Raw genomic sequence first — 54,956 nt, 5'->3', positions numbered from 1 at the left:
GCTGGTCTTCTTCGGGTCGATGTCGTCGGCGACCACCTTGCCCCGGCGCATGACCACGATGCGGTCGACCACCTGGAAGACGTGGTGGATGTTGTGGGCGATGAAGATGCAGGAATGGCCGGAATCGCGGGCGTTGCGCACGAAGCTCAGCACGCCCTGTGTTTCGGCAACGCCGAGATTGTTGGTCGGCTCGTCGAGGATGATGAGGTCGCTGTCGAAATGCATGGCGCGCGCGATCGCCACCGCCTGGCGCTCACCGCCGGAAAGCGAGCCGATCGGTGTCGTCGGCGGGATGTTCTTCGAGATGCCGACCTGCTTGAGCAGGTCGCGGGCGACCGTGTTCATGGCGTCCTGGTCCATCCGGTTGAGGAAGCGCGGTGGCTTGATCGGCTCGCGTCCGAGGAACAGGTTGCGGGCGATCGACAATTGCGTGACCAGCGCCGAGTCCTGGTAGATCGTCTCGATGCCGTGGGCGATGGCGTCGCTGGTGTTGCGCAAGCTCACCTTCTTGCCGCGGATGAAGATGTCGCCGCTGGTCAGCGGAACGGCACCCGAGAGCACCTTGATCAGCGTCGACTTGCCGGCGCCATTGTCGCCGAGCAGGCCGACGATCTCCCGTTCATTGACATGGAAACTGGCGTCCTCGAGTGCCTGCACGCGGCCATAGGACTTGCGGATGTTCTGCATGCGGATCAATGGCTCGGCCATGGTTCAAGTCCCTGCCTGATGCCGGCGTTCCAGCCATGAATGGAGCGCCATCATGCCAAGGATGATCGCGCCGATGAAGATGTTGTAGGCAAGGCCTGGCACGCCGATCAGCACGATGCCGTTGCGCATGACGCGCAGGATCAGGATGCCGAGCACTGTGCCGATGATCGTGCCGCGCCCGCCGGTCAGCGCCGTGCCGCCGATCACCACCATGGCGATGACTTCGAGCTCATAGCCGGTGCCGCTGTTGGGGTTGGCGGCCGAGGTGCGCAGCGACGAGATGACGCCCGCAAGCGAGGCCATCAGCGATGACAGGACGAACAGGCCGATCTTGACGCCGCTGACATTGACGCCGCGGGCGCGCGCCGCATTGGGATTGCCGCCGGCCGCCTGGATCCAGTTGCCGGTGCGGCTTTGCGTCAGGACATAGCCGAGCGCGATGGCCGCGGCGATGAACCAGAACAGCGACATGTAGATGCGGAACGGCCCGATGAAGAAGTCGCCGACCAGCGCCTCGGCCAGCCAGCTGCCTTCGGCGCTCCAGGTGCGCTGCGGAAACCCGTCGGTAACGAAAAGGGCAGTGCCGCGCACCACCAGCAGCATGCCGAGCGTCACCAGGAAGGACGGGATCTTGAGCTGTGTGACGAACCAGCCATTGACCAGACCGATGAAGGCGGCGACCAGCAGTGCCGCGACAAAGCTGACCTCCAGCGAAGTGAGGCCGCTGTTGAACAGCGTCCACATCAGCACCGGCGAGAAGCCGAACAATGAACCGACCGAAAGGTCGAACTCGCCAGACGTCATCAACAGCGTCATCGCCAGCGCGATCAGGCCGAGTTCGACCGTGAAGGCCAGCGTGTTCGAAATGTTCTGCGGCGACAGGAAGTCGTGGTTGATGCTCCAGAAAACGGCGATCTCGATGACGAGCAGCACCAAAGGGCCGAATTCGGGCCGCGCGATCAGGTGTTGGATGAGCGAACGATTTTCCACGAGCAACCCGCGATAGGATTGGAAAGGCTGAGCCTTGTACGGCGAAGGGCTCGGCGAAAATGGAGAAGTCAGTCGCGACCGCCCGAGCAGTCGCGACTGTTTGAGTTTGGGATCTTATTTGCCGGACAGGATCTTGTCGTAGACCGCGGCGGTATCCTTTTCGTAGAGCGCCCCGGTGATCACGTTGAAGCCCGGAGGAATGCCGGCAGCGGCCATGTTGGCCAGGGAGAGGGCGACATAGCTGGTAGCCTGCGGGTCCTGCCACTGGCCGGCATTGACGTAGCCGTTCAGCACTTCCTGGGTGGTGTCGAGCGAGTTGCCCCAGCCGACAACCGGAATTTCACCCGGCTTGATGCCGACCTGGTCGAAGACCCGCTTGATCGAGCCGGTCACCAGGTCGCCGAGGCCGATGATCGCCTTGACCTTGGCCTTGTTGGCGGTGAGGTAATCAACCATGCGGTTGATCACTTCGGCCTGGTCAAGCGTGGCTTCGGTGATTTCATAGGTGATGCCGAGCGGACCGAAGACGCTCTTGATGCCTTCTTCTTCCTGGACGCCATAGGTGGCGCCGGGGACCTCGACCGGCATCCAGACGAAGTCGCCTTTCTTCACCAGGCCCTTGTCGACCAGATACTGCGCCCAGTGCTTGCCGAAGGTGACGTTGTCACCGCCGACATAGGCGTTGAAATTGGCCTTGGGATCGGGCGTGTTGAAGTTGATGATCGGGATGTTGGCCGCGCGGGCTTCCTTGACGATCTCGACAAGGCTGCCCGGATCGGGGCTGGTGGTGACGATGCCATCGGCCTTGGCGGAGAGGGCGGCGCGAACCGCTTCCTGCTGCGAGGCCACGTCGCCATTGTGGAACGAGGTGTTGACGGTGTTGCCGGTGTCCTTGGCCCATTGTTTGGCGCCAGCCAGGAAGTAGGTCCAGACCGGGTCGGCCGGGCCGCCATGCGAAATCCAGTAGAAGGTCTTGGCCTGTGCCGCTGCTGGAACAATCGTCAGCGCCACCAACAGGCCATATAGAACGAGTCTTAGCCGTGTCAGCATTTGATTTCCTCCCGTTTGTAGATGGTCAGTTCCTTATCCGTCCCTTGTTCCGGCGACCGCCGGATCGCGTCTCTTGCCAGCGCCGGTTGGATGCGTCAGAGCATTCCCTTTTTCGACGGATGGCAAGCCTCCATCTGCAGATGTAGTGGGCGCCTGACGAGGCGCCATCAACGCCCCCATCAGATTGCATCAGTTGCGGTGGTTTTTCGCGGCGGTCGAAAGATTGGCGTCGACGATGCCGCCGGCGCCGACATGAGATCATTCCGGCAAGCTCCGCCATCGCGCCTATCGGAACCAGCATCAGCCGCGGCACCTTGGCGGTCGGAATGCCGCCATGGGTGGCGGCTTGCGAGCAGAGACCGGCTAGATGAGCTTGGCCCCGGCCAACTCGCGCATCAGATGGCTGGCGCCGTAGGTCCAGTGCGGGCAGTCGGGCGAGAGCCGCACGCGGTTGACCAGTGCGCCGAATTTCTCAGACGAGATCGTGACGATGTCGCCGACCTTGTGGGTGAAGCCCTTGCCCTTTTCGCCGCGATCCTTCGACGGCACGAACATGGTGCCGAGATAGAGCGCCAGCCCGTCGGGATACTGGTGGTGCGGGCCCATGGCGGCGGCAACCAGCTCTTCCGGCGAGCGGCTGATCTCGGCCATCGAGCTTGCGCCCTCCAGCGAGAACCCGTCCTCGCCTTCGACCTTCAGGCGCACGACGGCCCGCTTCACGTCATCGATCGAGAATGTGTCGTCGAACAGCCGTATGAAGGGGCCGAGGGCGGCCGAGGCATTGTTGTCCTTGGCCTTGCCGAGCAGCAGCGCCGAACGCCCTTCGACGTCGCGCAGATTGACGTCGTTGCCGATGGTGGCGCCGACGATCCTGCCGCTGCCGGCGGCGATCATGGCGATCTCGGGCTCGGGGTTGTTCCAGGTCGACACCGGGTGCAGGCCGACATCGGCGCCGAAGCCGACCGAGGCCATCGGCTGGCACTTGGTAAAGATCTCGGCGTCGGGACCGATGCCGACTTCGAGATATTGCGACCAGGCGCCGCGTGCGATGAGCTTGGCCTTGATCTCCATCGCCTCTGGCGAACCGGGCTTCAGCTTCGACAGATCGTGGCCGATCAGCCCGGCAATGTCGGCGCGGATGGCGTCGGCTTTTTCCGCCGATCCGCGCGCCTGTTCCTCGATCACCCGTTCGAGCAGGCTGACGACGAAGGTGACGCCCGAGGCCTTGACCGCCTGGAGGTCGACCGGGGACAGCAGATACGGCTTGTTCGCATCGCGCGTGGCCTCAAAACTGTTGGCGGCGAGGGCATCGAGCGAGCCGATCGGCTTGCCCTTCGCCGACCGCACATGACCGGCCGGATCAGGCATCCCGCAGACATCACGCACAGTCGGTGCCGTGCTCGACGTGATGTCGAAGATCGTGCCATCGCGCACCGTGACCACCATGGGATACGAGACATCGCTGCTCCTGGCGCGGCCGACAAAAAGACCTTCAGCGGGCAGGTGCGTCGGGTTGGTCATGGCGTTCGGTCCTCTGAAATGATCGACAATGCGGGCCGGCCGCATCGGCGCGGCACTTTCACCGGATTCCGGTCAAAGGTCTATCCCGTTGGCTGCCAATCTGCATTGCCGTGTTCGATCGGCAAGTGCCTGGTCCGAACGGTCCGTTGGCGTTGGTCCAAATGTCAGGGCCGAAAACGCTGTTTCAAAATTGTGAAATTCTGACTAGAGTTTTCATTCATGGCAGCCCATCCAGGTGACCCTTTGCCCGCACCGTTCTCCGATCCCGTCTGGCGTAGGCCGCAAGCGGCCTCCCGGTTTCAGTCGCTGTTTGCCGGCGGCGGACGTGCCGATGTCGTCATTGTCGGTGGCGGCATCATGGGTCTGTCGACGGCTTTGCATGCGGCCCGCTCTGGCATGTCCGTGCAAGTGCTGGAGGCCGGCGACATCGGCCGCGGCGCCTCGGGGCTCAATGGCGGGCAGGTCATTCCCGGCCTGAAATACGATCCGGAATGGCTGCTCGCGCATTTTGGCCCGGAGCGCGGCGAGGCGCTGGTCGATTTCGCCGCTTCGACCGCGGATGCCGTGTTCGAACTGATCCGCGATGAAAAGCTGGCGGTTCCCTTCGTCCGCAATGGCTGGATCCAGGCGGCGCACACCGAGGCCGCGCTGAAGGCGGCGGCAGAACGTGACCGGCAATGGCGGGCGAGGGGTGCCGACGTCGAGCTTTTGAGTGAGGCCGAGATCGCGGCCATGACCGGCGCTCGAGGGTATCTCGGTGGCTGGCTCGACCGCCGCGCCGGAGTCATCGATCCGCTCGCTTACACATCGGAACTGGCCCGGGTCGCAGCGGCGGCTGGTGTCGGGATAGCGGAGCGCCAGAAGGTCGTAAAGCTCGTCAACGCCGGCGGCGTTTGGCGTGTTTCGACCGAAAGCGGCACTGAATTGCAGGCGAAGGCGGTCGTGCTGGCGACCAACGCCTATACGGATGGTTTGATCCCTGGCCTCGCCGAGACGATCGTGCCGCTGCATTCCTTCCAGATTGCCACGGCACCGTTGCCGCCCAAGCTGGCGGCCACGATCCTCCCGGAAGGGCAGGCGGTGTCGGATTCGCGTCGCATCCTCGTCTACTACCGCAGGAGCGCCGATGGCCGGCTGGTGCTCGGCGGGCGTGGCCGCATGGCCTTGCCGACGAGCGCCAGTGACTGGGCGCATCTCGAGCGGGCGCTGCGGCGGCTCTATCCCGGCCTGTCCAACGTCGCCATCGAGAAGCGCTGGTTCGGTCGGGTGGCGATGACGCCGGACCACCTGCCGCACATCCACGAGCCGGAGCAAGGCCTTGTCGCCGTGGTCGGCTGCCAGGGTCGTGGCGTCGGCCTGATGACCGCGCTTGGCCAACGCATCGCAGCCTATCTTTCCAGCGGCGACGCCAGGCAGTTGCCGTTTCCGCTCACGCCGATCCGGCCGATCCCGTTCCACGCCTTCCGGCAGGTCGGCGTTGCCGCGACCATCGCCTGGTATCGCCTGCTCGATGCGCTGGAGCGTTGACGCAGCATGCCAGCGGGATTCCGCTTGACAGTTTCATGAATATGAAAAATTCTTAGGTAATTTCAAAATTTCGATGGGCAGGTCGATGTCGACCATTGTTGCAACGCAAGCGCCAGAAGCCCGGTCTTCATCGGGCTTCCGGGTCGCGATGTTACTGCCGGGCGCGCTGGTCACCTTCCTGCTGATCCTGTTTGCCCTTGGACTGGTGCTTTTCCTCGCCTTCCGCAACAATGACGGTTCGCTGCTCGGCACCGGTTTCAGCCTGGCGAATTTCGCCACCGTGCTGTCCGATCCGCTGTACTGGACGGTGACGCTGCGCTCGCTGGTCATTGCCGCGCTGGTGACGCTGGCCACCGTCGTCACCGCCTATCCCGTTGCCTATTACCTTGCCTTCCATGCCGGACGGCGGCGAGGCCTGCTGCTGTTCCTGGTGACGCTGCCGTTCTGGACCAGCTATCTCCTGCGCGTCTTCGCCTGGAAGATCGTGCTCGCCTACAACGGCGTTTTGAACTCGGCGCTGATCGAAAGCGACATCTGGTCCGAGCCGACATTGGCCTTTCTCAACACGCCGGCCGCTGTCGTCGTCACGCTCGCCCACGCCTATGCGCCGTTCGCCATCCTGCCGATCTATGTGGCGCTGGACACCATCCCGAAGTCGCTGATCGAGGCCGCTTCCGATCTCGGCGCCAGACCCTTCACCTCTTTCCGCCGGGTCGTGCTGCCCAATTCGATGCCCGGCGTGCTGGCGGCCGCACTTGTCGTCTTCGTGCCGACGGTCGGCGACTATGTCACGCCTGCGCTCGTCGGCGGCCCGGCCAGCACTATGATCGGTACGCTGATCCAGGCCGAGTTCGGCAAGGCCAACGACTGGCCGTTTGGCGCCGCACTCGCCGTTGCCGTCATGCTGGTCATCCTTGCCGTGGTGCTGGTCGCACGCTTCACCGACCGCAGATTTGGCAGCCGCACATGAACATCGCGCACGCGCAGGGTGGCGGCCGCTGGCTTGGCGTCTATGTCATCGCCTACCTGGTCTTTCTCTATCTGCCGGTGCTGCTGATCCCGCTGTTTTCCTTCAACAACTCGATCCAGGCAGCATTTCCGCTGCAGGGCTTCACCTTGCAATGGTACGCGACGCTGTACGGCAATTCGGTGCTGTCCGGCGCGCTCGTCAACAGCCTCGTCATCGCTGCGATTGCCGCCACGGGGGCAACGCTGTGTGGCATCACCGTGTCCTACATGGATCTCTATGGCCGCTCGCCGCTGGCCGCCGTCATCAGCGCCGTCGCGCGGCTGCCGATCCTCATCCCGGGTGTCATCGTCGGCATATCGCTGCTGATCCTCATCAACCTCATCGGTCTCGGGCCGTCGCGCATTGCCATCGTTCTCGGCCACATACTGGTGGCACTGCCAACGACGGTGGTGATCATGCGCAGCCGCTTTGCTGCCATCCCGAAAACCATTCGCGAGGCGGCACTCGACCTCGGCGCTTCCGACTGGACGACCTTCCGGCGGGTGATGCTGCCGCTCAGCCTGCCGGCCATCATCTCGGCCTTTATGCTGGCCTTCCTGATCTCCTTCGACGAGTTCATCGTCGTCTTCTTCCTCGCCGGCACAGAGCCGACGCTGCCGCTCTATATCTGGAGCCAGCTTAGGTTCCCGAAATCGCTGCCGACCGTCATGGCGCTGGGCACGTCGATCCTGGCCCTCTCCTTCGTCATTGCTGCAATCGCCGAAATCCTGCGCCATCGCGGCCTGTCCGCAGCGGCGCCACGACCCGCGGATCCATCACAACCAAAACAAACCAAGAGAGGAGAACTGCAATGGCATTCGACCTGATATCTGCAAAGATGGCCCGGACCGGCCTGGCCGCCCTGGCTTTGGCGCTGTCGTCGACCGTGGCTTTCGCCGGCGACAAGCTGCAATATTTCACCTGGTCGGGTTATGAACTGCCCGACTTCAACAAGAGCTTCCTTGCCGCGCATCCCGATGGCGTCGAGGCCTCCATCTTCGGTGACGATGATGACGCCTTCACCAAGGTCAAGGCGGGCTTCCGCCCTGACATCGCCCATCCCTGCTACGACAAGGTGGCGCGCTGGAACAAGGAAGGCCTGCTGCAGCCGATCGACACCAAGCGCATCAAGAACTGGGATTCGATCTTCCCCGTGTTCAAGAACCTGCCCGACCTGCAGGCCGGTGACGGCAAGGTCTGGATGGTGCCGTGGGACTGGGGCAACACATCGATCCTCTACCGCACCGATCTGGTGAAGAACCCGGAAGCGAGCTGGAACCTTCTGTGGGACAAGCAGTATGCCGGTCGCATGGCGACCATCGACGCCGTGCATGACACGCCGATCGTTGCGGCACTTCTGGCCGGCGTCAATCCGTTCGACATGACGCCGGAGCAAATGGACAAGGTGGCGGAGAAGCTGCGCGAGCAGCGTCCGCTGCTCTCCAACTACACCACCGACATGACCTCGGTCGAACAGGCGCTGGCCAGCGGCCAGCTGGTCGCCGCCATGACCTGGAACGCGTCGGCCACCTCGCTGAAGAAGCAAGGGGTGCCGGTCGAGTTCATGAAGCCGAAGGAGGGCATGCTGACCTGGTCCTGCGGCTTCGTCATGCTCAAGGACGCCAAGAATGTCGATCTCGCCTATGATTTCATCAACAGCCGGCTGGACGCCGACTCCGGCAAATACCTGATCGAGTCCTATGGCTATGGCAGTTCACTGAGCTCTGCCTTTGCCACCGTGCCGAAGGAGGAGCTGGAGAAGCTGCAGCTGCCGTCCGACCCCGAGGTGATGCTGAAAACCACCATCTTCACCGGACCGATGAAACAGAATGACGAACTCGCCAAGATGTTCGAAAAGGTCAAGGCAGGCGGCTGACGCTGATCTTCCCTTCTCCCCTTGTGGGAGAAGGTGGATCGGCGCGAAGCGCCGAGACGGTTGAGGGGTGCTGGCCGGAGCGCCGTTGGTGCCAAGCTGGAACACCCCTCATCTGTCGCCTTCGGCGACACCTTCTCCCACAAGGGGAGAAGGGAGAGTCCCGCCAAGCGGCTCCGACAAAGACACTACGACGAGGACGAATGCATGGACATGCTGGACGAAGCGGCTGAAAAGCCGAAGGACGATGCCGATGTGCGGGTCGGCCGGCGCGTGCGGGCGCTGCGGCTTGAACGCAACCTGTCGCTGGCCGATCTGGCCGCCAGGGCAGGGGTGTCGATCGGCGCGCTCAGCCAGATCGAGCGCGGCATGTCCTCGCTACGCGTCAAGGTGATCTGGCCGCTCGCGGCCGCCCTCGACATCGAGCCGTCGGCGCTGATCGCCGACGGCAACGATGCCGTCAACGATCTCTATTGCGTGCGTGCCAACAGCCGCCGCGCCATTCCGGTCAAATCTGAAGGCATTGCCAAGGCGCTGCTGTCGCCGCCGGGTGCGACGCTGACCGGCATGCTGGTGTCGGTGGAAGCCGGCGGCGGCACCGCCGAGGCCTATGCCCATGCTGGCCATGAATTCGGCTTCGTCGTTTCGGGTGAGGTCGAGCTGGTGGTGGATTCGACGAACTACGTGCTGAAGACCGGCGACAGTTTTGCGTTCAAGAGCACGCTTTTGCACGCCTTCCGCAATCCGGGCGCCGAGCGCTGCCAGATCCTGTGGGTCAACACCACCAAGCCGTCCGAGGTTCGCGATGGCGCCTGATCCTCTCGTCCGGCTGCAGGCGGTCTCGAAGATCTTTCCCGGCGGCATTGTCGGCCTCGACGCCGTCGATCTCGAGATCGTCCGCGGCGAGTTTCTCACCTTGCTTGGGCCGTCGGGCTGCGGCAAGACCACCAGCCTGCGCGTCATCGCCGGCTTCGAAAGCCCGTCGAGCGGCAAGGTTCTGCTCGACGGCCGTGATATCACTGCCCTCAGGCCCTACGACCGGCCAGTCAACACCGTGTTCCAGGATTACGCGTTGTTTCCGCATATGAACGTTGCCGAAAATGTCGGCTTCGGCCTGTCCTTGCGAAAACTTTCCGGCGCCGAGCAGGCAAAGCGCGTCGGCGAAGCCCTCGATATGGTTGGTCTGGCCGACAAGCTCGGCGCCCGCGTCTCCGAACTGTCGGGCGGCCAGCGCCAGCGCGTCGCGCTCGCCCGTGCCATCGTCTGCGAGCCGCGCGTGCTCTTGCTCGACGAGCCGCTGTCGGCGCTCGACGCGCATCTGCGCGAACAGATGCAGGTCGAGTTGAAGCGGCTGCAGTCGCGGCTCGGCACCACCTTCGTCATGGTCACCCACGACCAGACCGAAGCGCTGTCGATCTCCGATCGCATCGTCGTCATGAACACGGGCCGCATCGAGCAGATCGCGCCGCCGGCAACGCTCTACGACCGGCCCGCGACCACATTCGTCGCCAGTTTCATCGGTACCATGAACCTGTTGCAGTCGCGTTTTATCGGGCGCGACGGCGATCGCTTGCGGTTCGCCGCCGGTGCCTTGCCGCTCGAAGCGACCTCCGAAACCGGCGAAGCTCCGGCCGAGGGCACTATCCGCACTGTCGGCGTGCGGCCCGAGGATTTGCTCGCGGCCACCGAGGCGGCACCCGGCACGGCGCCAGCGCGCGTCAACAGCATCGTCTTTCACGGCCGCACGTTGCGCCTGCATGCCGAACTGGGGCAGGGCGCGCCTGTTGTCATCGACGCGCCGCGTCAGGCCGATGGTTTTCAATTCAGCGTCGGCGATGTGGCGCATATCAGCCTGCGCCGGGGCGCCAACTGCCCTATGCTGCCAGGCTAGTTTCACTGACACTCCAGAACCGGAGCACCGCAGGTGACCAGTCATCCCGGACTGCCTCACCGACGGCAAATGGGTGGCACCCGTGGTATCGGAGGCGTGGAAATTCACGCTTGACTCGAAGCTAAGTTCCTGTTTTGTTCTATGTAGTACAAGGCAGGAGCGTACTTCTGCGGGCGTTTGCGTATGTATCTGCAAGGCGAATTCGACTTCGGCTTCCAAAGCCGTCACGGTGGCCTAAACGGCCGGCCGCTGAGGGCGATGTGATCGCCGATCGCTCCCTCAAATCGTCGTCACATACCCCGCGCGATATCATCATCCTGACATCGCTTGTCAGCTACCAAGCGGATCGATGATGGCAGGCCAACAGGCTGTCCCCTAATTGCAATGCGTCTGAACAGGAGGAACACAAATGACCATCGCGGAAATTGCCAAGGATTTCACCGAACTCCTACAGCAAGGCGACCACCACGGTGCCGCCGAGAAATACAATGCCGACGAAATCGTCAGCTACGAAGCCATGGAGGGGCCGATGGCCGTCTCGCATGGCAAGGAGGCCCTCAAGCAGAAGGGCCAGTGGTGGCAAGAGAACCACGAAGTCCATGGCGGCTCGGTCGAAGGCCCCTATGTCAACGGCGACCAGTTCGCAGTGCGCTTCAAGTTCGACATAACGCCCAAGGCTACGGGCGAGCGTGTCACCATGGATGAGGTCGGCGTGTACACGGTCAAGAACGGCAAGATCACCGAAGAGCGCTTCTACTATTGAGGCCGGAAATAATACCGGACTCCGGGAGCCTGCTCGCTTCGCGGCAGGCTTGAAAATAAGCATGGCGGCCGGGACGATAGCCCGGCCGCATGTGAGAGTTCAAATCGTCTTCACGTACTCTGCCAGTTGATCCGCCACCGTGCCCCAGCCATCGAAGAAGCCCATCTCTTCATGGTTCTTGCGGGTCGCTTCGTCGCGGTGGATGGCGGTGGCGGTGTAGCGCGTACCCTTGCCGTCCGGCTGCAAGGAAATGACCGCGGTGATGAACGGCTCCCCTGACGGCCGATAACCCGGCAGCAGCGCATCCGTCCACACCAACCTCTCGTTCGGCACGATTTCCAGATAGCAGCAATGGCGGTCGCTGACCTCCTTGCCGTCAGGCGACTGCATGCGCGTGCGAAACAGCCCGCCCGGCCTGAGGTCGATCTCGCAGTCGGTGACCATCCATGGCTTCGGCGTGAACCATTGCTTGACATGGGCAGGGGTCGTCCAGGCCTTCCACAACAACTCGCGCGGCGCATCGACGACACGCTCCAGCACGAGGTCCAGCCTGGGATCCGGCTTGAACGGATAGCTCATGCGTCTTTCTCCTTCAGGGTCATCACATAGGCGTCGAACTGGTCGAGGCGGCGCTCCCAGAGCGTGCGCTGTTCGGCCAGCCAGTTTTCGGCGAGCTTCAGCGGCTCGGGCGCCAGTTGATAGGTTCGGACCCGGCCAGTCTTTTCCGAGCGCACCAGTCCGCAGCCTTCGAGGACCCTGAGATGCTCGATGAACGAGGGCAGGGCCATGTCGAAGGGCTGCGCAAGTTCGCTGACCGAGGCGGGGCTGCGGTTCAACCGCTCGACCACGCGTCGCCGCGTCGGGTCCGACAGGGCGCGAAAAATGCCGTCGATCGGTGGCGGTGTTTGTGTCGCGGATTGCAGACTTGTCATGGCGATCACCGCTCGACACGGTAAGTGAGCACCACGGCGCCGTTGGCGAAGGAGCGTGTGTCGACCAACCTGAGGTCCGCCGCGTCCTCGGTCCTGTCGAAAAGCTGCGCGCCGCTGCCGAGTATGACCGGGAACACCATCAGCCGGTATTCGTCGACAAGGTCGTGCTGCTTGAGCGCATTGACCAGCGTGCGGCTGCCGCCAACGACGATATCGCCTTTCAGATCCTGCTTGAGTTTGCGGATCGCGGCCATCGGTTCGCCTTGAAGGACCGTCGTGTTGTTCCAGGCCGGGGTCTTCACCGTCGTCGACACCACATATTTCGGCATGCTGTTCATCCGGTCCGCAAAGGCGCCTTTGTAAGTCGGCCAGGCGTCGGCGAAGCTTTCATAGGTCACCCGGCCGATCAGCAGCGCTTCGTGGTCCAGTACCTCTTGGAATTTGTACTCGATCTGTCCGGCCTCGTGCCGTTTGCCGACCCAGTTGGTGTGCCGGTAGCCCGGCTCGCCTCCCGGCGCTTCCATCACGCCATCAATGGAGATGAATTCCGATACAACGATCTTGGCCATGGTCAATCCTTTCCGGCTTTGGCCATTACTTAGGAAAATTCCTTAGTGTTGGCAACAGCCAAAATTCGAAGGATGCCAGCCACGGGTGCTGGCAAAGCGGGAAGGGCGGTTCTAGGCTGGGAGCGGATTCGACTGTCAGTTTGGGGAAGTGCGCTTGATGATCACGATGTACGGCATCACCACCTGCGACACGATCAGGAAGGCACGCGTCTGGCTGGAAGGTCATGATGTGCCCTATCGTTTTCACGACTACAGGGTGGAAGGGCTGGAGGCGAAGCGGCTGGATGGCTGGGTCGGCAAGGTTGGCTGGGAAATTCTGCTCAACAAGGCAAGCACGACCTTTCGCGAATTGGCCGACACGGACAAGCAGAACCTCGACGAGAAGAAGGCCAAGGCGCTCATGCTGGCCAAGCCGACCATGATCAAGCGGCCGGTGCTGGACCTGGGCGACAGGATTCTGGTCGGCTTCAAGCCGGATGTTTATCAGCAGGCGGTGGGCGGGTTGGAGTAGCAGGCCGGCGAAGCTGCCGATCTCCCCCCTTGCGGGGGAGATGGCCGGCAGGCCAGAGGGGGGTGGGAAGGATCGCCAACCGTTGGTTGTTCCAAAATCGAACTTGTCTCAGGCATCTCCCCCGCAAGTGGGGAGATCGGCCAATCGCCACCGTTGCAGGGAATAGGCGCCCTTCAATCCGACTTTCTGAGATACGCCGCCAGCGCCACCGCATTGTTGTGCGCCTCGTCATGCGCACCATAGAGCAGCGTGACCTTTCCGGTGTCGAGCAGCGCACGCAACTGCCCGACCGCCTCTGCATTCCCGTCCAGCTCAGCCCGATATCGCTTCTGAAACTCCGCCCAGCGCTCCGGCGCATGGCCGAACCATCCGCGCAAGCCATCGCTCGGTGCGATCTCCCTCAGCCATAGCGCCAACACGGCCTCTTGCTTACTGACGCCGCGTGGCCAGATCCGGTCGACCAGAACCCGTTGCCCATCGTCGGGCGCCGGCGGCTCGTAGATCCGCTTGACCGCCAGGTCGAAGGCCATCCGACGTTCCTCAAGTGCCTGTCAGGCCCACTCGCCCTTGCGCATCACCGGCACACGAGCGCCATCCTTGTGGACGCCATCTATGTCGATCTTGTCCGAGCCGATCATCCAGTCGATGTGGATGAAGCTCTTGTTGCCGCCGCGTGCGGCGATTTCGTCCTGGCGGAGCGAGGCGCCGTCGACGAAACACTTCGAATAGCACTGGCCGAGTGCGATGTGGCAGGCGGCGTTCTCGTCGAACAGCGTGTTGAAGAACAACAGGCCGCTGGCCGCGATCGGCGAAGAATGCGGCACCAGCGCCACCTCGCCGAGACGGCGCGCGCCCTCGTCGGTGTCGAGCACCTTCTTCAGCACGTCCTCGCCCTTCGAAGCCTTCGCCTCGACGATCCGGCCCTCCTCGAAACGCACCGAGATCTCGTCGATCAGCGTGCCTTGGTAGGACAGCGGCTTGGTCGAGGAGACATGGCCCTCGACGCGCCTGGCATGCGGCGTGGTGAAGACTTCCTCGGTCGGGATGTTCGGGTTGCAGGTAATGCCGTTCTTGGCGGTCGAGGCGCCGCCCATCCATTCATGGCCGTCCGCCAGCCCGACGGTCAGGTCGGTGCCCGGCCCGGTGAAATGCAGCGCATGGAAATTGTGGCCGTTGAGCCATTCGGTGCGGCCACGAAGTGCTGCATTGTGCGCCTTCCAGTTGCCGATCGGGTCTTCAACGTCCACCCGCGACGCCGCAAAGATGGCGTCGGCGAGCTTCGCCACGGCAACGTCGTCGGCATCATCTGGGAAGACCTGCCTGGCCCAGGCGAGATCCGGGTAGGCGACGATGTTCCAGTTGATATCGAAGCCGGTGATCTTCTCCAGTGCCGGCTGATAGGCCATCGAATTCGCCTTGTTGGCGCGCGCCACTTTCGCCGGATCCTGCGCCGACAACAGCGACGGATCCTCGCCGCGTACGGCAAGCCGCGCCGCATTGTTGGCGAAGGCCTTCGCCATGCCTTCATAAAGCCAACCGGCGGCCCGGTCGAAACTGGCATCGGCGCCGAAGCGATAGCGCGCCAGCGTCATCTCGTCGTCGTTGAATATCGGCGTCACCAGCCCGGCGCCGGCCTTGTAGGCATGCTCGACGATCCGTCTGGTCAGCGGCAGCGCCGCGATCGACGACGTCAGCACCAGGTCCTGTCCGGGTTGCAACCGCAGCCCGACCTTGATGGCGACTTCCGCCAGCCTGTCGAGCTTCACCGGGTCTATCGATGCGGCAACGCCGCGCGAATGTGTGGTCATGATCCTGCCTGCCGTAGTTTGATGTCTCACTCTACATAGACCGGTGCGACGGTGCTTTCCACCGCGATCCCACCGGTGGGTGCGGTGGCCACATTCGGCGACCCGAACTGTGCCATCGTCGCCTCGATCTCTTCCTTGATCCAGACCTTGAAATCCCGGACCTTGCGGTTTTCGGCCTTGGCCGAGGAGGTCACCAGCCAATAGCCGAGGCCGCTCTGGGCGCGGATCCCGAACGGCGCCACGAGCCGGCCGTCGGCCAGCGCATCGGCGGTGAGCAATTGCCAGCCGAGCATCACGCCATGGCCAGCGATCGCCGATTCCAGGCACAGCATCGGATCGGTGAAGCGCGCGCCCTTCAGGAAGGTGACGGGTGGAACACCGGCTGCCTCGAACCAGCTTTCCCAGTTGATCATAGCCCGCTCGTCGGTGATGGCGCAGGTCTGGGCAAGGTCCTCGATCGATTTCAGTTTCCTGGCGATCACCGGGGCGCAGACCGGAAAGACTTCCTGGGCCAAAAGCAGTTCCGCCCTCCCGCCCGGCCATTTGCCGTCGCCGAGCCGGATGGCAATATCGATGTCGGAGTGGTCGAGATCGGCCAGCCGCACCGAAGCATCGATGCGCAACAGCACGTTGGGATGCCGGGCGAAGTGACGCGACAGCCGCGGCAGCAGCCACTTCGAGGCAAAGGCCGGCGCCACCGAAACCACCAATGTGCATTGCGTCGCCTCGTCGGCCAGCGCCACGGCGTGGGCAAGCTCGCGAAACCCCGCACCGAGGCGGGCCGCGAAGACGGCGCCGAACTCGGTCAGCACGAGACCGCTCGCCGTTCGCTCGAACAGCGCCTGGCCGAGCTGTTTCTCGGTGCGGCTGATCTGCTGGCTGACGGCGCTGACGGAAACGTTGAGTTCGCCGGCGGCCGCCGCGAGCGAGCCGAGACGGGCGACGGTTTCGACGGCGCGAAGGCCGTTGAGATGGACGCGATTGAGCATGGCCATTTGAGTTTTTCTAAACCGATCCGGCTGAAATCTCAATTGAAAGACACATCGAAACGGCAGACTTTACGGAGGGAGCCAGACCCGCGGAGCCGAAAATGCTGAGCATGTTGTCATCGCTGAAGATCTTTTTCTCCACCCATGCTCCGCAAGAGCCAAGCCGGGAGAGCGTGACGCTGACCGATCCGCTTTCGCATCCTGTGCTCAACACCATGTCGGAGCGCGAATTGGGTGATGTGCCGTTCAGGCTGACGGCGCAGCGGACGGTGCACGAGACTGCTTCATGGCATGCCGGTTTCGGTGGACGCTGCTGAGAGCCTGTTTGGAAATTCTACTCTGGCGGCCATCTGATGGCGTTTTCTGCGCTTCCGTTGCTCACGGACCAAATGTCCGCTGTGCTACGGTTCTCGAAACCACCACCATATGACTCGCCAGAGCGAATTTCGAAGCAGTCTCTGAGCGGACGTCTCGCTTTCCGGCTTAAGCAAAAGTCGAGGCGAGCGCCGCGCACTGCGACCGCGCTGGCCCAACCAAAGGTGGATTGTTTCACCGCCTCGCGCACTTATTGTGCACTGCAATGACACCCACCTCGACAGCAATCCGTTTCGCCGTCGCCGGCATGATCGCCATGGCTGTTGCCATGGGCATCGGCCGCTTTGTCTACACGCCGATCCTGCCTGGCATGATGGAGGAACTCCATCTGTCGCCGGCCGATGCCGGGTGGATCGCCTCCGCCAACTATCTTGGCTACCTCGTCGGCGCGCTGGCGGCGGCGGGCGGTTGGGCGCAGGGACGTGAACGCATGCTGATGCTGGTGGGTCTCGGCGCCAGCACGGCCCTTGCTGCGTTGATGGGACTGTCCGACACCATGGTCGCCTTTCTCGTCATCCGCTTTCTGGCCGGCCTGACCAGCGCCTTCGTCATGGTGTTCATGGCCAGCATCGTTTTCAGCCATATTAGCGCTGCCGGCCGCGGCGACCTGCAGGCGTGGCATTTTGGCGGCGTTGGCCTCGGTATCGCGGTGTCCGCGGCGATGATGGCGGCGCTGGTCACCGAACATGCCGGCTGGGCGGCTGGCTGGCTCTGGTCGGCGGCAATTTCGGCTTGCGGTTTCGTCGTCGTCGCGCTGTTGGCGAACGAAGGCCCTCTCGCCAATGGCAACGCCACGCGCGAGCCGTCGCTGCCGAAGGACTGGTCGCTGATGAAGATCATCGTTGCCTACGGCCTGTTCGGTTTTGGCTATGTGGTGACGGCGACGTTCCTGGTCGCCATCGTCCGGCAAGGCGGCGGCAGCCGCGTCTTCGAGGCCATGGTGTGGATGGTCGCCGGCCTTGCCGGTTTTCCCTCCACCTGGCTCTGGCAGAAGATCGCCGCCCGGATCGGGCTTTACGCAGCCTATGCGCTGGCATGCTTCATCGAAGTTGCGGGTGTCACCGCCAGCGTGGCCATCGGCGGCCGCACAGGGCCGCTGCTTGGCGGCCTGCTGCTCGGCGGCACCTTCATTGCCATCACGGCACTTGGCCTGCAGGCCGCGCGGCACCAGGCGCCAAAAGCGCCGCGGCGTATCTTTGCCTTGATGACGGCGACCTTCGGCCTTGGCCAGATCATCGGCCCGATCGCCGCCGGGTTGCTGGCGCAAATGTCAGGCGATTTCTTCCTCGCCTCGATCACCGCCGCTGCCATGCTGGTCGTCTCCGGCGCCATCACATGGTCGGCCGCGCCAAAATCGCCATGATTATAGGGTTGCTCGATGCCGGGCATCGGGTAGGCATTTGCTTTCCACCTAATATGTGACTTTATGCCCGCTAAACCCCGCTGATTTGCGCATCGACCGAGGAATCCCCCACAGTGTTCGTATCCTTCTTCCCGCAGCCGAAGCTTTTTTTCTCTTCGGCAGCCATCTGGAGCCTTGCGGCGATCCTGTTCTGGTTTTTCGGCGGCGAGCAGTTGGGCGCCGTTTTCGGACTGCCGCCGGCCGCGGCGGGCGCGCCCTCCATCATCGGCATCGCCATCCTTTTGTCGCCGCCGTTTCTCTGGTTCTATCTCTACTTCGCGTTTTGCGTGCTCGTCTTCTACGCGTTCTGGAGCTGGTATTCGCCGCATCCTTGGCAGCGCTGGTCCATCCTGATGACGGCGGTCATCCTGTTCTTCATCTATTTCAATGTGCAGGTCAGCGTCGCGGTCAACGCCTGGTACGGGCCCTTCTTCGACTATGTGCAGGGGCTGATGTCGGGGACTGGAAAGTCGACCAACGGTGAGTTTTACATCGGGCTGGCCGATTTTTCGTGGCTCGCGCTCGTCGGCATGAATGTGCAGGTGGTCAACGCCTTCATCGTCAGCCACTGGATCTTCCGCTGGCGCACCGCGATGAACAATTATTTCGTCGAGAACTGGGGCAGGCTACGCCATATCGAGGGCGCCTCGCAGCGTATCCAGGAAGACACGATGCGGTTCTCGCAGATCATGGAGGATCTCGGCTCGAGCTTCGTCCAGTCGATCATGACGTTGATCGCATTCCTGCCGGTCATGATCCAGTTGCAGGCTCACATCAGCGAGTTGCCGATTGTCGGCGCGATCCCGCAGCCATTGGTTGTCGCAGCCCTGGCCTGGTGTCTGTTCGGAACGATCTCAGTGATGATTGCCGGCCTGAAACTTCCGGGGCTCCAGTTTCGCAACCAGCGTGTCGAGGCCGCCTATCGCAAGGAACTTGTCTATGGCGAAGATCATGCGGAGAGGGCCCAGCCAGCTACCACCGCCGAGCTGTTCGCGAACGTTCGTCACAACTATTTCAGGCTCTATTTCCACTACATCTATTTCAACGTGGTCCGGTATACGTATCTGCAGGCTGACAATATCTTCTCGCTGCTGATCCTGGGTCCGTCACTGGTGGCGCACAAGATAACCTTCGGCGCACTGAACCAGATCTCGAACGCATTCGGCAAAGTGACGGGTTCGCTGCAGTTTCTGCTCACCTCCTGGTCGACCATCGTCGAGCTGCAATCAGTCCACAAACGCCTGCGCGCCTTTGAAGCGACGCTGCAAGGCGAGCCGCTGCCGCCGATCGATCAGCGCTACCTGGAACGGCAAGGCGCTGAGGACCCGGCCTAAAGAGCTGAGGTTTGGAACCGGGTTGGCGGCTCAGCCGCCGACCGATGCTTGCTTTTGGGCAGCATCCTGCCGCTCGACATAATCGCGAAAACTGATGCATTCGACATCGGCCTTGACGCAGACCTCGCCGGCGAAGCGCTCCAGCGCGTTCCAGTAGGCGCCGTCATTCATCAGGGCGAAGTGGAAGCCGAGTTCCAGCGGAATGCGCTTGCCCTGATACTGCGCATCAAAGGCGGCGCGAAAGGCATCGTAGGTTCGGTTGGCGAATTCGTCCGCCTTGCTCGGCCGCTCGAAGCCGCCTGAATGTCTGACATAGAGATTGTAATCCATGGCGATCACCGGCCTCGATTTCGGTCCTTCCGGAATCTGCGGCAGTGAAAAGTGCAGGATGCCGTGGCTGGCCGTCGGCCGGGCAGGGCCCTGTGAGACACCGCTCGCGTCGAATTGATAGCCGGCCGCCGGCAACGCCTCGTAGAGCGCCTTGCCTGTCGACAAATACGGCGCGCGGAACCCGACCACTGCATGCCTTGCGAAATCGCGCCAGGCGTTGGGTTCGGGTGCGATGCCGTTGATCGCATAGGCGTTCTCGAGAATGTGCTCGAACGAGCCGAACTCCTTCAGCCAGTCGGCCTTGCTCCAGTCCTTGCCGTCGAAATGGCCGCAGCCATGGCTGGCGATATCGTGGCCCTCATGCGCGGCAAGTCCGATCTGCTCGAGCCGTTCGCTCACTTCCTGCTTGGAGGCGGCAAAGCCGATGTTGGATTTGCCTGATGTTTTGCCGGGCGCCGTGTATTCCTTGCGCGTTTCCGGCGACAGCAGGAACACGCAGGACAGAAAGTAAGTGAAATGCGCGCCGGTGCGCTGCGCCAGCGCGCGGCTGCGCTTCCATTGCGAAATGTCGCGGGCGCTGTCGAAAGAGATGATGACGACCTGCCTGGGCTTTGCCGGCGTCGGTGGCGCCGGCGGATCGGCCAAAGCCAAACCGGCGGTGGCGAGCGAAGCGAGGGAAAACGCAACAGCGCGGAACGGACGATACATCGGCAATCTGATCTTAACTCGGAGGATGTCTGGAAGCCGGCTATCGCGCAAATGTGGCGCGGGTGCGATTGGCCTTTTGGGCGGCCCGCCGTGGGAATAGGCGATTTTCCCGCCGAACCCCTTCCATGCCGAAAAAATTTCGCTAAAACGCGGGCTGACAACGGCCCGAGAGGGCAGGAATGGTTTGATTGATGTCCGACGACAGTTTTATCCGTGAAGTCAACGACGAGATGCGTCGCGAACAGGCGCAGAAGCTATGGGACCGTTTCGGTCCCGCCTTGCTTGTCCTCGCGATCCTCGTGGTGCTCGGCACCGCCGCCTTCGTCGGCTATCGCTACTGGGACGAGACGCGCGCCAACCGCTCCGGCGATGCGTTCTCGCAGGCGCTGAAGCTTGCCAATGACGGCAAGAACGACGAAGCGCTGACCGCTCTCGACCAGTTGGAGAAGGATGGCTACGGCGCTTATCCGCTGCTCGCCCGCATGCGCGCCGCGACCGTCAAGGCCAGCAAGGGCGACGTCGCCGCCGCCGTCAAGGATTTCGACGACGTCGCCGCCGATACGGCCATTCCCTCGGGCATTCGCGACATGGCCCGCCTCAGGGCAGCGCTCCTGCTTGTCGATCACGGCTCCTTCGCCGATGTCTCCAGCCGGGTCGAGGCGCTTACGTCAGACACCAACACGCTGCGCCACACGGCGCGTGAGGCGCTCGGTCTTTCCGCCTGGAAGGAAGGCAAGACCCAGGACGCGCTGAAGCTGTTCGACCAGATTGCCGCCGACGACGGCGCACCGCGCAACACCCGTGAGCGGGCAACCTTGATGTCCGAGCTTATCCGCGGGTCGGGCAGTGCGTCGTGACCTTCAAAGTCGCCATCATCGGCAGACCTAACGTCGGCAAATCGACTCTTTTCAATCGGCTGGTGGGAAGGAAGCTGGCGCTTGTCGACGACACGCCGGGCGTCACCCGCGATCGCCGCGTTCATGCCGCCAAGCTTTACGACCTGCATTTCGACGTCATCGACACCGCCGGCTTCGAGGACGCCGCCGCCTCGACCTTGCCCGGCCGCATGCGGGCGCAGACCGAGATCGCCATCCGCGAGGCCGACCTGATCTTCTTCACGGTCGATGCCAAGTCCGGCCTGATGCCCGATGACAAGACTTTCGCCGAGATCGTGCGCAAGTCCGGCAAGCCGGTCGTGCTGGTCGCCAACAAGGCCGAGGCGAAGGGCGCCCAGGGCGGCATGCTGGAGGCCTGGGAGCTCGGCCTCGGTGAGCCGATCCCGGTGTCGGCCGAACACGGCCAGGGCATGCCCGACCTGCGCGACGCGGTGATCGGAGCGCTTGGCGAGGCGCGCGCCTTTGGTGAAGAAGAAGACGGCGAAGGCGAAGAGGTCGTCGCCGGCGAGGTGCTGATCGGCGAGGACATCGTCGACCCGGATGCGGAGCCTACTTACGACGACACCAAGCCGATGCGCATCGCCGTCGTCGGCCGCCCGAATGCCGGCAAATCGACGCTGATCAACGCGCTGATCGGCGAGGAGCGGCTGTTGACCGGGCCGGAAGCCGGCATCACCCGTGATTCCATCTCCGTCGATTGGGACTGGCATGGCCGCCGCTTGAAACTGTTCGACACGGCCGGCATGCGCCGTAAGGCCAGGATCCACGAAAAACTGGAAGTGATGTCGGTGCAGGATGGCTTGCGCGCCATCCGCTTCGCCGAGATCGTCATCATCGTGCTCGACGCCACCATTCCCTTCGAGAAGCAGGATCTGCAGATCGCCGACCTGATCATCCGCGAGGGGCGGGCGCCGGTGATCGCCTTCAACAAGTGGGACCTGATCGACCATCCGCAGGAGCTTCTTGCGGAACTGCGCGAGAAGACCGAGCGGCTGCTGCCGCAGGTGCGCGGCATCCAGGCCGTGCCTGTCTCGGCCGAAACCGGGCGCGGCCTCGACAAGCTGATGGACGCAGTGCTGAAGACCCACAAGGTGTGGAACAGCCGCGTCTCGACCGGCAAGCTCAACCGCTGGCTGGAAAGCATCCTGGCACATCACCCGCCGCCTGCCGTCGCCGGCCGCCGGTTGAAGGTCAAATATGTCACCCAGGCCAAGACGCGGCCGCCGGGCTTCGTCGTCCAATGCTCGCGGCCCGAGGCGATGCCGCAATCCTATGTCCGCTATCTCTCGAACAGCCTGCGTGAAGCCTTTGATATGCCCGGCGTGCCGATCCGCATTGCGCTGCGCACCTCCGACAACCCGTTCGCCGGCCGGGCCAAGAAACACTGAGCGTCGCAGCTCTTGCGATCACGCCACGTTGCGCAAACCGCCATGCGCGGCTTGCACATTTTCGGGCAGCGCTTCCAATGCCGCTTGCCGCAGGATAGCGGCGAGGCGCGCTACCACCGGCTCGGGTTCGGCGTCCTTGCGGTGCAGGAACAACGCCATTTTGGGCAGTGCCGGCAGCCCAGCGATCTCCGGTGTCATCGCGCTGACGCTGGGCGGCAGACCGATGTCGGTGCGGATCGTCAGCCCCAGTCCCGCCGCGACAGCCGCCCAGATGCCGCCAAGGCTTGGGCTGGAAAAGGCCATCCGCCACGACAGGCCGGCGCGGTCGAGCGTTTCGGCTGCCACCGTGCGCAAAAGGCAGGGTGTTTCGAGCGCCACCAGCGGCAGCGGCTCGCCGTCGCGCAAATGTGTCTCGATGCGCTTTGCCGGGCCGATCCAGCGCATCTGAACATCGGCGACGTGCTCGCTGTAAGGCAGCGTCTCGCCGCTGTGCCAGGCGAGCGCGATGTCGAGGTTGCCTGACATGATCCTTTCGGCGAGTTCGTGGCTGCGCGCGATCCTGGCTTCGATCTTGACCTTGGGATGAGCGCGGGCGAAGCGGCCGAGCACGTCAGGCAGCACCGCCTCGCCGAAATCCTCCTGCAGCCCGAGCCGTACCCAGCCTTCCAGCTCGACGTCGTGGATGGCGGATGCCGCCTCGTCGTTGAGCTCGATCAGCCGCCGCGCATAGCCGAGCATGGTCTCGCCGGCTTCGGTCAAGGCGAGGCCGCGCCCCGACTTGCGGAAGATCGGCGTCGCCGCCTGCTCCTCCAGTTTCTTCAATTGGGCGCTGACCGCCGACGTCGATCGGCCAAGCCGGTCGGCAGCCTTGGCGAAGCTGCCCAACTCCATGCCGGTGACGAAACTGCGGAGAACGTCGAGGTCGAATGTCACGCGTCGCATGGCGATAGTCCTGATTTTCAGGATAGTAAGTCAAATACTTCCCCATATTCAGCATGAAGCTATGGCGGTAAAGACGAGGCGTCAAGGTCCGGATGCAGTCGGACCATCAAGGGAATTCAGCCATGTCGCTCGTCGCTACGGATTTGCAATGCAGCCAGGACAGGCCTCGGCAACAGGCTGGCGCAGCCGCGGCTGGTGCCGCGACGGTCCGCTCCAATCATCGCTGGAAGGTGCTGGGCATCGGCGTTGCCGCCAATGCCAGTTTTTCCGCGACCTTCTCCGGCATCCCGGCGACGGCGGTCTTCTTGCGCTCTGGCTACCAGCTCGGTAATGGTCAGCTCGGGCTGGTTCTCGGTCTGCTTGGCCTGGGTGTGGCGCTGAGCGAACTGCCATGGGGATTGCTCACCGATCGCTGGGGCGATCGCCGCGTGCTGCTCACCGGCCTCGGCGCCACCGCGGCATGGCTGCTTCTCATGGCATTGCTGGTCGTGCCGTCGCCGGCACACCTTCCCGGGGTTGTGCTTCTGGCCGCCGTGTTGCTTGTCACGGGGCTGCTTGGCGGCAGCGTCAACGGCTCAAGCGGCCGCGCCATCATGGCCTGGTTCCGTGAAGGCGAGCGCGGCTTCGCCATGAGCATCAGGCAGACTGCGGTGCCGCTCGGCGGCGGGCTCGGCGCCCTGGTCCTGCCGTCGCTCGCCTCGGCGCATGGCTTTGCAGCGGTCTACGGCCTGCTGGCCGCATTCTCCGCCGTCACGGCGCTTTTCGCGTGGCGCTGGTTGCATCAGCCACCAACCGGCGAAGGCGCGACGTCCGCCAGCGACGCCATGGTGTCGGCCGGCCCGGCACCGCTGCGCAATCCGGACGTCTGGCGGATCGCAATGGCCATCGGCCTACTCTGCATCCCGCAAGTAGCGGTGCTCACCTTCGCTTCCGTCTTCCTGCATGATTTCGGCGGCATGGGAACGGTTGTGATCAGCGCCAGCCTGGCAGCCGTGCAGGTCGGCGCCATGGTCATGCGCGTCTGGAGCGGCCGTTTCACCGACCGTCACGGCAATCGCCGATCGTTCCTGCGCTTTTTCAGCATGCTGAGCGCAGCCGCCTTTGCCACCCTCACGCTGCTTGTGTTTGTCGCGGCCACCATTCCCGGCTGGCAGCCGGTGCTCGCGACAACGATCGCTGCCGCGCTGATCGTTGCCGGCATCTGTGTTTCAGCATGGCACGGCGTTGCCTATACCGAGCTTGCCACGCTTGCCGGCGCCAGCAATGCCGGGACGGCGCTCGGTCTGGCCAACAGCTTTGTCTTCGTCGCCTTCTTCCTGGTGCCGATCGCCATCCCCGGGCTTCTGGTTGTCGGATCATGGACGGGCGTCTGGCTTTCCGCCGCCATCTGCGCGCTGATCGCCTGGCCGATCTTCCTGCGGCCGGCCTGACTTCGCATGCCGGCCGCGAAATCGCCCGAGTTCGGAACCACGACCTTGAGCCGACTGACAAGATCCGATCGAACCTGTTAACGTCCCATCAAGGTTAATGCATCATTTTGCTCTCCAGTGGGGTCAGTCGCGTTCCTGGAGAGAGTTCCGTGCATCGACGTGTGTTGAAGCGGCTTGCGGCCGCCGCCGGTGAGAAAAAACGTGGCTTTCTGACCCCGTTCGTCATCGGTCTCGGCATCTGGATCGGCTTTCCGACCATCGCCGCCTACCAGGACATGACCAGCTTTGTCTCCGGCCTCGAAGCGTCGAACACCCGCTGGAATTCCTATGTCGAGAAATCCGTCGCCGGCTCGACCCATGCGGCCGAGATGCCCTTTGTCGATTCCGACGTCACCGGCTCCATCTCCGGATCGGGCGTCCATCTGGCCGGCGTCGGCAACGTGTCGTTTCGTGGCAAGGGCGGCAAGGTCAGCGGCACGCCCGACGAGGATCGCATCGTGCGCGCCGACAAGAAAGGCCGCATCGTCCAGGTTTCTCCCGTCGCGCCGCCGAAGAATTTCAATGCCGGCTCGATCTTCGAGCGCACCTCCTCCTTGCTGCGGCCCAGCATGGACAGCGGCCTGAAGATGGCTTTTGCCAAACCGCAGATCAAAGGCAAGGAAATCCAGATCGCCGCGGCCTTCCATGCGCGTGAGGACAAGAAGCCGGACCCCGGCGTGCCGGCCATGCTTGCCGCGCTGGTCAACAATGATCATCCCGATGTGCTGGCGACCGCCTATGCGCAGGCCGAGCCCGACTATGCCAAGGCGTCGCCCTTCGAAGCCCTGCTTCAGGACGAGCAGCCCAATGACGGCCGCTTCATCCCGCCGATGGTCAAGGGCGACCACTCGTGGATCCAGAACCCGCTGCCGGCGAGTGTCTTCTCCAAGAAGGAGCAGGCATGCCTTGCCAACGGCATCTATTTCGAGGCGAGAAGCGAATCCGTGCGCGGCCAGGCCGCCGTCGCCCAGGTTATCCTCAATCGCGTCCGCAACCCGGCCTATCCCAATTCGATCTGCGGCGTCGTCTACCAGAACGACAGCTGGTTCAACCGCTGCCAGTTCTCCTTCGCTTGCGACGGCAGGAGGAAGCGCATCGACAGTCCCGCCGCCTACAAGACAGCGCAGGATATCGCCATGGCCGTCACCGCCGGCAAGATCTTTATCCCCGAAGTCGGATCGTCGACCCACTACTACGCCCAATATGTCCATCCCGGCTGGGCGCGCACGATGCAGAAGATGACCAAGATCGGCCTGCATATCTTCTACCGCACCTATGGCGGCGGCTGGAGCTGAGCACCGCACAGTCACCGATCTTTTCGCGCTGCGTGCAGCCGATCGAACAGCCAATGCCGGGGGGATTCGTGCAGCGCATCCCCGTCGCCGTGGCGGGCACGATGTCGCACCTTTATAACCAATTGATTTTGTTGCCTAAAATACATGACAATGAACTTCCGCCCGTGGCTTGACTGGCGCAAACCCTCTAACTATGTTGCCGGCGACTTTAGAAGCGGACGGACGGTGACGGTCTGACCGGGCAGGGGGGTTGCGATGGCCGATAAAAACAGGCCAGACGGAACCGGAGAAACCGGCCGCGGCAAGCAGCATGGAGCCGAAATCCGCGACGAGGAACTTGAGCGCCGCCGGCGTGACCTTGAAGCATCGCTTGCGACAAGGCGGCCGGACCGGCTCGAGGGGAAAGACGACGCGAAAGCGGGCAGTGTGGCCGGATATGGCCAGGCGCTCAAACTCTCCAGCGAGTTCATCGCCGGGGTCGTGGTGGGTGCCGGCATCGGCTGGATCATCGACCGTTTGGCGGGGACATCGCCATGGGGTCTGATCGTGTTTCTGCTGCTGGGCTTTGGTGCCGGCGTGCTCAATGTCATGCGTTCCGCGGGCGTTGTGGCAGAATTCGGACAGGGCGATAAATCGCGCCGTGACCAGGACGACAGGAAATGACCGCCCTTCATGTGCGGTAATCGTAACGAGGCCGTACGCGGCATTGACGGGGTTTGAACGTGGCAGCTGACAAGGTCGATCCGATCCACCAGTTCCATATCAACAAGCTGATACCGATCGAGATCGGCGGCTACGACCTGTCTTTCACCAATTCTGCGCTGTTCATGGTCGCAACCGTGGTCGTTGCGGCGGCATTTCTGTTTCTCACCACCTCGAGCCGCAGCCTGGTTCCTGGCCGGCTTCAGTCGGTCTCCGAGATGGCCTATGAGTTCGTCGGCAACATGTTGCGCGATGCCGCCGGCACGCAGGGCATGAAGTTCTTCCCGTTCGTGTTCTCGCTGTTCATGTTCGTGCTGGTCGCCAATCTGCTTGGCCTGTTCCCGTATTTCTTCACCGTCACCAGCCATATCATCGTCACCTTCGGCCTCGCCGCCCTGGTGATCGGAACCGTGGTCGTCTACGGTTTCATGAAGCACGGTCTCGGCTTCCTGAAACTGTTCGTGCCGCATGGCGTGCCGGTGTTCCTGCTGCCGCTGGTGGTGCTGATCGAGGTGATCTCCTTCGTGTCGCGTCCGGTCAGCCTCTCGGTTCGTCTGTTCGCTAACATGCTCGCCGGCCACATCACGCTGAAGGTGTTTTCTGGATTTGTCGTCAGCCTGAGCGCGCTGGGCGCGGTCGGTGTGGCGGGCTCGGTCCTGCCGCTGGCAATGGCGGTGGCGCTGACCGCACTGGAACTGCTGGTCGCTTTCCTGCAGGCCTACGTCTTTGCGGTGTTGACCTGCATGTACCTGAACGACGCCCTGCACCCCGGGCACTGAGCAAGAGTTTCCGGCCCAAGAGTTTCCAACATTGGCGCCGGATTGAATCGCAACGGAATTTTAGATCCAAAGGAGTTGAACAAATGGACGCAGAAGCAGCAAAGTACATCGGCGCCGGCATCGCTTGCCTGGGCATGGGTGGCGCGGGCATTGGCCTCGGCAACATCTTCGGCAGCTACCTGGCGGGCGCTCTGCGCAACCCGTCGGCTGCTGATGGCCAGTTCGGCCGTCTGATCTTCGGCTTCGCCGTGACCGAAGCTCTGGGCATTTTCTCGCTTCTCATCGCGCTTCTGGCCCTGTTCGGCTGAGCTAAGCGTTGGGAAGATTGGACAGGCCGGCCGCGCGAGCGGCAGGCTTGAATTTCGGGGATAGTCCATGTTCGTGACATCTGCCTTCGCGCAAGAGTCCGCACCTGCAGCCGACACCAGCCACGCTGCGACGGAAGGCGACACGCATTCCGGCACCAGCGTGCCTGCCGAAGCGCACGGCACGTTTCCACCATTCGATCCTGCGACGTTCCCGTCGCAGCTTCTGTGGCTGGCGATCACTTTCGGGCTGTTCTACCTCTTCCTGAAGCGGGTTGTGATGCCGCGCGTCGGGGGCATCATCGAGGTCCGCAACGACCGGATCACCCAGGACCTCGACCAGGCGAGCAAGTTGAAGGGCGAGGCCGACGCTGCCGTTGCTGCCTACGAGCAGGAACTGGCGGAAGCCAAGACCAAGGCCAACGCGATCGGCCAGCAGGCCGGCGATGCGGCCAAGGCCGAAGCCGAGACCGCACGCAAGAAGGTCGAGGCGGCCCTCGACGAGAAGCTTGGCGAGGCCGAAGCCCGCATTTCTTCCATCAAGGCCAATGCCATGAAGGAAGTCGGCAGCATTGCCGAGGACACCGCTTCGGCGATCGTCGAGGCACTGGTCGGCGGCAAGGCCAGCAAGGCCGAGATCGCGGCCGCGGTCAAATCCGTGGCCCGGTGAGGAGCGCATCATGGATTACACATCTCTCGCGACGCTCTGGGCAACGATAGCCCTCATCATCTTCCTCGGCGTTGCCGTTTACATCAAGGTGCCTGGCATGATCGCCAAGGCGCTCGACGCCCGCGCCGCCAGGATCAGCAACGAGCTGGATGAAGCGCGCCGGTTGCGCGAGGAGGCCCAGCAGCTGCTCGGCCAGTACCAGCGCAAGCGCAAGGAAGCCGAGCAGGAGGCCGCCGACATCGTTGCGGCCGCCAAGCGCGAAGCCGACATGCTCGCTGCGGAAGCGCACAAGAAGACCGAGGACTATGTCGCCAGGCGCACCGCGCTTGCCGAACAGAAGATCGGTCAGGCCGAGCGAGACGCCATCAGCGAAGTCCGCGCCAGCGCCGTCGACATCGCCGTCGAGGCTGCGCGTGCGCTGCTCGCCGGCAAGATGGACGCCAAGGCCGGCGCCGACCTCTTCAAGGCATCGCTGGCGGATGTGAAGTCCAAGCTCAACTGAGCCTGTAACACAGAGCAAAGATCAAAGCCGCCCGGGAAACCTGGCGGCTTTTTGTTGTGGAAAACTATCCGCTCAATCCAGGCCGGCGAGGCTCTCGTCTTCCGCCACTTCCGTCCCGCCAAGCCTGAACGGCGCGAAGGACACGCGGTGCAGCCGCGCCACCGGCCCATGCGCTTCGATCGCCGTGCGATGGCGGGCCGTGGCGTACCCCATGTGGACCTCGAACCCGTAGCGCTCGTGATGGTTGCCGCAGCCGCACATCATGCGGTCGCGCATCACCTTGGCGACGATCGAGGCAGCGGCGATCGATTGCGAGCGCTGGTCGCCCTTGATCAGCGCGCGCCCCACGCAGGGCAACCCTGGCGGCACGTCGCGCCCGTCGGCGAGCGCGAGTTTCGGTTGGACCGACAGCCCGACCAGGGCGCGGCGCATCGCTTCCAGGCTGGCCTTTAGGATGTTGCTGCCGTCGATGCCCTCGGCGCTGATGGACGCCATCGAAACGCCCAGCGCCGAGCCAAGAATTCGCACGAACAGCGCTTCGCGTTGCAGATGGCTGAGACGTTTGGAATCGTCGAGCCCGTCTGGAATGTTGGCGGGGTCGAGCACCACCGCCGCCGCGACCACCGGCCCGGCCAGCGGACCGCGGCCGGCCTCGTCCATGCCCGCCACCGGCCACAGGCCATCGGCCATCGCCTTCGTCTCGAAGGAGAAATCGGGTTTCTCGATGATCTCAAAGAGAAGCGGAGAATCGGAACGCGCGCGAGCCATGTTGCGACGAGGTTCGCATCGGCTCCGATTCTCCGCAAGTCCCTCCGGGTCGGGTGGGGCGCCGGACCGGGAGGGCACCGTCTGCAGGCCGGGGCAGGCCAGACGGGATTCCTGTGCCGCGACAGGTCAAACCGCCGCGGGGAATTGTCTTTTCAAAGCAAGGTCAGCTGCACCTGGTCCTTGCCGCCGGCCACGAACTGATCGGTCCGAAGCGTGCGCCGTTCGACGTTGAGGCCGAGCCGCTTGGCGGTGATCTCGAAGCGCCGGCCGATCTGCCAGGCGTAGGGACCAGCACCCTTCATGCGCTTGCCCCACTCCGAATCGTAGTCCTTGCCGTCCCGCATCGAGCGGATCAGCGACATCACGTGGCGGTAACGGTCGGGATAGTGGCGCAGCAGCCAGTCCTTGAAGATCGGACTGACCTCCAGCGGCAGGCGCAGCACGACATAGCCCGCTTCGCGCGCACCGGCGGCGCGTGCCGAATCGAGGATGCGTTCCATCTCCTGGTCGGTCAGGCCGGGGATGATCGGCGCCACCATGACCGAGGCCGGAATGCCGGCATCCGAAAGCTGTCGGATCGCCTCCAACCGCTTGGTCGGCGTCGAGGCGCGGGGCTCCATCGTTCTGGCCAGCATGCGATCGAGCGTCGTCACCGACAGCGCCACCTTGGCCAGCCCGCGCTCGGCCATGCGCGACAGGATATCGATGTCGCGCGTCACCAAAGCGGACTTGGTGACGATGCCGACCGGATGCCCGCGCGCTTCAAGCACTTCGAGGATCTCACGCATGATCCGATATTGCTTCTCGATCGGCTGGTAGGGATCGGTGTTGGTGCCGATGGCGATGGTGCGCGGCTGGTAGCCGTCCTTCGACAGTTCCTTGTCGAGCAATCGCGCCGCGTCCGGCTTGGCGAACAGCTTCGATTCGAAATCGAGACCCGGCGACAGGCCCATGAAACTGTGCGTCGGCCGGGCAAAGCAATAGACGCAGCCATGTTCGCAACCACGATAGGGATTGATCGACCGGTCGAAGGAGATGTCGGGCGATTCGTTGCGAGTGATGATGGTGCGCGGCTTCTCGACCTGCACCTCGGTCTTGAAGGGCGGCAGTTCCTCCAGCGAATTCCAGCCATCATCGAAGACATGCCGGCTGACCGGCTCGAAGCGGCCGGATGGATTGATGCCCGCCGACCTGCCGCGATTGCGGTCCGGACGGACACGCACGCCACTCTGCTCGATCATCGCATTGGCCATCTCGGCTCTTCCTGCTCCGAAAGCTGCAATGTCGGCGCGCACGATCTGTTCCATCTTCGCCCGCTCCCAGGGACTGTCCATGTTGTGTCGAATCGCTCTGTTCATGAAATTATTCCTATTTCGTCGATGAGAACAAAGCAAGAACTTTCTATGGTGCATTGCAAAAACTGGCGCTGCGTTCGGCTTTCCGCTATTCGGCTAGTGATGCTCAGTGTCCTGATTGAAACCCGCAATGACGAGGAGGGCCTCGCCCGCACGCTCGCCTCGCTGATTGGCGGCGCGGTCGAGGGCGTGGTGCGTGACGTCATCGTCTGTGACACGGGTTCCACCGACCAGACGCATCGTGTTGCCGAGCATGCCGGCTGTCACTACGTGACTGGCGGTATCGCTGCCGGCATCCGCCAAGCCAAGGGTGACTGGCTGCTGCTCCTGGAGCCGGGCTCGCGGCTGATGGATGGCTGGATCGATGCGGTCGTTGCCCACACGGCCAGGCAGACCATGGCGGCACGCTTCTCGCGGGCGCGGGGCAGCCGCACACCGTTCCTGGCCCGGGTGTTTTCGGGAAACCGCGCCTTGGCCGATGGATTGCTGATCGGCAAGCTTCAGGCCGCGGCAGCGTCGAAGCGGGCCGGCAGCGCCGAGGCCATCGCACGCGGCCTCGCGGCAAAGCGGCTCGATGCCGAAATCTGGGTGGCGCCGCCGAAGCAGCGCTCCCCGGAGTGATTTTTTTGCGGCTGCTCTCTTCATTGTGCATTGCACAAAATCTGACGCGAGGTTAGTTTCCCGTTCAGACGGGTGGATTGGGTTTGGGTCATGCCGAGTGATGAGCACCGATGCGGCATCGGCGCCACGCTCATAGCCGAGGACCCGATGAAGCTTTCAACCCCCGACAAATCCGGCGCTGCCAGTCTCGAGGCCATTGCGCGCAACGGCAGTCTGCTGCGCCGCATCGCCGTGCGCATTCCGACCTATCTGACGGACCTGCGCGAAAACCCTGCCTGGCTGCCGATGTTCGTGCTGGCGCGCACAATGCCGGGACGCCGGATACATTGGCTGGGCGCAAAACGCGCTCGTCCGGCCCAAAATTCGGGGGATACGATGTTTGCCGGCGTCGACCGCGAAGCCGTGGTCGAAGCGCTGCGCTCCGACGGGCTGTTTTCGGGCCTGGTGCTGCCGCCGGCGATTCATGAAGAGATCGCCAGTTTCGCCCAGCGAACGCCTTGCTTCGGCAATTTCGACCGCCGTCTCGAATTCATGCCGAGTGAACATGCCGAGGCCGAGAAACGCATGGGTCGCTCACTGCTCAGCGGACATTTTTTCGAGCGCATCCTCGACTGCCGGGCGGCACTCGCCATCCAGCGCGATCCGCTGCTTCTGGATATTGCGGCGCACTATCTCGGCGGCCAGGCAAAACTCATCACCACGCGCGTCTGGTGGAGTTTTCCGACGGGTGAGGCTTCGGACGCCGACAAGAACCTTGCCTCGCTCGGCAAGTATCATTTCGACCTCGACGACTGGCGCATGCTGAAATTCTTCTTCTATCTCAAGCCGGTCGACGCCGACACCGGCCCGCATGTCTATGTCCGCGGCAGTCACAAGCGCCGCAGCCTCAAGCATCAGCTCACTTTGCTGGTCGGCCATCCCGCACAAGAGGTTCTGGATGTCTATGGCGAGCACAGCCCCGTGACGCTGACCGGTGAAGCCGGTCTCGGCTTCGTCGAGGATCCGTTTGGCTTCCATATGGGCACGGTGCCGGCGCGCACGCCGCGGCTGATGATGGAAGTCGGCTTCGGCGTATCGCCGCCCTCACGCCGGCGCTTTCATGGCGAGCCGGTCATCCGCTGAAAAGGGAACGATCCCAGCTCATCTCGACAGGCATCCAGCGCGCGGCGAATAACACTTCGAAGGCGCAAGCGGTGTTCTGCTGGGCGAAACCGAGGTCGCGCGCTTGAATTGCCTGCTGTTTGGCCTCAACCGCGCCGCAGATGCTCGTCCAGGCGAGGCATGATCTCGACGAAGTTGCAGGGCATGTGCCGGTAGTCGAGCTGCGCCTTGAGGATGCCGTCCCAGGCGTCCCTGCAGGCTCCGGGCGAGCCCGGCAGCACGAAGACGAAGGTGGCGTTGACGACGCCGCCGGTCGCCCGGCTCTGGATCGTCGAGGTGCCGATCTTGTCGTAGGAGATGCGGTGGAAGACTTCCGAAAAGCCGTCCATGCGCTTTTCGAAGATCGGCTCCAGCGCTTCCGGCGTCACGTCGCGGCCGGTGAACCCGGTGCCGCCAGTGGTGATGACGACGTCGATCGCCGCATCCTGCGACCAGCCGAGCACCTTGTCGCGGATTTTTTCGCGGTCATCGGTGACGATATCGCGGGCGGCGAGGACGTGGCCGGCTTCAGTGATGCGGTCGGCCAGTGTCTGGCCGGATTTGTCGTCGGCGAGGCTGCGTGTGTCCGAGACGGTCAGCACCGCGATGCGGATCGGAATGAAAGGCCGGCTCTCGTCAATCCTAGCCATCTCAGTCAGCCTCCGATGTCATGCTGCGCGTCGCGGCGACGAACCAGTCGGGCTGGCGGCTGCGGATGTCGGCTGCGGCGCGCTTGGCGACATTGCCGGTCTCGAACAGGCCGAAGCATGTCGCGCCGGATCCGGACATCCGGGAGAATCCCGATCCTGCCTTGTTAAGCCAGGAAAGCGCTCTGCCGATGGCGGGCTGCATCGCCAGCGCCGCAGGCTCAAGATCATTGCGGGTGATCTCCAGCCAGTTGCGCAGGCTATGGAAATCGATGCTGCGCGGTAAAGGCGGCAGTGGCGCATTGTCGCGACGGGACAGCGCTGCGAACACCTCGGCGGTCGAGACGGCCGTTCCGGGATTGACCAGCACCAGCCCCAGCGCCGAAAAATCGGGCACCATCGACAGCTCGTCTCCGATGCCACGCGCGACCAGCGGCTTGGCCGCCAGGCACATCGGCACATCGGCGCCAAGCGAAAGGCCGATCCGCGCCAGCTCGGTGCTGTCCATGTTCAGGGCCCATGTCTCCGCCAGCCCGCGCAGCACGGCTGCCGCGTCGCTCGAGCCGCCGCCGACGCCGGAGGCAACCGGCAGGTTCTTTTCGAGCCGGATGGCGACCGGCGGGGTTTTCTTGGCCCCAGCCTCTCTTCGCAGCGCATCGCGGGCCCTGAGCACGAGATTGCTGGCGTCAAAGGGAACGGCCTGCGCGTAGCGGCCAGTCACGGCAAAATCATCGCTGTCGGAGAGCGCGATCTCGACCCGATCGCCAAAACGCGTGAACACCGCCAGGCTTTCGATCAGGTGATAGCCGTCGGGGCGCCTGCCGGTGACATGCAGCGCCAGATTGATCTTGGCGTGCGCATGCCAGATGCGCGACCCGATTTCGGTGTCCACGGCGTCAGTCGTATGCGGGATGATGCTCAGTCCTTGGCCAGCCGGTACTCGCCGGTCTTCGGATCCTTGACCAGCGTACCCATGGCGCCGTTGGCCGCCTGCTTTTCGGTGCGCCGCACCTTGGCGGTCACGCGCTCGGCTTCCCGGATGAAGGTGCGGTAGCCGAAATAGGCGGCGACGCCAACGACGGTGAAGAAAATGATCTGCGGCATGTCAAAACTCCTCCCACGCTGGGCGGCGGCCGGTCGGGTCGGTCAATGCATGTCGCCCAAAATTAGCCCTGGGACAACGACATGCATAAAAACAAAGACTTAAAGCGCGATCCGTTTCAACGTGACGCGCTTTAAGCCCTCATGCTAGACGGTTTTGCGGGTTTTTCAAAGCCCGAACCGTGCCCACAACGCGCGCTCTTCCGCCGCATCGATCACGCCGCTGGCGGCTGCCGCGGCGATATCGGGCACTGAGAAGCCCTTGCTCGAGCCGAACAGGCCGAACCGGCTGAGGAAACCGCGCGGCGCCGTTACCAGCCTGAGCTGGGTCTTCGGTCCGAAACGGGTCTTCAGCACCGTGCGCATGTCGCCGAGTGCATCGACCAGGCCGAGTTCGAGACCCTTCATGCCGGTCCAGAACAGACCGGTGAACAGGTCCGGATCGTTCTTCAGCTTCGTGCCGCGCCTTTCCTTGACGAGGCCGATGAACGTGCCGTGCACCTCGAGTTGCAGCGCTTTCAGGCGCTCGACGTCTTCCTTCTTCTCCGGCTTGAACGGATCGAGCACGGCCTTGTTCTGGCCGGCGGTGTGGACACGGCGCTCGACGCCGATCTTCTTCATCAGTTCCGGGAAGCCGAACGAGGCCGAGACCACACCGATCGAACCGACGATGGAGGACGGATCGGCGAAGATCTCGTCGCCGGCAACCGCGATCATGTAGCCGCCCGATGCCGCGACGTCCTCGACGAAGACCAGCACTTTCTTGTTCTTTTCGCTCGCCAGGTCGCGGATACGCTTGAAGATCAGCCGCGATTGCACCGGCGAGCCGCCTGGCGAATTGATCGAGATGGCGACCGCCGGCGCGTCGTAGGAAAACGCCTTCTCGATGAGGCCGGCGGTCGAGGCCAGCGACAGACTCGGCCGGAACTGGCCACCCCCGGGCATGATGGTGCCGTGCAGCCGGATGACCGGAATGGTGACGACGGTGGAGCGCCAGGACTTCGGCAGCAGGCGGTTGATAAGTCGTTTCACGAGGGCGCGGTCTCCGGTCGATAGGTTGCACGCATGTAGGAACTTCCCGGCCAACGGCAATGTGGCCGGTACGAATAGCTCAATCTCCGAACAGCGAGGCGAGGCCGTTGGCCATCATTTCGCTGCGCTCATCAGGGTCGTCGCCCGATTGCGAATGAAGCATCAGGGGAGGGCGAATGGCGAGCTTCCCCCGCGCCCCGAGCGCAGCCCTGACGACGATGCGGATCGCCGCCGCGTCGGGGCGGGGATGGACAGCGAGGATCTCGGCATCGCCGAAGCGGCCGGAGAGCGCATCGAGAATGGCGCCGAGCTGCTCGGGCCGGGCGATGACTGCGAGGCCGCCGCGCGGCCTGACTACGGCGGCAGCACTTCGGATCCAGCTCTCGAACAGTCCGTCCTCCGTGACGTGGGCTTCCTTTCTCAGGCGATCGGGCGTGGCGCGGTCCCGTGCGGCGTTGAAGGGCGGGTTCATGATGACGAAGTCGAAGTCGTTGTCGGCGAGGCCGGCCGCCGCCCGCGCCCGTCCCGATACGGTGACATCGGCGATGAGCACAGAGGCACGGTCACTGAGATGGGCATTGCCGGGATGGGCAAGCGTTGCCGCGGCGAAGGCAGCCATTTCCGGCGCCCGTTCGACGAGCACGGCAGCGGCCGTTGGGCAGCGCGACAGCACCGCCAGGCCGGCGGCCCCGGCTCCGGCGCCGAAATCGGCGAGACGTCCGCCAAAGGAGGATGGCACGGACGCCGCCAGCATCATGGCATCCATGCCGGCGCGATGTCCGCCTTGCTTGGGCTGCACGAGCCAGAACCGGCCGCGATGGAAGGCATCGACCGTATGGGTCGGCGTGTCCGGGGCAAGGGTGGCTGGCGCGGCGGACATTATTTCCCGCGGATCTCGTTAGCGATGCCGGCATCCGTCAGGATGCGCCGTGCCGCGTCGGCCTGGTCGGCATCGACCATGATGCGTCGCGGCAGGATGCCGAGCGAGCCGTCGAGCACGCTCATGTTCTGGTCGGCGACGAAGCAGCCGATGCCGGCATCGCGCATCAGCGATTCGACAAAGGAGATGATGACGGCGTCGTTGGTGCGAATGAGCTCTATCATCGGGCGAAACTCTCAGTTTGCGGCGCATATGTAAACGGGCAGGCGGATTTCCGTCACCAAAGCAGAACTGCTCTTTCGGCAGGGTTGACAGGCTGTCATCGCCGCCGCGCCAATTCGCCACTTGCCGTGGCCGTGTCTAGCGCCCTAGAGTCCCTGCAGGGACCAAGGGTGCCGTCGCACGCGTTATACCAAGACGGGAGTGATTGTCGTGGGTGTCGTTCTCAACATCGAAAACGGGAAGCGGGAAGCCGCCTCCATCAAGGATTTGATCGATCTGACGGCCGCCGACATGGGTCGCGTCAACGAATTGATCCTGTCCAAGGCCGGCTCCGACGTCGAGATGATTCCGGAAGTGGCCAACCATCTGATCTCGTCCGGCGGCAAGCGGCTGCGGCCGATGCTGACGCTCGCTGCCGCGCAGATGTTCGGCTATGCCGGCGAGGGCCACGTCAAGCTCGCAACGGCGGTCGAATTCATGCACACGGCAACGCTTCTCCACGACGATGTCGTCGACGAAAGCGGTATGCGGCGCGGCAAGAAGACCGCGCGCATGATCTGGGGCAACCAGGCGAGCGTCCTGGTCGGCGACTTCCTGCTCGGCCAGGCCTTCCGCATGATGGTCGATGTCGGCTCGCTCGAAGCGCTCGACATCCTGTCGAGTGCGGCCTCGATCATCGCCGAGGGCGAGGTCATGCAGCTCGCCGCCGCCAAGAACCTCGATACCACCGAGGACGAGCATTTCGCCGTCATCAAGGCCAAGACCGCGGCGCTGTTTTCGGCCGCTGCCGAGGTCGGCCCGGTCATTGCCCAGGCGACACGCAACGACCGTGCCGCACTGCGCTCCTACGGCATGAACCTCGGCCTTGCCTTCCAGTTGATCGACGATGCGCTGGACTATGGCGGCACCAGCAAGGATCTGGGCAAGAATGTCGGCGACGACTTCCGCGAGGGCAAGGTGACCTTGCCGGTTATCCTCGCCTACCGGCGCGGCACCAAGGCCGAGCGCACCTTCTGGAAGCGCGCCATCGAGGACAATGTCGTCGATGACGCCGGCCTGGAAAAGGCGATCGGCCTGATGACCCGCCACGGCGCGATCGCCGACACGATCGGGCGTGCCCGCCATTTCGGCGAGATCGCCCGCGACGCGCTGGCGCCGCTGGAAGCGACGCCGCAGAAATCGGCGCTGATCGACGTCATCGATTTCTGCATCAGCCGGGTGAACTGAGCGGCTGGCGTTTCGGGGCAGGCTCTGCTCTGCAAAAAACCTGATCAGGAGATGGCACCGCCACGGCCGCTGTCTGGTGAGCCGACCTCCTGAAATTCGCTTTGGGGGTGGAAAGGGGACGTCGAAGCCCTCGCCACTTCCGGACCTCGGGTTATGACTTAGCCCGCGTGGACTCTCATGGCGGGGCCCGGGCAAGCAGCACCTCTGACAGTGGACAGTAAATCCGTTACTGCTCCTTCTTGAACAGGTCCTGGAAGATCAGCTGGCCCCAAGCGCGGCCGCGTGCGTGCACCAACGCGCCACCCTCGTTGAGCTTTCCCAGCTTGACGGGTGCGAACCCCAGTTGTTTGGCCAAATCCGCCACGGGAGCGATCGCGTCCTCGTCGTCGCTCGACAGGAAGACCACCCGGTGGCCGCCCTCGACGATCGGATCGGCGGCCAGGGTGGCCGCAACGAGGTGATTGAAACCTTTCACGAACTTAGCGCCGGTGAACGACTTCGCAACGAAGGCGGAGGACGGGAGGCCGTCCAGCTCCTCAAGAGGAACCAACGCGTTCATCGCGTCGATGACCGTCTTGCCTTTCCAACTCGGCAGGGCCTTCGCAACCTCGCGATGTTCCCCGAACGGGACCGCCAAGATGATTGTGTCGGCCTCGAGTGCATCCCGCAGCGACTTGGCGACGACCGTGGGTCCAATCGCCCGAGCCTGCGGCGCCAACGCCTCGGGCGGCCGGCGGCTCGCGACGGTCACGTCGATGTTTTTACGGGCGAAGGCGTAGGCGAGGGCCTGGCCTATCTTACCGAATCCTACAATCGCGTAGCTCATAATGCTTCTCCTATCGGTGTCGATACTGATTACCCCGGCCTTCGACTGCGCTGGGTTATCCGTTTCGCCGCATGGCGACCTTCGCGAGATCTTCGGACCGCCACCGCAAGCGATGCGTGACATCGGTTCGAATTCCTGAATTGACGCGTAGTCGTCCTGCCGTGACGACTTCGGCGCGCCCGGACGGTCAACCACTTCCGGCGATCGGGCGCGATTTCAGATGGCCGAGAAGCCGCCGTCGACAGACAACTCCACCCCATTCACGAAGCTTGAATCGTCTGAAGCAAGAAACAGCGCGACCGCCGCAATTTCCTCAGGACGCCCCATCTTTCCCCGCGGGATCAGAGATTCGAACATCCGCTTCGCCTCCTCCGTGAGAACTTGGTCCTGCATCGGTGTGGCGATCGGCCCCGGGCTCAGCACGTTCACCCGGATATTCCTGCCCTTCAGTTCGTTGAGCCAGGTGCGTGCGAATGAGCGCAACGCCGCCTTGCTCGCCGCATACACGCCGTAACCAGGAAAACCTTTCACCGAAGCAACTGACCCGGTCATGAAGATCGATCCGCCATCGTTGAACAGCTGCAACGCTTTCTGAACCGTAAACAGCGTGCCGCGCGTATTCAGGCCGAAGGCCGCATCGAAATGCTGCTCGGTAATCTCGCCCAGTGGGACGGCTTCGCCCATGCCGGCGCTCGCGTACAGGACATCGATCTTGCCCTTCTCTCGCTTGACCATGTCGAACAGACGGTCGAGGTCGTCGAGATTGGCCGCGTCGCCGCGCACGCCGGTCGCGTTCCGGCCAATCAGCTTGACCGCCTCGTCGAGCGCCTCCTGCCCTCGGCCCGTAATGAAAACATAGGCGCCTTCTTCAACGAACCGCTTGGCGCTCGCCAGCGCCATGCCGCTCGATCCGCCCGTGATGACCGCAACCTTACCGTCCAGCTTTCCCACGTTTTTTCCTTTCAGGCTCTGCCTTTGGTCGTTCGGGAAGAACCCCGAGAGCCTCGAAATAAGTCTGCCAGGGTTAGGCTTTGAGTGCGGAAACGCGCACATCGGTGGTGCAAAATCGATCCGGCTGGACGACGGACGCCAGCCGCGACGACCGGTGTCCGCCATTCAGGATTGGGCCGCGCTTGTCGGCAGGGGTTATGATCATCGCCGTGCTACCCGCAAACGAGATGCTGTTCGATGTGGTAGATGTGGGCTTTGGAAGGCGCACCGCGCGGTGCGAGATTGCACCATGATCGACTGGGATGACGTTCGCTACTTTCTTGCCGTCGCGCGTGGAGGCTCGGTGCGGGCTGCCGCCGAGCGCCTCGGTGTGAACCACTCGACCGTGCTGCGACGCATCGCCCAGCTCGAGGAACGCCTCGGGGTGCACATGTTCGAAAAGCTGCCTTCGGGCTACCGCCTGACGGCTGCGGGCGAGGAGGTCCTCGAGTTTGCGGACCAGATGGAAGCGTCGTCGCACCTGCTGGAGACGCGCGTCTTCGGGCGCGACCAGAGCGTGCGCGGGCTTCTGCGGGTGACGCTGGCACCGCCCCTCGCGACACACCTGCTCATGCCGGACTTCGCCGATTTCGCGCGTCTGCATCCGGACATCGAGATGGAAATCTTGTCGTCCGGCGAGCTGGCAAATCTGACCAACCGAGAGGCCGACGTCGCGATCCGCGTCGTCTACGACCGCAAAACCCTGCCGCTCAATCTTCACGGCCTGAAGGGACCGGAGCTGTTGGCGTGCGGGCGCGCCTGATCCCATCCGCTGGATCGTCATAAGCATTCATGGAATTCCGGATTGGGCCAGCGAGGGTGAGGTTCGCGCCACGGGGGTTCCATTCAGGACCACGGACGCCGAGGCGCAGATCGTTGCTGTACGGCAAGGGCTCGGCATGACGACACTGCCGTGCTTCGTTGGCGATGCCGACCCTCTACTGGTGAGGGTGCCGGGTACCGATCTGCACATGTACGGAACGCTCTGGCTTCTCACGCAGGGGGAGGCACGCAAGACGAAGCGCGTGCGGCTCTTTTCCGAGTTCGTATCCCGCAGGCTCGCCGCGTACGCTCCATTTCTCGCGGGGCTGAATGGAGGCGAGAACTTACGCCGACCCCAGCCTGATGACGATCCGACGATGTACCGTTGAGCACCCCTTCGGGACGATCAAGCGCATGTCGGGCGGTGGAAGGTTCCTCACCAGGGGACTTAGGGCGGTGAAAGCCGAAGCGGCGCTCTTAATCCTCGCCTTCAATATCCTCCATGCCGTGAACGCATTCGGCTATCGCGACACGCAGGTGCAGCGGCCTGCCTTGCCGGGCAAGCGCTGATATCGGAGTCCCAGCGGACCAAACCTGTGATATGATCGGCTCCGCGCGGGGCCATGACCGGAACTCGAAAACGGAAAACTGTCCCTGGTCGCCATGGTTTGTTAATCGGGTGCCCGGATTGTGAATTCGAGGCGGATTGAAGCGCGACCCCAAAAAGGCCATGCTTTGCCCGGAAAGATCGAGTCTACGCCAATCCCGCTGACGCGGAGATGGCGCCTGGCTGAAAGGGATACGATGCAGCAAGGACGTGCGCGCTGGCTGACAAGGCTGGCAATTGTGACAGGCATGGCGATCTCGGCTTTGCCGGCCTATGCCAAGCAAACCGCCGAACCGGTCAAGATCACGTCGTTCTCGGGTGCCTATCTGGCCGCCCGGATCGCCGAAGGCGACAACGACCTCGACAGCGCTATCGCCTATTACAAGCAGGCATTGGCCTTCAATCCGAGCGACACCGGACTGCAGCAGAGCCTGATGCTGTCGCTGATCGCTCAAGGGCGCTTCGACGAATCCCTGGTCTATGCCGACAAGCTCAAGGAAGTTCCCGATGTCGAGCGCTTCTCGCGCCTGGCGCTGGCGGTCGATTCCTTCCACAAGAAGGATTTCACCAAGGCTCAGTACTGGCTCAAGCTGTCGCTGGAATCCGATCTCGACCGGCTGATCTCCGGCGTCATGTCCGGCTGGGCCCAACAAGGCGCCGGCCAAGCCAGCGATGCGATGGCGTCCATCGACAAGTTGCAGGGGCCGGACTGGTTCGGCCTGTTCAAGTCCTTCCATCGCGCGCTGATTGCCGACGCGTCGGGCATGCCCGAAAAGGCCGAGGCGATCTACGCCGCGACGATGCAGGATACAGCCGCCGGTGGTTCGGCTCCCGAAACCTGGATGCGCAACGCCCAGGCCTACGCGTCGTTCCTGGCCCGCAAGGGCGACAAGGACAAGGCACTGTCGGTGCTCGATCAGGCCGAGGCGTTTGCGCCGGGCAAGCTGGAAATCGTCGCCTTGCGCGACAAGATCAGCAAGGGTGACAAGATTGCGCCTTTCGCTGCCGGCCCGTCGGACGGCGCGTCGGAGATACTGCTTAATCTCGCCACGGCGCTCAATCGCGGCGGTGGCGAGCCGTTCGTACGGCTTTACCTGCAGTATGCCCTGGCCCTGAAGCCTGACAGCGACGCAGCCCTGGTTCAGCTCGCGGCCGTCTCCGAGCAGTTGAAGGACGGCGAGGGCGCCATCGCGCTCTATCGGCGCATCCCCGACTCTTCGCCGTTGAAAGAGCTTTCGGACCTGCAACTCGGCCTCAACCTTGCCGATCTCAATCGCCAGGACGAGGCGATCACCCATCTGAAGGCTTTCGTCGACGCGCATCCCGACGACATGCGCGCCTATCTGGCGCTCGGCGGCGTCTATTCGTCGAAGGATGATTTCCGCTCGGCGGCCAATCTCTACGACAAGGCAGTCACGGTGCTGAAGACGCCGACTGCCGCCAACTGGAACATCTTTTACCAACGCGGCATCGCCTATGAGCGGCTAAAGGAATGGCCCAAGGCCGAACCGAGCTTCCGCAAGGCGCTGGAACTGTTCCCCGACCAGCCGCAGGTGCTGAACTATCTCGGCTATTCCTGGGTCGACATGAATACGAACCTCAAGGAAGGCCTGGCGATGATCCAGAAGGCCGTCGATCTCAGGCCGAGCGACGGCTACATCGTCGATTCCCTGGGCTGGGCCTATTTCCGCCTCGGCCGGTTCGATGACGCGGTGCGCGAGATGGAACGCGCGGTGTCGCTGAAGCCGGAAGATCCGGTTCTCAACGATCACCTCGGCGACGCCTACTGGCGTGTTGGCCGCAAGCTGGAAGCCACCTTCCAGTGGAACCAGGCGCGCGACCTGAAGCCGGACCCCGATGTGCTGGCCACATTGCAGCAGAAGCTGATGAAGGGCCTGCCGCCCATCGAGTCCAACACCGCGCAGGAAACCCCGAAGGTCAAGCCCGAGCCGGTGCCAGCCCCGAAGGGGTGAAATCGGTTTCTTGAAATGCAAACGGGGCTCCTTTTCGGAGCCCCGTTTTCGTTTGGACGTGCATCCGTCCAACATAACTGAACACGGCCAGTGCGTTGGAAACTGCCTCAGAAGAGCTTCCGGTAGACGATGAACCCGGAGCGTTCGCCGACCTTGTCATAGAGCTTCATCGCCGTGTGATTGGTCTCATGCGTCAGCCAATACACCCGCCCCGAACCGTCGGCCTGGGCACGCTCGTAGACGCCCTCTATCAGGGCCCGGCCGATGCCTTTGCCGCGCGAGGCCTCTGTGGTGAAAAGGTCCTGCAGGTAGCAATTGGGCGAGATCGCCGTGGTGCTGCGGTGAAAGAGGTAATGCACGAGGCCGAAAAGCTGTCCCTCGCTCTCGGCAACCAGCGCATGCATCGGCTCATAGGCATCGAAGAAGCGCGACCATGTCATCGCGGTGATCTCGCTTGCCAGCGCCGTCTCGCCCGAGCGGCCGTAAAATGCATTGTAACCGTCCCACAGCGGCATCCATTGGTCGAAATCCTGCCGGGCGATGGGACGGATGATGGTGGAACTGGGCATGATTGAACCTGTTGTCCTGACACTTTGCGGTACGAGCAGACCGCAGGCGCCCATGGCCGGCAATGGGCCAGTCGCTCGCAAAGCTTTCAACATCATCGGCGGGCTCGCTAGTCCGCACCGGTGCGCCTTGCTTGACGCTACGCCGCCGGGTCTCTAGGACGTGCCGGCAAGCTAGCCTTTGCTGCCGAGGCCCCCGTGACGATTGAAATCCCGACGATTGAAATCCCCGCCCATATGCATCCCAGCCGCTCGTTCCAGGGGCTGATCCTGACCTTGCACAATTATTGGGCGAACTATGGTTGCGTCATCCTGCAGCCCTACGACATGGAGGTCGGCGCCGGCACCTTTCATCCGGCGACGACGCTGCGCGCGCTCGGGCCAAAACGCTGGAACGCCGCCTATGTCCAGCCGTCGCGCCGCCCCAAGGATGGCCGCTATGGCGAGAACCCGAACCGGCTGCAGCATTATTACCAGTACCAGGTGATCCTGAAGCCGAATCCGCCGAACCTGCAGGAGCTTTATCTCGGCTCGCTGGCGGCGATCGGCGTCGATCCGCTGCTGCATGACATCCGCTTCGTCGAGGACGACTGGGAAAGCCCGACGCTGGGCGCCTGGGGGCTGGGCTGGGAGTGCTGGTGCGACGGCATGGAAGTGTCGCAGTTCACCTATTTCCAGCAGGTCTGCGGCATTGAGTGCGCCCCGGTGGCGGGCGAACTGACCTATGGGCTGGAGCGCTTGGCCATGTATGTGCAGGGCGTCGACAATGTCTACGACCTCAACTTCAACGGCCGCGAAGGGGCCGACAAGGTCACCTACGGCGATGTCTTCCTGCAGGCCGAGCAGGAATATTCGCGCCACAATTTCGAATACGCCAACACGGCGATGCTGCTGCGCCATTTCGAGGACGCCGAGGCCGAATGCAAGGCGCTGCTCGATGCCGGTGCGCCGGCGTCGAACGACAATCTGCCAATGCACCGCATGGTCTTCCCGGCCTACGACCAGTGCATCAAGGCCAGCCATGTCTTCAACCTGCTCGACGCGCGTGGCGTGATTTCGGTTACCGAACGGCAGAGCTACATCTTGCGGGTGCGCAATCTGGCGAAGGCCTGCGGCGAGGCGTTTTTGAAGACGCAGGCTGGCGGACTGGCGGCCTGACTGCCGCAGTCCAACTTTTCCGCGTGAGTGTCTGTTAATTCCCGCTTAGGTTGCACACACTTGTCGGCGAGGGGTGGTTGACGTGGGCATTTTCCGAAATTTTACGACCAGCACGACCTGGGTCGTCAGGCTGCTCTGGCTTGGCATTCTGATCGACGCGATCGCCGTCCTGTCCGGCCTGTCCGAGCTTTGGTTGCTCAGCGACGTGGAGAGCGGCAGCTACAATTACGATCTCGTGGCGGCCGCCGACCGAAACGATCTCAGGCAGGGAGCGATCGGGGTCGTTCAGCTCATCCTGTGGTTGGTGCAGGCAGTCATGATTCTCGCCTGGATCAGGTTGGCCAACAAGAACGCCAGGTTGCTGGGCGCCAAGGATATGGAGTTCACGCCAGGCTGGGCGATCGGTTGATACTTCATCCCTATCGCCAATCTGTGGAAACCGTATCAGGCGATGGCTGAGATATGGCGAGCGAGCAGCGGCTCGCCGAACTGGAAATCAAGTGAAACGTCGGGATCGTTGCCAGGCTGGTGGGTTGCCTGGCTGGCCGCCAATGTGTTGGGCCGGCTGTCTTTCAAACTCACCATGAAGGCGCAGGAGATTCCGGAACTGAAGAATGCATCAATTGCGACCGCGGCCGCCGATGTCGCCAGCATCGTGTTGTGTGTCCTCTTTCTGGAGATCGTGAGGCAGGTTCATCGGCGGCAGTTGGCCTGGGCAGCAGCGCCGATGCTATCTCAGGACATGCCTGGCCTGGCCGCCAGCGATACAGTGTAAACCACCGTGCCAGGCATGCCCTGACCGCTGGCACCGTCGATCGTGCGCAATGCCTGCCGAACGCCCGGCATCGAGAAGGCACCGTGAGCCTGCGCGGTGAAGCAGGCGGTGAGTGCTACAATCTGCAGAAGTCTGGATGCCGTTTTCATGGTCGTTCAGCCAATAGTTCCCTACCTGAGCGTGGGTCGCTTCAGCGCTGCGTTCGGTTCATGGAAATCTTTGATCCAAGGACGGGCGGGGTCGCCTCGTCCCGACAGGGCGGCCAAAATTTCCGGAAAGGGTGACAGCGGCCAGCCGAGTTGCTATGCCCCGCGCGGACCATCTTGCCGCGTGAGCCTCATCCATGCCTGACCTGCTTCTAGAACTTCGCTCCGAGGAAATCCCCGCCCGCATGCAGCGTAAGGCGGCGGGTGATCTCAGGAAGATGCTGACCGATGGTCTGGTCGAGGCGGGCCTGATCTATGAGGCGGCGCGCGAGTACTGGACCCCGCGGCGTCTGGCGCTCGATATCAGGGGCCTGACAGCGCGCTCGAAGGACATAAGCGAGGAGATCAAGGGGCCGTCGACGACGGCGCCCGAACAGGCAGTCCAGGGTTTCCTGCGCAAGGCCGGGCTTTCGTCGATCGCCGAGGCGCATGTCCATTCCGACCCGAAGAAGGGCGATTTCTACGTCGCCCACATCTCGAAGCCGGGCAGGGCATCGGAAGAGATCATTGCCGAGCTGGTGCCGGGCATCATCCGCGGCTTCCCCTGGCCGAAATCGATGCGTTGGGGGCCGGCCTCGGCCAAGCCCGGCTCACTGCGTTGGGTGCGGCCGCTGCAATCGATCCTCTGCACCTTTGGCCCGGAGACCGAGGAACCGGTGGTGGTCGATTTCGAGATCGACGGCATCCGTTCGGGCAACATCACCTATGGCCACCGCTTCCATGCGCCTGGCGCCATAACGGTGCGCCGCTTCGACGACTATGTCTCAAAGCTGGAGGCGGCCAAGGTAGTGCTCGACGCCGATCGGCGCAAGGAGATCATCCTTGCCGACGCGCGCAATCTCGCCTTCGCCAATGGGCTCGATCTGGTCGAGGACGAAGGGCTGCTGGAGGAAGTCTCAGGGCTGGTCGAATGGCCGGTCGTGCTGATGGGCGAGTTCGAGGAGGCTTTCCTGGCCATTCCGGCCGAAGTGATCCGGTTGACCATCCGCGCCAACCAGAAATGCTTTGTCACGCGGCCGCAGGGTGCTGCCCAGGGTCTTTCCAATCGCTTCATCCTCACCGCCAACATCGAGGCCAAGGATGGCGGCAAGGAGATCGCCCACGGCAACGGCAAGGTGGTGCGCGCCCGGCTGTCCGATGCGCTCTATTTCTGGACGACCGACCAGGGCGATTTGCCGGACCTCCATCAGCTCGCGGCATCGGCGGAAAAATTCGGACTCGATCTCAAGAAGCCGCTCGACCAGCGCATGGCGCGCCTCGACCATCTCGGCGTTACCTTCCACGCAAAGCTCGGCACGCAAGGTGAACGGGTGGAGCGGATTGCCCGGCTTGCCGAGGAATTGGCGCCGATCGTCGGCGCCGATCCTGTGCTGGCGCGCCGCGCCGCTGTCCTGGCGAAGGCCGATCTCACCACCGAAGTCGTCGGCGAATTTCCCGAACTGCAAGGCGCCATGGGCCGCAAATACGCGCTGCTGCAGGGCGAGCATGCTTCGGTCGCCGCGGCGGCGGAAGAACACTACAAGCCGCAAGGCCCTTCCGACCGTGTGCCGGCCGATCCGGTTTCGGTCGCTGTCGCGCTTGCCGATAAGCTCGACACACTGGTCGGTTTCTGGGCTATCGACGAAAAGCCGACAGGGTCAAAAGATCCCTATGCGCTGCGTCGGGCGGCGCTGGGTGTGGTCAGGATCATACTGGAAAACAGGATCACGCTTTCCCTGGGCGTCGCCAATGCGGCGGCAGTCTCCTCGGCGCTCGCCGCATATGAACGACTGGGCGAGGGGGCTGAGAGCCGTGGTGTGGTCGCGATGCTCGATTCCCGTATTCGCGACTACAAGGGGGCAAGCCAGCTGTTGTCGGAAGCGGGCTTGATCTCCAGGTTGTTGAAGGGCGGGTTGGCCAACGAAAGTTCAGAGACCTTTGGCTCCGCCGATCAGGAACGAGAGTTTTTCGATGGCCAGCGCATGATGGAATTGGGGGCATCACTGTCGCCATTCATCGCTGACCTTCTCGTCTTCTTCCATGACCGCCTCAAAGTCTACCTCCGCGACCAGGGCGCCCGGCACGACCTGATCGATGCCGTAATCACACCTCGGTCCGACGACCTGCTGCAGATCGTCCGCCGTGTCGAGGCGCTTGGTTCTTTCCTCGACACCGAGGACGGCAGGAATCTGCTCGCCGGCACCAAGCGCGCGGCCAACATCCTGGCCGCCGAGGAGAAGAAGAAAACGGTGGTCGCCAAAACTGTTGAGCCGGCGCTGTTTCGCGCGGACGCTGAGAAATCGCTGTTTGCGGCGGTGAATCAGGCTGAGAAGCAAGCCGGCGAAGCGATTCAAAACGAAGACTTTTCCGGCGCGCTGCTGGCGCTTAGCGTTTTGCGCGAACCCGTTGATTCATACTTTGAGCATGTTCTCGTGAATGATGAGGACGAGGCCGTGCGCGCCAACCGCCTGGCGCTCCTCGCCCGCATCCGGGCGGCCACCGGTCAGGTCGCGGACTTCTCGAAGATCGCTGGTTGAGGCCTGAAAATTCTGAAGATAGGCCCTTCGAGCCGGCTTACAGTCATATGACGATGATTTCTCCGTGGCAAAAGGGACATGTTCCCCAACCCACGGAGGCTTCCATGAATTCCGATCACGAAATCGAAGTGACAGAAGAAACCCCGGCTCCCGCCGAGGCGCTTGAATCCGCTTCCGAAACCGCCCTCGATCACGCTGCCGCCGCCACGGTCGAAGCGGCAGATCTGTCGGACGATGAAGATGAAGAAGGCGAAGAGTCTGACGAAGACGAAGCCGCCACGCTCTCGGGTGACGACGAAGATGAAGACGACGATGAAGACGAAGACGAAGCCGATGACAGCGTGAAGGCTGAAGGCGACGACGAGAAATCCGAAGAAGAAGAATCCGAAGACGACGAGTCCGAAGAAGAAGCCGCCTGATTTCAATCCACTGAGTTTCTGTCGACAGGGACCTGTTGCGGACGTTCTGTCGGACCATCGATCTTGAGTTCGGATCGAACCGGTGCGGGGCGCTCCCGAGGAAGCTGTCGACAGATTTCAGCTCAATTTCCTGGAATTTTCCGGACATTATCCGGACAACGCATGGGCCGTATCCCAAGCTCTCACTGTCTCGACAAACTGTGGGGAGAGCGCGATGGCCGATATATATCCTTATCCCGCCCGAATTCCATTTTTGGGAACCCGGGGCCTCCAACATGTTCCGGCATGGGTCCGAAAGCCGGCTACCCCTCCAGACGCCGAGCAGGAGTCGCGCGTCACCGATGAGGCGACCTTGCGCGAACTCAACAGACTTGATGAACAGCGACTGAAGGATATTGGCATCCGTCGAAAATGGAAACGCACGAAGCGGTTGGATCTGGGGCGAGGCATGGCTCCGGTTCCAATGCACGAATTCGATTATTTCCGGCTCAACGAGTGAAGACGACCGCCTTTTTATCCCTTCTGCGCCTTTGGATTTTGGGAACGGAACGGTAGGATCGCGATTGGTGCGCCGCCAATCACGAGGTGATTGATGCCGATTTACGAGTTCGCCGGCTATAAGCTCGATATACGACAAGGCAGGCTACTGAGAGGCGGCCAGGATGTCGATCTGCGCCCGAAATCGCTAGCGCTTCTGGTCTACCTGGTCGAAAACCCCGGAAGGGTGATCGACAAGGAGGAACTAATCGCGGCGGTCTGGCCCGAAGTCGTCGTTTCCGATGATTCGCTCAGCCAGTGCTTGAAGGATGTGCGAGGCAGGCTCGGGCCTGAGGCTGACGGTCTGATCCGCACCGTGCCTCGCCGTGGCTACATTGTCGACGAGCAGCGGATTGAGAAGCAGGATTCAAGTCCGAAATCGTACAAGCCTTCGATTGCGATACTACCCTTTCGGCCCTTGGGAAATGACCGAGAGCATCAATGGTTCGCAGACGGTATCGCAGAGGACATCTCCACAGCCCTTGCCCGAACCAGGAAGCTTTTCGTGCTGCCGCGCTATTCGCGACCGGCCCACAGCGAAGATGTCGCTTCGACTGTCGACATCGCTCGAGAACTCGGCGTCCGGTACCTGCTTGAAGGGAGTGTCAGGCTGTCAGGCGGGCATGTCCGAGTTTCAACACAGCTCCTTGATGGCGATTCCGGCGAGTTACTCTGGGCGCAACGTTTCGACCGTCAGGTCGCCGATATCTTTCTGATTCAAGACGAAATCACCGAAACCACTGTCAGGCACCTGGAGGTCGAACTCCTTCCTGGGGAACGGAACGCCATTCAACTGTCCCAGCCGGACAATATCGAAGCCTACACATACTACAGGCACGCACGCCAACTCGCTCGCCACTGGACAAAATCCTACCTGCTGCCCGCGCGCAGGATGTTTGCCAAGGCGGCTGAACTCGCCCCGGATTTCGCCCGTGCCTATGCCGGCATGGTCCTGTGTGACTGCTATCTGCTTGAATGGCATGCGACACAGGAAACCCCGGAAGCGATTCTTTCCATGGCGGATCGAGCTCTGGCCCTTGATCCTGAACTGGCCGAAGCGCATGTGGCGCGGGGTTTCGCACTCTACCGAACCGGTCGCCATGACGATGCGCAGTTGGCGTACGACAGTGCTGTCGCAGCTGAATCCACTTGCTATGAAGCCCGCCTGTTTGCCGGGCATCTTGCCTGGGTGCGCGGCCGCCGAGACAGCGCCGTTGAGCAGTTCAGGCTGGCGGCGGAATTGCGCCAGGATGACTACCTGGCGCCATTTTTCATTCTCGGCATGATCACCAAGGACGATCCGCGGAGAACGAGTTGGGCAACGCTATGCCTCGAGCGTGTTGAGCGGGCAGCAACCCTTCAGCCCGAGAATGCAGCGCTCCTGTCTCGCGGGGCCGTTGCACTTGCTCATCTCGGTGATCCGCAAATGGCGATCTCCTGGATGACGCGTGCCTTGACGATCGACCCTCAGGACATTGTCAGCCAGTACAATTCGGCCGGCGTCCATTCTTTGCTAGGCAACAAGGAGGCGGCCATGCGGCTTCTGGAAGACTATGTGCAACAAGTCTCGCCTGATATGATCGACCTGATCCGCAATGACGGCGACTTTGACGGCATCAGGGACCATCCGCGTTACGAGGAACTGGTCGCGGGGCGTCAAAATAAGCCGTAAGGCGCAGCATCGCCAACAGCCGATTGTCTTATCTGTCGACGATCCAGCGCCGCAGAGATAAAGGCGATCCAGGTCCAGGCTATGTCAACCGCGCTGTTCCTGCGTTTGTCAGTCTTCCAGAATGCTGACGCGCACGCTGTTTTCGTAGACGTCGACCTGGATCAGCGGCTCGCCATTGACGATGGCGCGCTTGGTCGAGGAGCTCATCGCGCCGGAGCGCTCCAGCATGCGCTGCAAATCGGCGCGCTGGTCGTTGGTCCTGAACCAGCCATCACCATCGTCATCGCGGTCGCGACGGTGGAATTTGTGCCAGTTGGCGCGGTCCTGCCGTACCATCTGCGCCGCAGTCTCCAGTGCATAGCCGTCACTCGCCTGATGATCCCGATCGGAAATGCGCGCGACATAGGATCCCAGCATGTCATCGGCTTGGGCCGCGCCGGCGCCAAACAAGGACGCCAGCAGAAGCCCGGCCGCAGTGACGGTTTTGAATTTTCTCATGATCAGCCCCCTTACCCCAAATGACAAAAACCCGTCTACCATGGCCGCTTGACGAAATTCGGACAGTGGCACCCAGCGGCGAAGAACCAGGACGGGTTTGCCTGCCAATGGTGCGCTGGGCGCCAGACCGCCGTCAAGTCGCAGTCCAGCCTCTAATTGGCTTTGCTGACCCCGCGAACGGGCTGGGTTGTTGCTCGCGCGGGTGCTCTCGGTGGCGAGGCCGAGTTTGTGCCGGCGTCTCCTGCGGCGGCGGCGGAGGCTGTAGCCGTTGCCGGCGCAGTACCTGTCGCTGGCGCGGTGCCCGTCGCCGGCGCGGTGCCCGTCGCCGGCGCGGTGCCCGTCTCTGGTGCTGCGGCTTTCGCCGAGGCGGCGCTTGGCGCCGGCGCCGAGAAGGCGGGACCGACCACGCCGCCGCGAATGACCATAGGGTTCTGCTCAAACCCATGCCTGGCCCCGGGCTTGTCCGTGATCGCTGACACCTTTTCATAAGTGACGTCGGGCTGCGCTTCGCCGAGCCCTACCACCGACTGCACATTGCTGGCCTTGGCAGCATCGGCGGTCTTCAGCGGCTTGGCGGCATCGAGCTTGATGATGGACGGTGTCGAGGAAGGCACGCCGGGAAAAACCAGCGACGAGGCCTGTGCCCCGCCGGTCGTCACCGCAAAAACAAGCCCCAGCAGCATACGCACAGACACGATGATCGCTCCCCTTTGCCCAGAACTCGCACAGTAGCGGGCCGGAATTGATGCCGGCTTTCGCGGGAACCTAGCATTTTAGCGATTGATAAATCGCCAATGCCCAGATTACCCAACAGCGACTTGCCTCAACAGCCGACTTGCCCAACAGCCGCCATCGTACTACGCAGCCGGCATCTGCGAGGTGATGAGAGTGGCTGAAATACTTGCCGTCGGCGAGGCGCTGGAGCGGGCGCTGGCGCTGCTCAGGGGCGGCGATGTCGTCGCCATCCCTACGGAAACCGTCTATGGGCTTGCCGGCGACGCCACAAACGGCATCGGCGTGGCGCGCATTTTCGAAGCCAAGGGACGGCCCCGCTTCAACCCGCTGATTGCCCATCTCGCCGACATGGCGATGGCCGAGCGCATTGCGCTGTTTGATCCGCTGTCGAAGAAACTGGCGCTTGCGTTCTGGCCGGGTCCTCTGACGCTGGTGCTGCCGCAGCGGCTCGGCAACGGCATCCACCCGCTGGTCACGGCCGGGCTCGATACGATTGCCTTGCGCATGCCAAGAGGCTTTGGCGGCGACCTCATCGCCCGGCTTGGCCGCCCGCTTGCCGCGCCCAGCGCCAATTCATCCGGCAAGATCAGCGCGACCACGGCGCAAGCGGTGGCGGCGGATCTCGGCGCACGCATAAAGCTGGTGGTCGACGGCGGGGCGACGCCAGTCGGGCTGGAATCGACCATCGTCAAGGCCGAAGGGGAAAGATTGCGGCTGCTCCGGCCCGGCGGCATTGCCGCCGAAGACATCGAGGCGGCCATCGGCATGGAACTCTTGCGCGGCGGCGCCGCCGGCGTCGAGGCGCCGGGCATGCTTGCCTCGCACTATGCGCCTGACGCCGCGATGCGGCTCAACGCCGGAACAGTCGGTGAGGGCGAAGCCCTGCTCGGCTTCGGCAGCCAGCGAGCCGAAGGCTGGCGACACGCCGCCGCGTTCATCAACCTGTCCGAGACAGGCGACCTGCGCGAAGCGGCGAGCAATCTTTTCGCTTATATGCAGGTACTCGACAGCAGCGGCGCACGGATTATCGCCGTCGAGCCGGTTCCCTTCGACGGGCTTGGCGAGGCGATCAACGATCGGCTCTCGCGCGCCGCCGCCCCTCGTGACAACATCTTGGCAGCAACGTAGTTTTCCCCGTGACCGAAATATCAGAGAAACTCGATCCCGCTCTCATCGATCGCTTCGCGGCGATCGTCGGGGACAAATACGCGTTGCGCGACGAGCAGGATATCGCGCCTTACCTCACCGAGCGGCGCGGGCTTTGGCATGGTGCGACGTCGCTGGTGCTGCGGCCCGGCAGCGTCGAGGAAGTCAGCCAGATCATGCGGCTGGCGACCGAGACGGGAACGCCAGTCGTGCCGCAAAGCGGCAACACCGGGCTGGTCGGCGCCCAGGTGCCGGACAGATCCGGCCGCGAGATCGTGCTGTCGCTGTCGCGGCTGAACCGCATCCGCGAGATCGATGTCTTGTCCAACACGGTGACGGTCGAAGCCGGCGTCATCCTGCAGACGCTGCAGGAAGCGGCCGCTGGCGTCGACCGGCTGTTTCCGCTGTCGCTGGCCGCGCAGGGCTCCTGCCAGATCGGCGGCAACCTGTCGTCCAATGCCGGCGGCACCGGCGTGCTTGCCTATGGCAATGCGCGCGAACTCTGCCTTGGGGTTGAAGTGGTGCTGCCGACAGGCGAGGTGTTCGATGATTTGCGCAAGCTGAAGAAGGACAATACCGGCTACGACCTGAAGAACCTGTTCGTCGGCGCCGAGGGCACGCTCGGCGTCATCACCGCCGCCGTGCTCAAGCTGTTCCCGAAACCGAAAGGGCGCGAGGTGGCTTTCGTCGGCCTGTCATCGCCGCAAGCAGTGCTCTCCATGTTCAGCCTGGCGATGGACCGCGCCGGGGCAGCGCTCACCGCCTTCGAGCTAATCGGCAAGCGCCCGTACGACTTCACCCTGGCGCATGCCCAGGGCGTGGTCCGGCCGTTGATCGAAGATTGGCCGTGGTATGTGCTGATGCAGATTTCGTCCGGCCGCTCGTCCGAGGATTCGCGGGCATTGATCGAGGACGTGCTCTCGGCTGGTCTCGAACAGGAATTCGTCGGCGACGCAGTCATTGCCGCAAGTCTTGGGCAGGGCGATGCCTTCTGGAACTTCCGCGAGCTGCTGCCCGAGGCGCAGAAGCCGGAGGGCGCTTCGATCAAGCACGACATTTCCGTGCCGATCGCTTCGATCCCGCGCTTCATCGAGGAGGCCGCCGGGGCGGTGGCGTCGGTGAGTGCTGGCGCCCGCGTGGTCTGCTTCGGCCATATGGGTGACGGCAATCTGCACTATAACATCTCGCGGCCCGTGGACGGCGACGACGAGGCGTTTCTCGCTCTCTACCATCCAATGAACAAGGCCGTGCATGACGTGGTGCGCAGCCTGCATGGCTCGATCTCGGCCGAGCATGGCATCGGCCAGTTGAAGCGGGACGAACTGATCGCCACAGCGCC

58 protein-coding genes and 2 pseudogenes (2 of these 60 only partly in view) are annotated in these 54,956 nt (G+C 63.1%); 34 read left to right on the top strand and 26 right to left on the bottom strand.

Features of this window, described 5'->3' with window-relative positions:
* The 4 genes from AC07FD_RS03940 to AC07FD_RS03925 form a co-directional block, all read right to left on the bottom strand.
* Nucleotides 1–708, bottom strand: the 5' portion of a protein-coding gene (locus AC07FD_RS03940; RefSeq protein ID WP_457154340.1) for an ATP-binding cassette domain-containing protein. It extends 84 nt beyond the left edge of the window; only the first 708 of its 792 coding nucleotides appear in the window; the start codon lies at nucleotides 706–708; its stop codon lies off the left edge, out of view.
* Between the two features lie 3 nt (nucleotides 709–711).
* Nucleotides 712–1,698, bottom strand: coding sequence for an ABC transporter permease (locus AC07FD_RS03935; RefSeq protein ID WP_478348729.1), 987 nt, complete (start codon nucleotides 1,696–1,698; stop codon nucleotides 712–714).
* A gap of 114 nt (nucleotides 1,699–1,812) precedes the next feature.
* Complete coding sequence (locus AC07FD_RS03930; RefSeq protein ID WP_095091864.1) at nucleotides 1,813–2,748, bottom strand: substrate-binding domain-containing protein; 936 nt, start codon at nucleotides 2,746–2,748, stop codon at nucleotides 1,813–1,815.
* Between the two features lie 363 nt (nucleotides 2,749–3,111).
* Nucleotides 3,112–4,269: a fumarylacetoacetate hydrolase family protein gene (locus tag AC07FD_RS03925; RefSeq protein ID WP_478348728.1), complete on the bottom strand. Its 1,158-nt coding sequence runs from the start codon at nucleotides 4,267–4,269 to the stop codon at nucleotides 3,112–3,114.
* A gap of 243 nt (nucleotides 4,270–4,512) precedes the next feature.
* Between AC07FD_RS03925 and AC07FD_RS03920 the strand changes: the two genes are divergently transcribed.
* The 7 genes from AC07FD_RS03920 to AC07FD_RS03890 all read left to right on the top strand — a co-directional run bounded on the left by AC07FD_RS03920 (nucleotide 4,513) and on the right by AC07FD_RS03890 (nucleotide 11,332).
* Complete coding sequence (locus AC07FD_RS03920; RefSeq protein WP_478348928.1) at nucleotides 4,513–5,796, top strand: NAD(P)/FAD-dependent oxidoreductase; 1,284 nt, start codon at nucleotides 4,513–4,515, stop codon at nucleotides 5,794–5,796.
* 85 nt (nucleotides 5,797–5,881) lie between these two features.
* A complete protein-coding gene (locus tag AC07FD_RS03915; protein ID WP_478348727.1) occupies nucleotides 5,882–6,766 on the top strand; it encodes an ABC transporter permease in 885 nt (294 codons plus the stop codon).
* Nucleotides 6,763–7,632 carry an ABC transporter permease gene (locus AC07FD_RS03910; protein WP_478348726.1) on the top strand — a complete coding sequence of 290 codons (870 nt, stop codon included), beginning with the start codon at nucleotides 6,763–6,765 and terminating at the stop codon, nucleotides 7,630–7,632. Before AC07FD_RS03915 ends, AC07FD_RS03910 begins: the two co-directional genes overlap by 4 nt.
* The gene (locus AC07FD_RS03905; protein WP_478348725.1) at nucleotides 7,617–8,681 is read left to right on the top strand and encodes an ABC transporter substrate-binding protein; all 1,065 of its coding nucleotides are present in this window, start codon (nucleotides 7,617–7,619) and stop codon (nucleotides 8,679–8,681) included. The genes AC07FD_RS03910 and AC07FD_RS03905 overlap by 16 nt, the downstream gene beginning before the upstream one ends.
* A 204-nt stretch (nucleotides 8,682–8,885) precedes the next feature.
* The gene (locus AC07FD_RS03900) at nucleotides 8,886–9,494 is read left to right on the top strand and encodes a cupin domain-containing protein (RefSeq protein ID WP_478348724.1); all 609 of its coding nucleotides are present in this window, start codon (nucleotides 8,886–8,888) and stop codon (nucleotides 9,492–9,494) included.
* A complete protein-coding gene (locus AC07FD_RS03895; protein WP_478348723.1) occupies nucleotides 9,484–10,569 on the top strand; it encodes an ABC transporter ATP-binding protein in 1,086 nt (361 codons plus the stop codon). Before AC07FD_RS03900 ends, AC07FD_RS03895 begins: the two co-directional genes overlap by 11 nt.
* Before the next feature lie 409 nt (nucleotides 10,570–10,978).
* A complete protein-coding gene (locus tag AC07FD_RS03890) occupies nucleotides 10,979–11,332 on the top strand; it encodes a SnoaL-like domain-containing protein (protein WP_477413668.1) in 354 nt (117 codons plus the stop codon).
* 99 nt (nucleotides 11,333–11,431) lie between these two features.
* On the opposite strand, the gene AC07FD_RS03885 is transcribed toward AC07FD_RS03890, so the two are convergent.
* The 3 genes from AC07FD_RS03885 to AC07FD_RS03875 are packed head-to-tail and all read right to left on the bottom strand — an operon-like array spanning nucleotide 11,432 to nucleotide 12,833.
* Nucleotides 11,432–11,911: an SRPBCC family protein gene (locus tag AC07FD_RS03885; RefSeq protein ID WP_095091872.1), complete on the bottom strand. Its 480-nt coding sequence runs from the start codon at nucleotides 11,909–11,911 to the stop codon at nucleotides 11,432–11,434.
* Nucleotides 11,908–12,264, bottom strand: coding sequence for an ArsR/SmtB family transcription factor (locus tag AC07FD_RS03880; protein ID WP_477397313.1), 357 nt, complete (start codon nucleotides 12,262–12,264; stop codon nucleotides 11,908–11,910). The genes AC07FD_RS03885 and AC07FD_RS03880 overlap by 4 nt, the downstream gene beginning before the upstream one ends.
* Nucleotides 12,265–12,269: 5 nt before the next feature.
* A complete protein-coding gene (locus AC07FD_RS03875) occupies nucleotides 12,270–12,833 on the bottom strand; it encodes a dihydrofolate reductase family protein (protein ID WP_478348722.1) in 564 nt (187 codons plus the stop codon).
* Between the two features lie 154 nt (nucleotides 12,834–12,987).
* On the opposite strand from AC07FD_RS03875, the gene AC07FD_RS03870 reads away from it, so the two are divergent.
* Nucleotides 12,988–13,344 (top strand): ArsC family reductase, encoded by a 357-nt coding sequence (locus AC07FD_RS03870; RefSeq protein ID WP_478348721.1) that lies wholly within the window; start codon nucleotides 12,988–12,990, stop codon nucleotides 13,342–13,344.
* Nucleotides 13,345–13,517: 173 nt separating this feature from the next.
* Here the strand turns inward: AC07FD_RS03870 and AC07FD_RS03865 are convergent, their stop codons facing one another.
* From AC07FD_RS03865 to AC07FD_RS03855, 3 genes are read right to left on the bottom strand one after another with little or no spacing between them, the layout of a single operon-like run.
* The gene (locus tag AC07FD_RS03865; RefSeq protein WP_095091874.1) at nucleotides 13,518–13,874 is read right to left on the bottom strand and encodes a DUF488 domain-containing protein; all 357 of its coding nucleotides are present in this window, start codon (nucleotides 13,872–13,874) and stop codon (nucleotides 13,518–13,520) included.
* Nucleotides 13,875–13,895: 21 nt separating this feature from the next.
* Entirely contained in the window at nucleotides 13,896–15,152 is a 1,257-nt protein-coding gene (locus AC07FD_RS03860) for an aminopeptidase (RefSeq protein ID WP_478348720.1), read from the bottom strand.
* Between the two features lie 26 nt (nucleotides 15,153–15,178).
* Nucleotides 15,179–16,147: a LysR substrate-binding domain-containing protein gene (locus AC07FD_RS03855; RefSeq protein WP_478348719.1), complete on the bottom strand. Its 969-nt coding sequence runs from the start codon at nucleotides 16,145–16,147 to the stop codon at nucleotides 15,179–15,181.
* Nucleotides 16,148–16,242: 95 nt separating this feature from the next.
* Here AC07FD_RS03855 and AC07FD_RS03850 point away from each other — a divergent pair, with 95 nt between their 5' ends.
* From AC07FD_RS03850 to sbmA, 3 genes are all read left to right on the top strand, one after another.
* Complete coding sequence (locus AC07FD_RS03850) at nucleotides 16,243–16,458, top strand: hypothetical protein (RefSeq protein WP_478348718.1); 216 nt, start codon at nucleotides 16,243–16,245, stop codon at nucleotides 16,456–16,458.
* A 263-nt stretch (nucleotides 16,459–16,721) separates the two neighbouring features.
* Nucleotides 16,722–17,879, top strand: a complete 1,158-nt coding sequence (locus tag AC07FD_RS03845) for a YbfB/YjiJ family MFS transporter (protein ID WP_478348717.1) — start codon at nucleotides 16,722–16,724, stop codon at nucleotides 17,877–17,879.
* A gap of 113 nt (nucleotides 17,880–17,992) precedes the next feature.
* The gene (sbmA, locus tag AC07FD_RS03840) at nucleotides 17,993–19,252 is read left to right on the top strand and encodes a peptide antibiotic transporter SbmA (RefSeq protein ID WP_478348716.1); all 1,260 of its coding nucleotides are present in this window, start codon (nucleotides 17,993–17,995) and stop codon (nucleotides 19,250–19,252) included.
* 30 nt (nucleotides 19,253–19,282) lie between these two features.
* On the opposite strand, the gene AC07FD_RS03835 is transcribed toward sbmA, so the two are convergent.
* The gene (locus AC07FD_RS03835) at nucleotides 19,283–20,290 is read right to left on the bottom strand and encodes a polysaccharide deacetylase family protein (protein WP_478348715.1); all 1,008 of its coding nucleotides are present in this window, start codon (nucleotides 20,288–20,290) and stop codon (nucleotides 19,283–19,285) included.
* A 191-nt stretch (nucleotides 20,291–20,481) separates the two neighbouring features.
* On the opposite strand from AC07FD_RS03835, the gene AC07FD_RS03830 reads away from it, so the two are divergent.
* The gene (locus AC07FD_RS03830) at nucleotides 20,482–21,147 is read left to right on the top strand and encodes a tetratricopeptide repeat protein (RefSeq protein WP_478348714.1); all 666 of its coding nucleotides are present in this window, start codon (nucleotides 20,482–20,484) and stop codon (nucleotides 21,145–21,147) included.
* Nucleotides 21,144–22,574, top strand: coding sequence for a ribosome biogenesis GTPase Der (gene der, locus AC07FD_RS03825; RefSeq protein WP_478348713.1), 1,431 nt, complete (start codon nucleotides 21,144–21,146; stop codon nucleotides 22,572–22,574). The genes AC07FD_RS03830 and der overlap by 4 nt, the downstream gene beginning before the upstream one ends.
* An 18-nt stretch (nucleotides 22,575–22,592) precedes the next feature.
* Here the strand turns inward: der and AC07FD_RS03820 are convergent, their stop codons facing one another.
* Nucleotides 22,593–23,516, bottom strand: a complete 924-nt coding sequence (locus tag AC07FD_RS03820; protein ID WP_478348712.1) for a LysR substrate-binding domain-containing protein — start codon at nucleotides 23,514–23,516, stop codon at nucleotides 22,593–22,595.
* A 122-nt stretch (nucleotides 23,517–23,638) separates the two neighbouring features.
* Between AC07FD_RS03820 and AC07FD_RS03815 the strand changes: the two genes are divergently transcribed.
* From AC07FD_RS03815 to AC07FD_RS03785, 7 genes are all read left to right on the top strand, one after another.
* Entirely contained in the window at nucleotides 23,639–24,946 is a 1,308-nt protein-coding gene (locus AC07FD_RS03815; RefSeq protein WP_478348711.1) for an MFS transporter, read from the top strand.
* 149 nt (nucleotides 24,947–25,095) lie between these two features.
* A complete protein-coding gene (locus tag AC07FD_RS03810; protein ID WP_478348710.1) occupies nucleotides 25,096–26,280 on the top strand; it encodes a cell wall hydrolase in 1,185 nt (394 codons plus the stop codon).
* Nucleotides 26,281–26,535: 255 nt separating this feature from the next.
* Nucleotides 26,536–26,943, top strand: coding sequence for an AtpZ/AtpI family protein (locus AC07FD_RS03805; RefSeq protein ID WP_478348709.1), 408 nt, complete (start codon nucleotides 26,536–26,538; stop codon nucleotides 26,941–26,943).
* A 59-nt stretch (nucleotides 26,944–27,002) separates the two neighbouring features.
* Nucleotides 27,003–27,761, top strand: coding sequence for a F0F1 ATP synthase subunit A (locus AC07FD_RS03800; protein WP_095091979.1), 759 nt, complete (start codon nucleotides 27,003–27,005; stop codon nucleotides 27,759–27,761).
* An 83-nt stretch (nucleotides 27,762–27,844) separates the two neighbouring features.
* Complete coding sequence (locus tag AC07FD_RS03795) at nucleotides 27,845–28,069, top strand: F0F1 ATP synthase subunit C (RefSeq protein WP_006206606.1); 225 nt, start codon at nucleotides 27,845–27,847, stop codon at nucleotides 28,067–28,069.
* 67 nt (nucleotides 28,070–28,136) lie between these two features.
* A complete protein-coding gene (locus AC07FD_RS03790; RefSeq protein WP_478348708.1) occupies nucleotides 28,137–28,736 on the top strand; it encodes a F0F1 ATP synthase subunit B in 600 nt (199 codons plus the stop codon).
* 10 nt (nucleotides 28,737–28,746) lie between these two features.
* Complete coding sequence (locus AC07FD_RS03785) at nucleotides 28,747–29,238, top strand: F0F1 ATP synthase subunit B (protein ID WP_095091887.1); 492 nt, start codon at nucleotides 28,747–28,749, stop codon at nucleotides 29,236–29,238.
* A gap of 72 nt (nucleotides 29,239–29,310) precedes the next feature.
* Here the strand turns inward: AC07FD_RS03785 and AC07FD_RS03780 are convergent, their stop codons facing one another.
* Both AC07FD_RS03780 and AC07FD_RS03775 read right to left on the bottom strand, forming a co-directional pair.
* On the bottom strand, nucleotides 29,311–30,006 hold the full coding sequence (locus AC07FD_RS03780) for a ribonuclease HII (RefSeq protein WP_478348707.1): 696 nt from the start codon (nucleotides 30,004–30,006) through the stop codon (nucleotides 29,311–29,313).
* Nucleotides 30,007–30,158: 152 nt separating this feature from the next.
* The gene (locus AC07FD_RS03775; protein WP_146606157.1) at nucleotides 30,159–31,313 is read right to left on the bottom strand and encodes a PA0069 family radical SAM protein; all 1,155 of its coding nucleotides are present in this window, start codon (nucleotides 31,311–31,313) and stop codon (nucleotides 30,159–30,161) included.
* Nucleotides 31,314–31,463: 150 nt separating this feature from the next.
* Between AC07FD_RS03775 and AC07FD_RS03770 the strand changes: the two genes are divergently transcribed.
* Both AC07FD_RS03770 and AC07FD_RS03765 read left to right on the top strand, forming a co-directional pair.
* Nucleotides 31,464–31,982 (top strand): glycosyltransferase, encoded by a 519-nt coding sequence (locus AC07FD_RS03770; protein ID WP_478348706.1) that lies wholly within the window; start codon nucleotides 31,464–31,466, stop codon nucleotides 31,980–31,982.
* Between the two features lie 147 nt (nucleotides 31,983–32,129).
* Nucleotides 32,130–33,104 carry a hypothetical protein gene (locus tag AC07FD_RS03765; RefSeq protein WP_478348705.1) on the top strand — a complete coding sequence of 325 codons (975 nt, stop codon included), beginning with the start codon at nucleotides 32,130–32,132 and terminating at the stop codon, nucleotides 33,102–33,104.
* A 125-nt stretch (nucleotides 33,105–33,229) separates the two neighbouring features.
* On the opposite strand, the gene moaB is transcribed toward AC07FD_RS03765, so the two are convergent.
* The 6 genes from moaB to AC07FD_RS03735 all read right to left on the bottom strand — a co-directional run bounded on the left by moaB (nucleotide 33,230) and on the right by AC07FD_RS03735 (nucleotide 37,006).
* On the bottom strand, nucleotides 33,230–33,772 hold the full coding sequence (moaB, locus tag AC07FD_RS03760) for a molybdenum cofactor biosynthesis protein B (RefSeq protein WP_478348704.1): 543 nt from the start codon (nucleotides 33,770–33,772) through the stop codon (nucleotides 33,230–33,232).
* 1 nt (nucleotide 33,773) lies between these two features.
* A complete protein-coding gene (locus tag AC07FD_RS03755) occupies nucleotides 33,774–34,661 on the bottom strand; it encodes a 4-(cytidine 5'-diphospho)-2-C-methyl-D-erythritol kinase (protein WP_478348703.1) in 888 nt (295 codons plus the stop codon).
* A gap of 26 nt (nucleotides 34,662–34,687) precedes the next feature.
* Nucleotides 34,688–34,873 (bottom strand): membrane protein, encoded by a 186-nt coding sequence (locus AC07FD_RS03750; protein ID WP_027023000.1) that lies wholly within the window; start codon nucleotides 34,871–34,873, stop codon nucleotides 34,688–34,690.
* 165 nt (nucleotides 34,874–35,038) lie between these two features.
* Entirely contained in the window at nucleotides 35,039–35,902 is an 864-nt protein-coding gene (locus AC07FD_RS03745) for a S49 family peptidase (RefSeq protein WP_478348702.1), read from the bottom strand.
* Nucleotides 35,903–35,981: 79 nt separating this feature from the next.
* Nucleotides 35,982–36,782: a tRNA1(Val) (adenine(37)-N6)-methyltransferase gene (locus AC07FD_RS03740; RefSeq protein ID WP_478348701.1), complete on the bottom strand. Its 801-nt coding sequence runs from the start codon at nucleotides 36,780–36,782 to the stop codon at nucleotides 35,982–35,984.
* On the bottom strand, nucleotides 36,782–37,006 hold the full coding sequence (locus tag AC07FD_RS03735; RefSeq protein ID WP_091576439.1) for a putative signal transducing protein: 225 nt from the start codon (nucleotides 37,004–37,006) through the stop codon (nucleotides 36,782–36,784). Before AC07FD_RS03735 ends, AC07FD_RS03740 begins: the two co-directional genes overlap by 1 nt.
* Before the next feature lie 208 nt (nucleotides 37,007–37,214).
* Here AC07FD_RS03735 and AC07FD_RS03730 point away from each other — a divergent pair, with 208 nt between their 5' ends.
* Nucleotides 37,215–38,231 carry a polyprenyl synthetase family protein gene (locus AC07FD_RS03730; RefSeq protein ID WP_478348700.1) on the top strand — a complete coding sequence of 339 codons (1,017 nt, stop codon included), beginning with the start codon at nucleotides 37,215–37,217 and terminating at the stop codon, nucleotides 38,229–38,231.
* Between the two features lie 226 nt (nucleotides 38,232–38,457).
* On the opposite strand, the gene AC07FD_RS03725 is transcribed toward AC07FD_RS03730, so the two are convergent.
* A complete protein-coding gene (locus AC07FD_RS03725; RefSeq protein WP_478348699.1) occupies nucleotides 38,458–39,057 on the bottom strand; it encodes an NADPH-dependent F420 reductase in 600 nt (199 codons plus the stop codon).
* A gap of 216 nt (nucleotides 39,058–39,273) precedes the next feature.
* A complete protein-coding gene (locus tag AC07FD_RS03720) occupies nucleotides 39,274–40,008 on the bottom strand; it encodes an SDR family NAD(P)-dependent oxidoreductase (protein WP_478348698.1) in 735 nt (244 codons plus the stop codon).
* A gap of 289 nt (nucleotides 40,009–40,297) precedes the next feature.
* Here AC07FD_RS03720 and AC07FD_RS03715 point away from each other — a divergent pair.
* The 3 genes and pseudogenes from AC07FD_RS03715 (at nucleotide 40,298) to AC07FD_RS03705 (ending at nucleotide 43,389) form a co-directional block, all read left to right on the top strand.
* A pseudogene (locus tag AC07FD_RS03715) lies at nucleotides 40,298–41,198 on the top strand (LysR family transcriptional regulator).
* Nucleotides 41,140–41,379, top strand: a complete 240-nt coding sequence (locus AC07FD_RS03710; protein ID WP_478348697.1) for a transposase — start codon at nucleotides 41,140–41,142, stop codon at nucleotides 41,377–41,379. The pseudogene AC07FD_RS03715 and the gene AC07FD_RS03710 overlap by 59 nt, the downstream one beginning before the upstream one ends.
* Nucleotides 41,380–41,613: 234 nt before the next feature.
* Complete coding sequence (locus AC07FD_RS03705; protein WP_478348696.1) at nucleotides 41,614–43,389, top strand: tetratricopeptide repeat protein; 1,776 nt, start codon at nucleotides 41,614–41,616, stop codon at nucleotides 43,387–43,389.
* Nucleotides 43,390–43,496: 107 nt separating this feature from the next.
* Here AC07FD_RS03705 and AC07FD_RS03700 read toward each other — a convergent pair whose 3' ends face one another.
* A complete protein-coding gene (locus tag AC07FD_RS03700) occupies nucleotides 43,497–43,958 on the bottom strand; it encodes an N-acetyltransferase family protein (protein WP_478348695.1) in 462 nt (153 codons plus the stop codon).
* Between the two features lie 234 nt (nucleotides 43,959–44,192).
* Between AC07FD_RS03700 and AC07FD_RS03695 the strand changes: the two genes are divergently transcribed.
* Nucleotides 44,193–45,113, top strand: coding sequence for a glycine--tRNA ligase subunit alpha (locus AC07FD_RS03695; protein WP_095091899.1), 921 nt, complete (start codon nucleotides 44,193–44,195; stop codon nucleotides 45,111–45,113).
* Nucleotides 45,114–45,186: 73 nt separating this feature from the next.
* Nucleotides 45,187–45,888, top strand: a pseudogene (locus AC07FD_RS03690) (DUF4328 domain-containing protein).
* Here the strand turns inward: AC07FD_RS03690 and AC07FD_RS03685 are convergent.
* Nucleotides 45,849–46,037 (bottom strand): hypothetical protein, encoded by a 189-nt coding sequence (locus AC07FD_RS03685; protein ID WP_478348694.1) that lies wholly within the window; start codon nucleotides 46,035–46,037, stop codon nucleotides 45,849–45,851. The pseudogene AC07FD_RS03690 and the gene AC07FD_RS03685 overlap by 40 nt on opposite strands.
* 194 nt (nucleotides 46,038–46,231) lie before the next feature.
* On the opposite strand from AC07FD_RS03685, the gene glyS reads away from it, so the two are divergent.
* The 4 genes from glyS to AC07FD_RS03665 all read left to right on the top strand — a co-directional run bounded on the left by glyS (nucleotide 46,232) and on the right by AC07FD_RS03665 (nucleotide 51,238).
* On the top strand, nucleotides 46,232–48,610 hold the full coding sequence (gene glyS, locus AC07FD_RS03680) for a glycine--tRNA ligase subunit beta (protein ID WP_478348693.1): 2,379 nt from the start codon (nucleotides 46,232–46,234) through the stop codon (nucleotides 48,608–48,610).
* Between the two features lie 104 nt (nucleotides 48,611–48,714).
* A complete protein-coding gene (locus AC07FD_RS03675) occupies nucleotides 48,715–49,029 on the top strand; it encodes an ATPase (RefSeq protein WP_478348692.1) in 315 nt (104 codons plus the stop codon).
* Between the two features lie 214 nt (nucleotides 49,030–49,243).
* On the top strand, nucleotides 49,244–49,528 hold the full coding sequence (locus AC07FD_RS03670) for a YjiS-like domain-containing protein (RefSeq protein WP_478348691.1): 285 nt from the start codon (nucleotides 49,244–49,246) through the stop codon (nucleotides 49,526–49,528).
* 93 nt (nucleotides 49,529–49,621) lie between these two features.
* Entirely contained in the window at nucleotides 49,622–51,238 is a 1,617-nt protein-coding gene (locus AC07FD_RS03665) for a TPR end-of-group domain-containing protein (protein ID WP_478348690.1), read from the top strand.
* A gap of 108 nt (nucleotides 51,239–51,346) precedes the next feature.
* Here the strand turns inward: AC07FD_RS03665 and AC07FD_RS03660 are convergent, their stop codons facing one another.
* Both AC07FD_RS03660 and AC07FD_RS03655 read right to left on the bottom strand, forming a co-directional pair.
* On the bottom strand, nucleotides 51,347–51,736 hold the full coding sequence (locus AC07FD_RS03660) for a hypothetical protein (RefSeq protein ID WP_478348689.1): 390 nt from the start codon (nucleotides 51,734–51,736) through the stop codon (nucleotides 51,347–51,349).
* Between the two features lie 152 nt (nucleotides 51,737–51,888).
* Nucleotides 51,889–52,431, bottom strand: coding sequence for a hypothetical protein (locus AC07FD_RS03655; RefSeq protein WP_478348688.1), 543 nt, complete (start codon nucleotides 52,429–52,431; stop codon nucleotides 51,889–51,891).
* Nucleotides 52,432–52,618: 187 nt separating this feature from the next.
* Here AC07FD_RS03655 and AC07FD_RS03650 point away from each other — a divergent pair, with 187 nt between their 5' ends.
* Together AC07FD_RS03650 and AC07FD_RS03645 are read left to right on the top strand one after the other, a co-directional pair.
* On the top strand, nucleotides 52,619–53,599 hold the full coding sequence (locus tag AC07FD_RS03650) for an L-threonylcarbamoyladenylate synthase (protein WP_478348687.1): 981 nt from the start codon (nucleotides 52,619–52,621) through the stop codon (nucleotides 53,597–53,599).
* Nucleotides 53,600–53,607: 8 nt separating this feature from the next.
* A protein-coding gene (locus AC07FD_RS03645) for an FAD-binding oxidoreductase (RefSeq protein ID WP_478348686.1) crosses the window boundary here: on the top strand, nucleotides 53,608–54,956 show its 5' portion. It continues 82 nt past the right edge of the window; only the first 1,349 of its 1,431 coding nucleotides appear in the window; the start codon lies at nucleotides 53,608–53,610; its stop codon lies off the right edge, out of view.

The sequence above is a fragment of the Mesorhizobium waitakense genome (assembly GCF_056431085.1).
The sequence above is the reverse complement of the archived record's forward strand: the minus strand, read 5'-3'. Positions and strand labels throughout refer to the sequence as shown.

Coding starts and splice junctions, on each gene's coding strand:
- AC07FD_RS03890 (WP_477413668.1), top strand. CDS start 10,979: ATGACCATCGCGGAAATTGCCAAGGATTTCACCGAACTCCTACAGCAA.
- glyS (WP_478348693.1), top strand. CDS start 46,232: ATGCCTGACCTGCTTCTAGAACTTCGCTCCGAGGAAATCCCCGCCCGC.
- AC07FD_RS03675 (WP_478348692.1), top strand. CDS start 48,715: ATGAATTCCGATCACGAAATCGAAGTGACAGAAGAAACCCCGGCTCCC.
- AC07FD_RS03860 (WP_478348720.1), bottom strand. CDS start 15,152: ATGACCACACATTCGCGCGGCGTTGCCGCATCGATAGACCCGGTGAAG.
- AC07FD_RS03885 (WP_095091872.1), bottom strand. CDS start 11,911: ATGAGCTATCCGTTCAAGCCGGATCCCAGGCTGGACCTCGTGCTGGAG.
- AC07FD_RS03855 (WP_478348719.1), bottom strand. CDS start 16,147: ATGGCCATGCTCAATCGCGTCCATCTCAACGGCCTTCGCGCCGTCGAA.
- AC07FD_RS03910 (WP_478348726.1), top strand. CDS start 6,763: ATGAACATCGCGCACGCGCAGGGTGGCGGCCGCTGGCTTGGCGTCTAT.
- AC07FD_RS03900 (WP_478348724.1), top strand. CDS start 8,886: ATGGACATGCTGGACGAAGCGGCTGAAAAGCCGAAGGACGATGCCGAT.
- AC07FD_RS03670 (WP_478348691.1), top strand. CDS start 49,244: ATGGCCGATATATATCCTTATCCCGCCCGAATTCCATTTTTGGGAACC.
- AC07FD_RS03685 (WP_478348694.1), bottom strand. CDS start 46,037: ATGAAAACGGCATCCAGACTTCTGCAGATTGTAGCACTCACCGCCTGC.
- AC07FD_RS03725 (WP_478348699.1), bottom strand. CDS start 39,057: ATGAGCTACGCGATTGTAGGATTCGGTAAGATAGGCCAGGCCCTCGCC.
- AC07FD_RS03925 (WP_478348728.1), bottom strand. CDS start 4,269: ATGACCAACCCGACGCACCTGCCCGCTGAAGGTCTTTTTGTCGGCCGC.
- AC07FD_RS03785 (WP_095091887.1), top strand. CDS start 28,747: ATGGATTACACATCTCTCGCGACGCTCTGGGCAACGATAGCCCTCATC.
- AC07FD_RS03875 (WP_478348722.1), bottom strand. CDS start 12,833: ATGGCCAAGATCGTTGTATCGGAATTCATCTCCATTGATGGCGTGATG.
- AC07FD_RS03835 (WP_478348715.1), bottom strand. CDS start 20,290: ATGTATCGTCCGTTCCGCGCTGTTGCGTTTTCCCTCGCTTCGCTCGCC.
- AC07FD_RS03795 (WP_006206606.1), top strand. CDS start 27,845: ATGGACGCAGAAGCAGCAAAGTACATCGGCGCCGGCATCGCTTGCCTG.
- AC07FD_RS03765 (WP_478348705.1), top strand. CDS start 32,130: ATGAAGCTTTCAACCCCCGACAAATCCGGCGCTGCCAGTCTCGAGGCC.
- AC07FD_RS03650 (WP_478348687.1), top strand. CDS start 52,619: ATGAGAGTGGCTGAAATACTTGCCGTCGGCGAGGCGCTGGAGCGGGCG.
- AC07FD_RS03805 (WP_478348709.1), top strand. CDS start 26,536: ATGGCCGATAAAAACAGGCCAGACGGAACCGGAGAAACCGGCCGCGGC.
- AC07FD_RS03895 (WP_478348723.1), top strand. CDS start 9,484: ATGGCGCCTGATCCTCTCGTCCGGCTGCAGGCGGTCTCGAAGATCTTT.
- AC07FD_RS03740 (WP_478348701.1), bottom strand. CDS start 36,782: ATGTCCGCCGCGCCAGCCACCCTTGCCCCGGACACGCCGACCCATACG.
- AC07FD_RS03850 (WP_478348718.1), top strand. CDS start 16,243: ATGCTGAGCATGTTGTCATCGCTGAAGATCTTTTTCTCCACCCATGCT.
- AC07FD_RS03880 (WP_477397313.1), bottom strand. CDS start 12,264: ATGACAAGTCTGCAATCCGCGACACAAACACCGCCACCGATCGACGGC.
- AC07FD_RS03790 (WP_478348708.1), top strand. CDS start 28,137: ATGTTCGTGACATCTGCCTTCGCGCAAGAGTCCGCACCTGCAGCCGAC.
- AC07FD_RS03865 (WP_095091874.1), bottom strand. CDS start 13,874: ATGGCCTTCGACCTGGCGGTCAAGCGGATCTACGAGCCGCCGGCGCCC.
- AC07FD_RS03695 (WP_095091899.1), top strand. CDS start 44,193: ATGCATCCCAGCCGCTCGTTCCAGGGGCTGATCCTGACCTTGCACAAT.
- AC07FD_RS03905 (WP_478348725.1), top strand. CDS start 7,617: ATGGCATTCGACCTGATATCTGCAAAGATGGCCCGGACCGGCCTGGCC.
- AC07FD_RS03930 (WP_095091864.1), bottom strand. CDS start 2,748: ATGCTGACACGGCTAAGACTCGTTCTATATGGCCTGTTGGTGGCGCTG.
- AC07FD_RS03735 (WP_091576439.1), bottom strand. CDS start 37,006: ATGATAGAGCTCATTCGCACCAACGACGCCGTCATCATCTCCTTTGTC.
- moaB (WP_478348704.1), bottom strand. CDS start 33,772: ATGGCTAGGATTGACGAGAGCCGGCCTTTCATTCCGATCCGCATCGCG.
- AC07FD_RS03820 (WP_478348712.1), bottom strand. CDS start 23,516: ATGCGACGCGTGACATTCGACCTCGACGTTCTCCGCAGTTTCGTCACC.
- AC07FD_RS03660 (WP_478348689.1), bottom strand. CDS start 51,736: ATGAGAAAATTCAAAACCGTCACTGCGGCCGGGCTTCTGCTGGCGTCC.
- AC07FD_RS03770 (WP_478348706.1), top strand. CDS start 31,464: ATGCTCAGTGTCCTGATTGAAACCCGCAATGACGAGGAGGGCCTCGCC.
- AC07FD_RS03775 (WP_146606157.1), bottom strand. CDS start 31,313: ATGGAACAGATCGTGCGCGCCGACATTGCAGCTTTCGGAGCAGGAAGA.
- AC07FD_RS03705 (WP_478348696.1), top strand. CDS start 41,614: ATGCAGCAAGGACGTGCGCGCTGGCTGACAAGGCTGGCAATTGTGACA.
- AC07FD_RS03665 (WP_478348690.1), top strand. CDS start 49,622: ATGCCGATTTACGAGTTCGCCGGCTATAAGCTCGATATACGACAAGGC.
- AC07FD_RS03750 (WP_027023000.1), bottom strand. CDS start 34,873: ATGCCGCAGATCATTTTCTTCACCGTCGTTGGCGTCGCCGCCTATTTC.
- AC07FD_RS03815 (WP_478348711.1), top strand. CDS start 23,639: ATGTCGCTCGTCGCTACGGATTTGCAATGCAGCCAGGACAGGCCTCGG.
- AC07FD_RS03710 (WP_478348697.1), top strand. CDS start 41,140: ATGGAGGCGAGAACTTACGCCGACCCCAGCCTGATGACGATCCGACGA.
- AC07FD_RS03700 (WP_478348695.1), bottom strand. CDS start 43,958: ATGCCCAGTTCCACCATCATCCGTCCCATCGCCCGGCAGGATTTCGAC.
- AC07FD_RS03830 (WP_478348714.1), top strand. CDS start 20,482: ATGTCCGACGACAGTTTTATCCGTGAAGTCAACGACGAGATGCGTCGC.
- AC07FD_RS03780 (WP_478348707.1), bottom strand. CDS start 30,006: ATGGCTCGCGCGCGTTCCGATTCTCCGCTTCTCTTTGAGATCATCGAG.
- AC07FD_RS03845 (WP_478348717.1), top strand. CDS start 16,722: ATGACACCCACCTCGACAGCAATCCGTTTCGCCGTCGCCGGCATGATC.
- AC07FD_RS03915 (WP_478348727.1), top strand. CDS start 5,882: ATGTCGACCATTGTTGCAACGCAAGCGCCAGAAGCCCGGTCTTCATCG.